The sequence below is a fragment of the Mangrovibacterium marinum genome, assembly GCF_003046625.1.
Lineage (GTDB): Bacteria > Bacteroidota > Bacteroidia > Bacteroidales > Prolixibacteraceae > Mangrovibacterium > Mangrovibacterium marinum.
In genome coordinates, this window is the sequence record NZ_QAAD01000004.1 from 230,687 (window position 1) to 288,357 (window position 57,671).

Here is a 57,671-nt window from a genome sequence, read left to right on the forward strand (position 1 = left end):
AAAAGGATATCAAACAGGTGAAGATCTACTTTCGTTAGGTGAAGACGGGAAACTGGATTGGGACGAAGAAACAAAGAAATTGGATGAGCAATTTATCCAATCGTTTTTGAAGGCATACGGTGTTAATTTAAAGCCAAGCCCGGTGGCCTTACCCGCTCAGCTGGTTAAAGATTATACACGCAAACCGGTCAATTCAACAAACACCAATTTTCCGGGATTACTTTTGGCCGCAGGTGCGCTGAAACAATGTGATCACTCGGCCTCTGCCGGAGTTTTTAATATGAATGTTTTAGAAGATAAGCACTTCAGTTTCTTGTACGAAGCCAAGTGGGCTCCATATTTTCACCAGCAAAAGGCTTCAGAAACTATCGGAAACATTGTACTAACGGCTCCTACTGGTTCGGGCAAGACAGAAGCATCGCTGATGTGGTTACACAAGCAAATGAAAGAAAAAGGCCAGGGGCGAACGTTTTACATTCTGCCGTTTACAGCTTCTATCAATGCCATGTTCGAACGGCTTGACGAGAAGATGCAGGGCAATAATGAAATTGTGGGACTTGTTCATGGCAAACTTTCTGAATTCATCGAAAGCCGGTTTGGAAGAGAAGATTATAGCTGGCAAAACGAAAAACTAAAACGAGAATTAAAAGAGAGCTTCAGGGCTTTGGTACCACCGATAAAAGTGGCAACTCCGTTCCAATTGTTGAAATCGATTTTCGGATTGAAAGGTTTTGAAAAAGGCATTTTCGAAATGAGTGGAGGCTACTTCATTTTCGACGAAATTCATGCGTACGATCCCGAAGTAACCGCGCAAATAAAGGTATTGATTGAGTTTGCCACCAAATTCCTGAATGTGCAAGTTTGTTTAATGACAGCCACTTTGCCAACGTTTCTGAAAAAAGAGTTTACCGATGCTATTGGCGAGCATTCCGAAATTAGTGCCGATGCTGAGCTTTATCAATCGTTTATCCGCCATCGCATCAAGGTTGCCGACGGGCTACTCTCGGAACACATCGATGATATTCAACAAAGATTAGATGCTGGAGACAAAGTTCTGGTGGTTAGCAATACAGTGAAACAAGCCCAAGCGATTTACAATAGTTTGGACGCTTCAAAAAAAGTGTTGCTCCACAGTGCTTTTAATGGTATAGACCGAAACAAGAAAGAAGCGGAATTGATGACTGATGAAGTAAAACTATTGGTTGGTACGCAAGCCATTGAGGTTAGTTTGGACATTGATTACGATGTGATTTTTACCGAACCTGCCCCATTGGATGCCTTGTTGCAACGCTTTGGGCGTGTGAATCGTCATCGGAAATTTATCCCAGACAGGGTTCAAAACCCTGTCTGGGATGAAAAACCCAATACCGGGCAACTTCTATTTCGTCCACCATGCGACTGCTTCGTTTTCTCCGAACAGAACGACGTAGATAAATACATTTATAAAAATGAGGAGGTTATCAAACGAACTTTAGATGCGCTCAGAACAATTCAATCGAAAAAATCAGGTATAGTTGCCGAGAATGAACTTCAATTTTATATTGATCAAGTTTATCCAAATTGGTCGGAAAGAGAAAAAGAAGATTTCGAACGGGTATATACGAATTTGAGTGCAGATGTTCGTGTGAATCTCGCTCCATTTATCTATTATCCTCATCGCGAAGAAGAGTTTGAGAAGCAGTTCGACGGGATAAAAGTTCTTCCTTCAGCGTTGATGACGAAATATCAGGAATTTATGGAAGCGAATAAATTTATTAAGGCTGAATCGCTAAAAGTATCCATAACAACACGGCGTTTTGCATCCTTAATCTCTAAAGATGGAGTTCATCGCGATGTTTTGGCCTATCAATTACTTAAAAAAGAAGAAATCAAAGAACAATCCTATTTCATCATCGATCGCAAATACGACCACGAATTAGGTCTGCAGATTGACCTTGAAGAGCAAGTTGAATTTGAAAACATACTGTAACATTAACCAACCCTGCCAGGCTCCAAACCTGGCAGGGATAGCCGAGCAAAACCAAACAACATGGATGAGGACGAACTTTACAATCGATTTAAAGAACTCAGCGATCTCAAGGAGGCGATCGAGGCCAATGGGAAAGCTTTTCACGGGAAGCTTGGTCAGGATCTTTTTGATTTGGTTTTTGGCTACTGGCCGGAGATGGTGGCCTGCCGTGCGGAGATGGAAGTTCCTTTGCGGGAGCTTACGGTTGCTTATTCGCACGAAGCCATGGAAAGTCTGAATGCTGCCCAATACTATTTACGGACCGGGGCCGCCGTTCCGCAGACAGCTCCGGTTCCGCAACCCTTGTCGGCGACCGATGCTGAGGAGCGGGCGTTGAAATTGCATCGCGAAATGCCGGATGTTGATATGGACGAATGGCGGGAGATTGTATGGGAAGATTTTCAATGGCAAATGAAAGCCAATCATTTTGTACATCGCATTCACAAGCTCATGAAACGAGCAATGACTGATTTCTACCTGGACGATTTACTGGAGCTGGATGGCAAGCATCTTTTGCTGTTGGATGAATATTTGTATATAATGGGAGCTTCTCAGTTTGCCGAGGAGCTGTATAAACTGATGGATGACCGTGAACCGGAATAAATGGTATTAAACAAATTTGATATGAAACGCTACATTGAACAATTGATCGACGATATCCGGCAGGCCAGCTGGAATGTAAACCCGCCGCACGAGCTGTGGGCCAAGTCGAAAGCTGATCCGGACGACGAACTGGAGCTGGAAGATATGTCGTTCGCCGAGCAATATATTTATGGCGAGCAGCAGCCTATTGGCCAGATTACGGGTATCGGCCCCGGGCAACTTCCGGCCCCCGAAAAGCTAAGCGTCGATGAACAGGCACAGTTGGCTGTGGAGTTGGAAAAACTGCTGGACCTGTTTCATTTTAAGCTCGATTTTCCGGAATCGTTTCCGGCTAGTTTGCGGTACCCGTTTATCCGCAATTTCTGGAGCGAGTCGCATGTCCCGTTGTCGTTTGGCGAAAACCACATTGAGTTTTGCGATATGGAAGAAGAAAATTGCCCGTTTCCCGGGTACTGTACCACTTGTAAGGAAGCAGCGGAACAAATGCGCATTGATGAGGAACAGGAGAAGGGGGCCAAATGTGTTTTTGATTTCGACTTTGATGTAGAGGATTTGTTGCCCTCGCTCGAACAAATTAGAGAATGCGCCAGGGAAAATCGGGAGCTACGTGAGAAAGAAGACGAGCTGGATGAGAATGGGGATGAGGAAGATGATGAATGCGTTGTGCCGGATTTTCAAGATGGATTTTTTGACGATGACGGCAGCCCGATTGATCCGGAATCTGTTCCCGTTCCCGGACTGTGTGTCATTTGTAAAATGTACCAGGTTGACGACCCCGAGGAAAACCTGTTGTGCCTGATGAACCGATTTGACCAGCGAAACGACGACGACTTTCAATGTGGCATGTTCGAGAAAATTTAAAGCATCAATCCCTTCAATCTCCTCAATCCTTTAACCCATGAACATTACCGGAACCCATTTCAACTATTACCTCATTTGCCATCGCAAGCTGTGGCTGTTTGCCAATGGCATTAACATGGAGTCGACCTCCGACCTGGTTTACGAAGGCAAGTTGCTGCACGAAACATCGTACCCGCGCCGCAGCGAGAAGTACCGCGAGATTGAACTGGATGGCATTAAAATCGACTACTTCGACCCGAAAAATAAAGTGGTGCACGAGATTAAAAAGTCGGACAAGCACGAGGAAGCTCACGAGTGGCAGGTTAAATATTACTTGTATGTGTTGGAGCGTAATGGGGTGGTGGGGGCAACCGGTTTGCTGGAATACCCGCGCCTGCACAAAACCGACGAGGTGCTGCTCACCACGCCCGACCGGGAGGCCATAACCGAAATGCTTGAAAAGATAGCGACCATCATTCAGGCGGAACGGTGCCCGGAGCGGATAGCCAAAACTAGATGCAAGAATTGCAGTTATTTCGATTTTTGCTGGAGTGGAGAGGGGGATTGATAGGATTGATAGGATTGATGGGATTGATAGGATTGATGGGATTGATGGGGGTGAACAATGTCATTTAATAAAGAAACACAAAAAACAAAAGCATATGGACAACAAGGAATGGCTGAATTATAAAATTGAAATTCGCGAACGGCTAAGGGTATTTGCCTTGAAAATATTGGAGCTATCTGAAATGTTCCCGAACTCGAACCGAGGCCGGATTCTCAATAATCAGCTAACAAGGTCGGGTTCATCGATGTACGCCAATTATCGGGCTGCTTTACGGGGACGGTCTAAAGCGGAATTTTTTGCCAAATTATCAATAGCTGTTGAGGAGGCTGATGAAACAGAAATGTGGCTGGATCTTATTATTGCTTCAGGGCTTTTGACTTCAGATTCTATGCCGGGATTATATGCAGAGAGCGTGGAGCTTTTGAAAATTCTTTCGTCAATGCGAAAACGTAGTTCAAATTGATCAATCCCCTCAATCTACTCAATCCCCTCAATCTACTCTATGAAAAAAACTTACTACCTATTCAACCCCGGCCGGCTGCAACGCCGCGATAATACGTTGAAATTTACCCCTTACGACGAGGAAGGCAAGGAACAGAAACCACGATTCCTGCCGGTTGAAAACGTGGGGGAGTTGTATTGTTTCGGAAACCTCGATGCCAATTCGGCACTTTATAATTTTCTGGGGCAGGAGCAGGTCCCGATTCATTTTTTCGACTATTACGAAAACTATACCGGCTCGTTTATGCCGCGCGAAGCGCTCATCTCGGGCAAAATGCTGATTGCCCAGGTGAAATGTCAACAGAACCGCAAAACCCGGATCGATCTGGCCCAGCGCATACTCGATGGCGCCAGCTTCAACATGGTCAAGAACCTGCGTTATTACAACAGCCGGGGCAAAGACCTGGAGCCGATTATTGAGAGCATTGAAGCGCTGAGCCCGAAAATAAGCCAGACGACTGCGGTTGACGAACTGATGGGAATTGAGGGGAACATCCGCAAAAATTATTACGAGGCCTTCGAGTTGATTATTAACGATTTCAGCATGAATGGCCGTTCGTACCGCCCGCCACAGAACGAGGTGAATGCACTGATTTCGTTTGGAAACATGATGTGCTACAGTCAATGTCTGCGGGCAATTCATCAAACTCAACTTAACCCAACGATCAGTTTTTTGCACGAGCCGGGCGAACGCCGGTTTTCGTTGTCACTCGACCTGGCCGAGGTTTTTAAGCCGCTGCTGGTCGATCGGGTGATTTTTAAAGTGATGAATAAAAAGATGATCCAGACCAATCATTTCGAGGAACAACTCAACAGGGTAACCCTAAAGCCAAACGGAAAAAAGACTTATGTGCAAGCCTTCGAGGAGCGGCTGGGCGAGACAATCAAACACCGGACACTGGGGCGCCCGGTTAGTTACAAGCACCTGATAAAGCTGGAGTGTTACAAATTACAAAAGCACTTGTTAGGCATTGAAGAGTATAAACCGTTTAAAATGTGGTGGTAATGTATGTGATAGCTGTTTACGACGTGGGACAGAAGCGCGTTGCGAAGATGTTGAAGCTGTGCCGGCGCTATTTAAACTGGATTCAGAATTCGGTATTTGAAGGCGAAATTAGCGAAGCGAAGTTGTTGGAATTGAAGCAGGAGGCCATGATGATTATGGACGATGAGGACGATAGCCTGATTATTTTTAAGGCCAGGCAGGAGAAATGGCTCGAAAAGGAAATTGTTGGTCAGGAACGTCAGAATCTTGACACGTTTTTGTAGGCCCAAGTTGTCGAAAGCAGATTTTTGGGGAAGACGAAAGCGAAATTGAAACCGAAAATATTTTCCTGAGTTCTTTGACGTGTTGAAAATTAATGATTTAGACTTGCTTGTCGATACCCCGGCGAAAATTCAGTTTGGGTGATCGACAATTAAATAGCAGAAAAATACTATTTTTGAAATCGGTAGTTCATTGATAATGAACTCTTTTTTTTGAGTCGTCGAACGGCTCCCAATCGCACCATACTGGAATTGAAACGGACAAAACAGGTTTTTTGCTGTCATTGCTCCGGCTCCCAATCGCACCATACTGGAATTGAAACTCAATATAAAGCCGATAGCCGAAAGGACAAATTCCTCTCCCAATCGCACCATACTGGAATTGAAACATCCGAATTGTACTGCTTCAAAAGAATTGCATCGTTGCTCCCAATCGCACCATACTGGAATTGAAACTGCTTAACTGAGTCATTCCAGCCCACGTATCGCGCTCCCAATCGCACCATACTGGAATTGAAACTACAATATCATGTATCGGTATCATGACTCTCTTTCCACTCCCAATCGCACCATACTGGAATTGAAACATGAAATTTATATTACTTAAATAATCTGGCTCGGGTGCTCCCAATCGCACCATACTGGAATTGAAACGTCTGCTTCTGCCCCCCAAGTTGTACTATCGTTTACTCCCAATCGCACCATACTGGAATTGAAACATATGTATGTGTTAATGATTCGACAGAACCGCCACCTCTCCCAATCGCACCATACTGGAATTGAAACAGGTGTATGGGCAAATCCTGCCCGGCCGAAAAAACCTCCCAATCGCACCATACTGGAATTGAAACGATATATGACGGGCTGCTGTATTCAAGGAAAAGTGTCTCCCAATCGCACCATACTGGAATTGAAACATGTCTGTAAGGATCGGGAGAATGTTTTTGAGGACTCCCAATCGCACCATACTGGAATTGAAACGTACGATTTGACCTACCGGATTGATACCGGCAACACTCCCAATCGCACCATACTGGAATTGAAACAAAATAAGCCTATCGACAGGATGGCCGATCCGCTGTCTCCCAATCGCACCATACTGGAATTGAAACAAAATCACCGTTAAAAGTGAGCTTATCGATTTTGCTCCCAATCGCACCATACTGGAATTGAAACCCACCAAACCGCACAAAGTCGCAAAAACCTGCTGCCTCCCAATCGCACCATACTGGAATTGAAACGTGAGCGTTGTCAGTTCGATAGTTTCAGTTGATTCGTCTCCCAATCGCACCATACTGGAATTGAAACTCAAAAATGAAGTCAAAGATGGCTCCTATGTTGAAGACTCCCAATCGCACCATACTGGAATTGAAACAAGAATGAAATGTGTTGGGCGGATCTGCGGGTTATCCTCCCAATCGCACCATACTGGAATTGAAACAGGATCTTCATTTCGTCATTCCAAATCTTGAACTGACTCCCAATCGCACCATACTGGAATTGAAACAGTTCATGGAAACGGAAACCGAAAAACGTGTACAGCCTCCCAATCGCACCATACTGGAATTGAAACTTTGCATACGGCGGCGTAAATGCGGGCGACAACATCCTCCCAATCGCACCATACTGGAATTGAAACTACCGAGGGCGGTAAGCTTGTAGAGCGCGAGTTTGCTCCCAATCGCACCATACTGGAATTGAAACTCAACTGCGGAACAAGGTGCGCGAATGCTTCCGTGCTCCCAATCGCACCATACTGGAATTGAAACAATACGTCAAAATTGATCAGGATGGCCGCGAGCGTCTCCCAATCGCACCATACTGGAATTGAAACAACCACGATTTATTCACAGACTTACCATTTTGAACTCCCAATCGCACCATACTGGAATTGAAACGAAGGTGGCGACGAGTACCAGATGTTGGTGAAAACCTCCCAATCGCACCATACTGGAATTGAAACAATCAATTAAATCGATGTGCAGCGTTCGCTTTTTCTCCCAATCGCACCATACTGGAATTGAAACTCGATATCGATTATGAAGATTACAGGGCACCGAACCCTCCCAATCGCACCATACTGGAATTGAAACAAAAGGATATGGATTTGCAGAACTACAGCCTTAACTCCCAATCGCACCATACTGGAATTGAAACAATCCACGAACTACGGTCTGAAGGAATGACCATTCTCCCAATCGCACCATACTGGAATTGAAACTTAGTATCCTTATCCTTATCTGTATCCTTATATATACTCCCAATCGCACCATACTGGAATTGAAACACACATACGAAAGACCTTCTTCTAGTCTCTGAAGCTCCCAATCGCACCATACTGGAATTGAAACGAAAACTCAGCAAGCGTGTCAATTCAAAATGGTAAGCTCCCAATCGCACCATACTGGAATTGAAACAAACAATCAAGGCGGCGAAGAAGGCGAAGCAAATCCTCCCAATCGCACCATACTGGAATTGAAACCGGCTAAACTCAATAAGCGAAGCCAATGGCATCAGCTCCCAATCGCACCATACTGGAATTGAAACTTATTATGAGTGGCTACAATGAAACCATGAGCCGGGCTCCCAATCGCACCATACTGGAATTGAAACGTGTATCATCAACCTCGGCTTTATGCTGGTCGAAACTCCCAATCGCACCATACTGGAATTGAAACAGTCGTATCAACCTCTTGTATTAAGTCGTCAAGACTCCCAATCGCACCATACTGGAATTGAAACTTCATTCAGCGCATCGTTGTCGGTAGGCAATCCGGTCTCCCAATCGCACCATACTGGAATTGAAACTAACTCGTCAATGCTAAGCCCCGCTTCCTGTGCAGCCTCCCAATCGCACCATACTGGAATTGAAACATACCAGTTTTGGCGAGGCCTGCGCCCAATTGGCCTCCCAATCGCACCATACTGGAATTGAAACTCACGTAGTCGATGCTGATGCGGGCGGCTTTCTCACTCCCAATCGCACCATACTGGAATTGAAACTAACTGCAATGATCGAGCACGGCATACCCAAACACTCCCAATCGCACCATACTGGAATTGAAACCCGTTACTTTTTCGAACTTACAGCTTAATAAGCAGCTCCCAATCGCACCATACTGGAATTGAAACAGGGCAAGCAGATAAAGAAGGTTGTGCGTATGACCACTCCCAATCGCACCATACTGGAATTGAAACCGCAACGGGCGAACGTCGAGCCTGTTTAGGCGCACTCCCAATCGCACCATACTGGAATTGAAACATCTCAAAACCATCGGCATCGGGCCACTCAATTAACTCCCAATCGCACCATACTGGAATTGAAACCACGGCATCGAGCAAGGGCATTGCGCAGGCCTCGCTCCCAATCGCACCATACTGGAATTGAAACATGCCAAGGCCAGCTATGCGCGTTCGATTGACCTTACTCCCAATCGCACCATACTGGAATTGAAACAGACCGAGAAGTTGGAGTTGGAGCAGCTATACCGCGCTCCCAATCGCACCATACTGGAATTGAAACACATTCAACTAAAAGGTCTGAAAATAAAAAGTTAAACTCCCAATCGCACCATACTGGAATTGAAACATCAGTCGCTTAAGTTTGTCGATCAATCGCCGCAAGCTCCCAATCGCACCATACTGGAATTGAAACGGTGTTCAATATTGATCTGAAGAAGCTGACCGTGCTCTCCCAATCGCACCATACTGGAATTGAAACATTGTTTTTAACCATTCCTGCACATCGAAACTCGGCTCCCAATCGCACCATACTGGAATTGAAACAATAAATCAACGAACACACCATCAGCCGGGTAACTGCCCCTCCCAATCGCACCATACTGGAATTGAAACAAACAAAAACAACAGCACGAACCTGCAATGCTGGCTCCCAATCGCACCATACTGGAATTGAAACACTATAATGACAATGCAGACTCTGGCTGGCGCGGCTCCCAATCGCACCATACTGGAATTGAAACTGATTCCGAAAGCTTGATCACCGAGCGGGCCAATCTCCCAATCGCACCATACTGGAATTGAAACTCGGCATCTATTTTTCGTGACACGGTCCGCGAACCGCTCCCAATCGCACCATACTGGAATTGAAACGTGATTGTAATAAATACCATGGTCTGTGGCGGAATCTCCCAATCGCACCATACTGGAATTGAAACGTGGGATCTTTATCGAGCGTAGTCAGTTCGAGATTCGCTCCCAATCGCACCATACTGGAATTGAAACTACAATCACATCCAGATCATAGATTCCGCATGAAATCTCCCAATCGCACCATACTGGAATTGAAACAATAAATCGGGAAATACTTGTAAAGTGCTCGGGTTCTCCCAATCGCACCATACTGGAATTGAAACACAGCGATTGTAAAAACGATCAAATTTAATAACCGCTCCCAATCGCACCATACTGGAATTGAAACGTACTTGAGATGCAGCGAACAAAAACTCAAAGATTCTCCCAATCGCACCATACTGGAATTGAAACTGCAGATAAAGGCAAAGGGTCGATAATGGCAGGTATTCTCCCAATCGCACCATACTGGAATTGAAACATTATAATTGATCCCATCCAAAGCAAGCAGCATCCCCTCCCAATCGCACCATACTGGAATTGAAACTTAACGACCCCATCGAGTAACCTGCCAATACAACTCCTCCCAATCGCACCATACTGGAATTGAAACAGGCCAATCATTCCTACAAAGCGTTATTAAGGCAAGCTCCCAATCGCACCATACTGGAATTGAAACAAAGTAACCCTCTTTGAAATAGTCGTTATGATTGATTCTCCCAATCGCACCATACTGGAATTGAAACTTGAAGGGCTATCGATGGTGCTTGACTCGTCTGATGTCTCCCAATCGCACCATACTGGAATTGAAACCGGCGAAGCGGACGTTTTAATGCGTGGTAACGGTCTCCCAATCGCACCATACTGGAATTGAAACCATACAGTTGCAAACAGGTCGAGCAGGTCGAATCCGGCTCCCAATCGCACCATACTGGAATTGAAACTAAATCCGAGCAACATTATTATACTGCAGCTGATCCTCCCAATCGCACCATACTGGAATTGAAACATCTTTCAGCTACAGCCATCTTCACATAGTCGGATACTCCCAATCGCACCATACTGGAATTGAAACTCAGTTCTGACAGCTTAATATCCCACTGGATGACACTCCCAATCGCACCATACTGGAATTGAAACCCAATAGCGACTGGCAGTGTCGGGTCGATATCGCCTCCCAATCGCACCATACTGGAATTGAAACGCATGTCCAGTTACTGGGGTTGGCTGAAACATGCACTCCTCCCAATCGCACCATACTGGAATTGAAACATAATTAGATTCTATCCATTTGTAAGAGAAATATCTCCCAATCGCACCATACTGGAATTGAAACGGTTGTCAACCTGGCTCTTGCCCGATTCCGACTTCTCCCAATCGCACCATACTGGAATTTAGCTAAGTTTGTCTATGGTTATAATTCGAACCTTTTTTGGTACATTTGTGTCAGTAGCCTGCACGGATAAGAGACTGCCAATAGCCTGGGGCGGAGGGACAGTGTTCGGCTGGAAACAGCGTGTAGGCTTCGAGCCCCAGGAAGCCCGGTTGAAAGCCGGGTTTTCTCTGAAAGTCTTACTCCGCAGAGGTGCTAAGGCGCCATGTCAATAACTGGTTTTGATTAGATGTGGAACGACAACCCGGCAACTTTTAAAACAACGACAACAGCATCGTCGAAAAATAGTAAACTTCGATCCCCGTTGGAGCTTCCCTTGGAATCATGAGTTTTGGGAGTTGAACCAAGAAACGACGTACGGCCGTACGTCTCGACAAATCTCCCCAACTTACAATACCAGAGTTGCAACTAGCCCGGTGAATAATAGGAAAACAAAAAATAAAAAAGTTATCTTGCGGGGCGATCTAATTTGCCGGGATAAATTAAAGTGACGGATAACGTGATTGTTCACTCGTGGGACGATCGTTATTTAAACTTTTCGCGAAGTCCATGGTCAAATTATCTTGCTGACGGGCATTTGCCAGGTGCACTGTTTCCGAAAATAATCCATCAGACATAAATAAGCCTGATTTATTGGTTTCAGGTATAGAATTTGTGTAATGAACGAATTAAGGTGTGTACGAACACACATTGGCTGTCCGGAGCTTTACCCGGATGTTTGGTGCGGTTTAATAAATGTAGAAAAGGGAGGAATGAGCTTGTTGCCCGGTTTCATGTAACTCAAAAGCCAGCTCATTTCAAGGAGTTGGTGAATGAGGGAAAACAAACGCTGGAGAATCTTTCGAAATAAGTATAATAAGCAAATAGTAACTAAAATAATTAACCATTAAAGCGAAATTATGAGCAAGAACAGAAGAGAATTTTTGAAGAATATTGCCTTGGGATCAGGAGCCATAGCGGCAACTTCAGTACTGTCGGCAGCGGCTCCGGCAGAAAAAGAAGAAGTGAAGTTCATCCGTAAATCTGCCGAACGGGTACCTGCTATGAAATTCAATATGTGTGGCTATGCCGCTCCTAAATTAGATAAAGTACGTATTGGCTTTGTGGGGATCGGCGACCGTGGTATTAGCGCAGTAGAACGTATGACTTATATCGAAGGCGTTGAGATTACAGCGATCTGCGATACGCGGCAAGCTGCCTTAGATGGCGCTCAGGCCAAATTAGCAAAAGCAGGCTTGCCTAAAGCAAAAGAGTTTACGGGTAGCGATACCGCTTTCAAAGACCTGTGCGAAAGTGGCTTGGTCGACTTGGTGTACACCGCTACTCCCTGGGAATGGCACGTTCCTGTTGGGCTGGCTGCCATGAACGCCGGAGCGCACGCTGCTATTGAAGTGTCGACAGCAAAAACCATGGACGAATGCTGGGAAATTGTGGAAACCTCGGAACGTACACGCAAGCACTGTGTCATTTTGGAGAACTGTTGCTACGACTTTTTCGAACTGTTAACCTTGAATATGGTTCGTCAAGGGGCTTTTGGCGACTTGATTCATGGCGAAGGTGCCTATATTCACGACCTTGATTACTGGCATTTCAATAAGCCGCAGGATGATAAGCCCGGCGGTGATGGTGCTTACGATAAATTATGGCGTTTGCACGAAAATACCCGTAAAGCCAATGTATACCCAACGCACGGCTTAGGCCCGATTTGTCAGGCCATGAACATCAACCGTGGTGACCGTTTGGACTACCTGACTGCCATGATGTCGGATGACTTCACCCTGGCGAAGCGGATTGAGGAGCTGGCTCCCGATCGTCCCGATTTAAGACAATTCCTCGGTAAAGAGATGCGTGGTAATATGGATATGCAAATGATTCGTACCGTAAAAGGACGAACTATCATGATTCAGCACGACATTAGCTCTCCTCGTCCTTACTCGCGCATTCACATGCTAAGCGGAACCAAGTGTTTTGCTCAAAAATGGCCTTTACAGCACATCGCATTCGGCCACAATATAGCTGATGAAGCTAAAATGAAGGAACTTCAGGAGAAATACCAACCGGAAATCGTACGCCGGGTCGGCGAGATGGCCAAACAAGTAGGTGGCCACGGCGGAATGGACTTTATGATGGACTGGCGTTTGATCGACTGTCTGCGTAATGGCCTGCCGATGGACATGGATGTGTATGATGCCGCTGCCTGGAGCTGTATTACACCGTTGAGTGAATGGTCCATTGCCAATGGCTCAAAACCGATTGCTATTCCCGACTTTACCCGTGGCGCATGGAAAACGAACAAGCCGGTGGATATTACCTTGAACGGTGGTGGCACAACCGGTGTTCGTAACCTGAAAGATGCTGACTCGAAAGGACAATTGAACGTTCATTAGTGAATTTTCATAAATCGTGAAATAACGATATCGCCTTTTTTGTTCCGAAGAAGTTGCTACGGCCTATAACACCGTGGAAACTTTTTCGGAACATCTTCTTTTAAAAAAAGAATGATTAGCGGGGGGAAGAAAGCGGCCACTTTTGCGTTATCTTGCAGCAAATTTTAAAAATCCGGATCATGGCTAAGAAGAAAGGAAAGGTTGTTCAAATGCTCAGCCCCGAGAATTACATCAGGCAGCGGGCGCGCAAGTTGCCGGTGCACGAGTGTTTCATTACCAAGGGATGGGAGCAGAGTAAAGAGGCGAGCATCATTATTAGCCGCAAGCACACCAATGGTAACTTTACGGTCGGCTTTTATTTGGTCGACTTACTGTGCCTGGGCGTGAAGGATGCCCATTTTAAATTCAATATACCGGCATACGAATACACCGACTTATTGGAGTATATGCACGATTCCATCGACTTGGAAGCAGCCGACTACAGGCTTGTGCATAACGTTATATTTGCGGGGCTAGAGTTTGCTGAAGACTACGGCTTTAAGCCATCCAAGGGGTTTAGCTCGACCATGCAGTATTTTCTGAATGAAGATAATGACGATGTTGAACTGCTTGAAATCGAGTGTGGTGACCATGGCCAGCCGATGTACGTGAGGGGACCTCTCGACTCGGATGCCGAAGTAAAGCGAATACTTGCTCAACTGGAGAAAACCGCAGGACCCGGAAATTATAAGTATCTCGAAGAAGAGAAGGACCCGAGCATTGACGATGACGACCGGATGTATCAATTAGACCCGTACAGTCGTATGAGTTTGAAAGAAAAATTGGATTTGTATGTTCGGCAGTATAATGATATAGAGAATCTTAGTGTTGAGGAGAAAAGGGGCTTTAGCGAGCTCATGGAATCGATTGTCGATGAATTTATAGACGGTGACAAGGCACACGATCTTTACTCCGCCTTTAAGAACGAAGCCCAAAAAATCGCGATAACCGACGACCTAACCGATGAGTTTCTTTTTGGCAGTTGCGCTCCTGACTTCGATCCTTCCGAAATCCGGATGGAGTTTCCGCGACTTTACGAGCAACTAGCTGTTGAGAAAAAAAAGACGTTGCGGGAGCTGAAAAAATTGCAAAAGAAATATCCAGAGACACCTTCCCTGTGTTTTCTCGAATTAAACATCTTGCGAGAAACGGATTTGTCGAGCTACGACAAAAAACTGTTGGCCTATGCCAAACTTTTCCCCGAATACAGTTTGATGAAAATATTGAACCAAATCAGGCTGTTAAATTCCAGTGAGCCGCTCGCGTTCGATTTCAGCTTCGAAAAGTCAATCCCGCACTTTTTCAGCAGCCGAAAATGCCTGAATCGGATTGAACTGTTTTATCTTTTTATGTTGTTGCTATTTCGGGCAATGGTCGCTAACTGTATCGAAGAGATCGATGCTATTGAGTATTTGCTTGAAGGTTTTGTCTTCACCCAAGAAGAGCGTGAAATGCTGGATAGTTTAATTTTATTGGCAAAGCTGGATTTCATCGCTTCCCATATCGACGATGGCAAGTTGAGTGACAAACTTGGTTCTGGTGAACCAGATAAATTGAATTTTAGTGCAGATAGTACGGAAAACAGTCAGACTTTCCAGTTTAAAATACAAATAAAGGGCATAACTAAACCGCCGGTATGGCGCCGGATAACCGTGCCTTCCCATTACACCTTTTTGCATTTTCATCAGCTCATTCAGGCCGCTTTTGGCTGGACAAGCTCCCATCTTTTCCTATTTTCGGAAAATGGGTTCGACTCGGAAACAATAATTACCGAGGGGGCTGATGATATGGCTTCCTTCGATCAGGAAGAGCTGCAAGCCGCGGAAATAAAACTTTCGGAGGTGTTTAAATGGGAAAAGCAAAACCTGAGTTATGTCTACGATTTTGGAGATTACTGGGAGCATAAAATTACACTGGAAACGATCATCCCCGAACAAATCAGCCACCCCGATTGTCTGGCTGGTAAAGGTAAATGTCCACCCGAAGATTGTGGAGGCGTTGGAGGCTACACGAACATGAAAGAAATTCTGAGCGATCCCCGGAACCCTGAATATAAGGATTATGCTTCGTGGCTTTTTTTAGGCGAAAATGAACGTTGGGATCCGACCGAATTTCAACGCGAAGAGGTGCGGAAAAGACTTAAAAATATATTTACGCAATGAAACGTTACATCGAGCAATTGATTGAAGATCTCGAGCAGGTCGCTAAAAATCCGCCAAATCCGGCTTACTTCGAGGTTCCACCCAACCTGGACGATAAGCCCGAGGCTGCCGAGCTGGCACAGGTGCCTTATAAACCAATTTCGGAATGGACCGGCATTGCACAGGAGGTTTTCCCGCTGATAACCGACCTGGAGGGCGACCAGTGGGGTAGGGTGAACGACGCCATTTTTAAGGTATTCGATTCACTTGGACTGACTTTGGTAGATGCGCCCGAGGATATGCCTCAGGAATGGCTTTACGAAGTGCTGACCACCAACTGGGATCATCCGGTGCAATTTCTTCCGCTATCGGGGATGGATCTTGAACTTTGCACCGGCGATCCGATGACCTGTCCCTACGGCGATTATTGCGATTGCGGCGAGGAATTCGATGAATTTGAATTGCCCGATAAGTTTGCGCCTTGTATCAACCCAATAGCCCAGCTGATCGATGCCGGATTCGTCTGCTATCTGAATCCCGACACGCTTGATATCGAAGAAGTCCCTAAGGGGCTTGCCGACGATCCCGATGGATATAAGATGCTTACTGGCTTCGGCTTGGAGAACGAAGAATTAAAGCACGAAAGCTGGGAGAAATGTTATGTTTTTGAGCCTTTGGAAGCGTTCGAGTCGTTTGAAATAATGGAGGCCTTTGCTGAAAATATGGAGGATGAAATTCAACAGGAAGAACTTCTCTATGTATTGCACAACAAAAAGCCATTCGCCAATTTTAAAGATGTAGTCCACAAGTTAGGGCAAAGCGATAACTGGTTTTATTTTAAAATGAAATGCTTGGAAGATCGTGTGAGATATACCATTTACAAAGAATTATATGAAAATGCAGAACCACCCGGCGACAGCGAACTGCCATCCTAAAATGGTCTGTTTTGAATGAATTTGGCCTCGCTTTTCGGCTTATTTTCGCAGGCGATCAAGCTTAGTCTCCAGGTGCTTAATTGCCGTCAGCACGGTGTCTATATCCGAGGGGGCTTCCGGAAACTCGCGGCTGGTGTAGGCATAAAAGCGCCATATTTCCAACACATCGGCCGCTGCAACGGTATAAGGTTCATACGCCGGGTTCAGCGACTTCAGCCGAATGGTGCCATCTTCATTCACGGTCGTTAGTTTGAAAACAAAATCCTGCTGTCCTTTTAAAATCACAATGCAGGGTGTGTCGGTTTTCAGGTCGGTCCAGTCGGTCATGTACTGCGCCACAATATCAGCCCCTTCCGGCACGGGTAGCATCGAGTCGCCAACCGACGGGAAAATGCGGTAGGTTCGATCTGTCGGCAGGTTCGGAATCGAATATTTCGGTAGCGCGGCAATAAATTCGGGGTCGTTGTAGCCTGCCATGTAGCCGGCTTTTGCCTTCACCGGTACATATTCCACATTCTCGTTATTCGACTGGTCCACCGAAATAGCCAGCACCCGCAGGTTCCCCCCGCGGATATATACATCGTTTCCGCCTTCAAGTTCCCGCAACTTCAACTCGCCCAGTTTCGACAGGTCAACCTTCAGCAACGTGTCGATACTAATTTTAAAGAAATCAGAAAAGTTGAGGTAGTCTTCCGGCTGCGGCGACTTGGTATTACCCGCTTCAATGGCAGCCAGTTTGGCACGCGTTAACCCGAGTTTGGCAGCCAGGGCTTCCTGACTTATTTTCTTTCGTTCGCGCAGGAATTTGATGTTCGAAGCGAAAAATATTTTTGGCGCTTTGTTATTCATTTGTTATAATTAGAAACAATAAATTGTTATTAATCGTAACAAAAATAAGAATATTTCGCAGATATGGAAGCAATTGCAGGGAAAAAAGACATCATTTTTTACAACTCACAATCGGCATTTAAATGAAAAAGTAGCACTAATCCAGACCGGCCTATTTTTATCAAAGCCGAAATTGAACTGGAAGCTTAGGGAAAGAGGGAAGTTCGCCCGAGAGGGCGAAATCACCCGAATGAACTTAGCTTTCAGGAGATGCAGGTTGAAGATAAAAATCAGCCTAGACCTTTTTGTTTACTTTTTGGGTCAAGCCAAACAGTAAAATCCGTCCGATAGGACAATAAAAACGGCAATCAAGAGCATTGAATATTCAACTGATGTACGATCGAATTTCTAATAAAAAAGACCTCATTCGCCAACTGAAAGAGCAGCTCCTTTCAATGGAAGGGTTCAGCAGCGGCTCGGTCAGCCGCCGGCTCGACTTTGGTTTGGGCCCGATGAATGCTGCTTTTCCCGGTGGTACTTTCCCAATTGGTTCGATTCACGAACTGGTGAGCCCGACCGAAGCAGATGCTGCGGCCGCCAATGGCTTCCTCGCCGGACTGCTCAGCACCCTGATGGGGCAAAGTGGCATCTGCCTCTGGATTAGTGTGGGGCGAAAACTGTTTCCGCCGGCGCTGAAATTTTTCGGCATCGAGCCGCACCGGGTCATTTTTGTCGATGTAAAATTGAAAAAAGACGGGCTTTGGGTGATGGAACAAGCGCTGAAATGTACGGCACTTTCGGCCGTTGTTGCTGAGTTGCGCGAGGTGAGTTTTGCCGAATCGCGCCGCCTGCAACTGGCCGTGGAAGACAGCCGGGTAACCGGGTTTTTGCATCGCATCAGGCCGGTGTCGCAAGCTACGCTGGCCTGCGTGTCGCGCTGGAAAATTAGTCCGCAACCCAGCCATAGTAATGGGTTGCCAGGTGTCGGTTTTTCACGCGTCCAAGTCGAACTGGAAAAAATTCGCAACGGCCGCCCCGGTAGCTGGCAGTTCGAGTGGCGTAAAGGCCGGTTCCTCTTTGTCCCGGCAAAACGTCCGGCGGCCCTGACTGCGGAATCAGCAAAGAACAATCTGGATTCCAACAAAGCATCAACAAAAATGAAAGCAGGATGAATGAAAGCAGATCAAACAGAACTGATTTTTTGCGGAACGAAGTGGCCTATTTTTATCGAAACCGGAATCAAGCTAAAAGCTTAGTGCAGACGGGAAGTTCCGATCCGGCAGCTGCCGGATCGGAAATCACCCGTCGAACTTAGCTTTTAGAAAGATGGAGGTTGAAGATAAAAATCAGCCTTGACCTTTTTGTTTACTTTTTGGGTCAAGCCAAAAAGTAAAATCCGCCTGATAAGGCAACAATGCAGATTTGGAGCAAATTCCCGTTACTTCCACAACATCAACAAAAGTTGACAGAAAACACACAGATTTATGCCTAAGCGCTATTTATATATCTGGTTTCCCTATTTGCCCATTGAAAGGATGAGCAAAAAACACCCGGAACTGCACGGAAAGCCCTTTCTGCTGTACGCTCCCGAACGGGGGCGCATGGTGGTTCGAGCGGTAAGTCCTGCTTTGGTGAAAGAGGGCATCCGCCCCGGCATGGTTGTGGCCGACGTGCGCGCCATTTTTCCCGGGCTTGAGGTGATTCCCGCCGAACCGGAAGCCGATGCCCAATTGCTGAACAAACTGGCCGAATGGTGCTTTCGTTTTAGTCCAATTGTTGCTGTCGACCCGCCCGACGGACTGGTGCTCGACATCTCCGGTTGTCCGCATCTGTGGGGCGGCGAGTTGCCCTACCTGGAAGCGATTGTCGAGCGTCTGCAAAAAGGCGGCTATGCTGCCCGCGCTGCCATTGCCGATACCATTGGCGCGGCTTGGGCAGTGGCCCGTTTCTGCCGTGAATTGCTAATTGAACCGGGGAGACAGGAGGAAGCATTGCTCCAACTCCCGCCCGTTGCCCTCCGGCTCGACGAGCCAACCCTTCAGCGACTGGACAAACTTGGCTTTCGAAAAATCAGTCAGCTTACCGCCATTCCGCCGGGCAACCTGCGCCGCCGCCTGGGCGATGCTTTGCTGTTCCGGCTGGGGCAGGCCCTGGGCACCGAACGTGAGTTGCTGAAACCGATTCAGCCAACACCGGTCTACCTGGAGCGTTTGCCTTGTTTGGAACCGATCCGAACAGCTAAAGGAATTGAAATCGCGCTGGAACGCCTGCTCGCGATGCTTTGCACCCGGCTTTCATCCGAAAGCAAAGGTATGCGAAGCGGCATACTGAAAGGTTATCGGTTGGATGGTGAAACGGTGCAAATCAGCATCGGCACCAACCGGGCTTCTCGTAATGCAGCTCACCTGTTCAAATTATTCGAGTTGAAGATCCCCGAGCTGGAACCGGCGCTCGGCATCGAACTGTTTACCTTGGAGGCCACGCTGGTTGAAGAGGTTACCGAAGCACAGGAAGCCCTGTGGAGCTTGGGCTGCAACAATCAAACGGTCATTGCCGAGCTGCTCGACACCATTGCCGGCAAGGTCGGGCTGCAATGCATTCGCCGCTATCTGCCGCAGGAAAGCTATTGGCCCGAGCATTCGGTTAAGGAGGTGGGCTCACTCGACAGCCAGCCCGAAACCGAATGGCGCACCGACCGGCCGCGCCCCATGCACCTGCTCCCGCGCCCCGAGCCCATTGAGGTGATGGTGGTGCTGCCCGACTACCCGCCGATGCACTTTCGGTATAAAGGCGAGCTCATCCACCTTGTCCGGGCTGACGGGCCTGAGCGCATTGAACAGGAATGGTGGCTGCAACACGGCCCTCCGCGCGACTACTACCGGGTTGAAGACGACACCGGCGCCCGCTACTGGATATTCCGCCTAGGTCTGTACGGCAACGGGAAACCGCAGTGGTTTTTGCACGGCTATTTTGTTTGAAGAAGAAATGAGTCATGAGACATGAGTAGCGAGACTGAAATTTGTGGCTCAGAGCATGGTGTCTAATTGATTTAACCACAGAGGACCACTGAGTTTGACACAGAGTTGCACGGAGAAGCGAAAGAGAACGAGCTCCAAATTTGGAATTTGATTATTGGATTTTGGAATTTTTTAAACATTGAATTTTAAGCAAAATGAAGTACTCCGAATTGCAGGTCACATCCAACTTCAGCTTTCTTTGTGGTGGTTCGCACCCGGAAGAGCTGGTGGAACGGGCTGAAGAGTTGGGCTACACCGCTATTGCCATTGCCGACCGCAATTCGCTGGCGGGCATTGTGCGGGCGCATGTGGCAGCCCGCGAGAAGAAGGTCCGCTTCATTCCGGCCTGCCGCCTCGATTTGCAGGATGGCCCCAGTCTCATCGCCTATCCCGCTTGCCGCGAAGGCTACTCCAACTTATCTGGTCTGCTGTCGACCGGCAACCTGCGCACCGAAAAAGGAAAGTGTGAGCTTTACCGGGCCGACCTCCGTCAATATGCCGCCGGAATTCAATTTTTGCTGATTCCCCCAACAACACTGAACGCCGACTTCGACTTTCAAGCTGAATTTGTAAACGCGCTGGAAGAGTACCACCAAATGCTGGGCAAAGCACTGCATCTGGCAGCCAGTTTTACTTATCAGGGCGACGACCAGAAGCGACTGTTCCGGCTGGCGCAGCTCGCTAAGCGCTTTCAGATTCCGCTGGTGGCAACCAACGATGTGCATTACCACAGCCCGGAACGCCGCGAGTTGCAGGATGTGCTCACCTGCATCCGTGAAAAGTGCACCATCACAACGGCTGGTTTCAAACTACACCAAAATGCCGAGCGCTACCTGAAACCAATGGACGAGTTGCACCGCCTCTTTCGCCAATACCCCGAGGCTCTATTAAATGCACAAAAACTGGCTGACTCGTGCCGCTTTTCGCTCGATGAGCTGCGCTACCTGTACCCCGAAGAAATTACCAGCGAGGGTCGCACGCCCATGGAGGAACTGGTCTTTCTGACTTGGAAAGGTGCGCATGAAAAGTTTGGTGACGTGATTCCACCCAAAATCAAAGAAACCATTGATATGGAGCTGGAATTTATCGGGCGCAAGGATTATGCTTCGTATTTCCTGACCGTGTACGACTATGTGCGCGAAGCCCGCTCGCGGGGAATCCTGTGCCAGGGACGCGGTTCGGCAGCCAACTCGGTGGTGTGCTATTGCCTGGGTGTCACCTCGGTCGACCCGTCGAAATTTAAGCTGCTGTTTGCCCGTTTCATGAGCGACGAGCGCAACGAACCACCCGACATTGACGTGGACTTTGAGCACGAACGGCGCGAGGAAATCATGCAGTACATTTACAACAAGTATGGCCGCGACCGGGCCGGCATTGTGGCCACCGTTACGCAGGTACACTGGCGCGGCGCCGTGCGCGATGTTGGCAAGGTGATGGGCCTGTCGACCGATGCGATTGGCCTCTTGTCGAAATCGGCTTATGAGTTCACTGAGGATTGGTTCACCGGGAAGGTATCAGAAACCACCAGCTTCAACCCCAACGACCCGCACCTGCGCAAAATCGTGGAGTTGACCTTGCAATACCGCGGATTCCCTCGGCAACTGGGCCAGCACACCGGCGGCTTTGTGATTACGCGCGGCAAACTGCACGAGTTGTGTCCCATTCTGAATGCCCGCATGGACAACCGGACTATTATTGAATGGAACAAAGACGACATTGAGGCGCTCGGCTTTTTGAAGGTTGACGTGCTCGCGCTGGGCATGCTCACCTGCATCCGCAAAGCCTTCGACCTGGCCAAGCAACACTACCAGCTGGATTTGACGCTGGCCAATATTCCGCAGGACGACCCGAAGGTGTACGAAATGATTAGTCATGCCGACACGCTGGGCGTATTCCAGATTGAAAGCCGGGCACAAATGTCGATGCTGCCGCGCCTTCGACCCGAAAAGTTTTACGACCTGGTGATTGAAGTGGCCATCGTCCGGCCGGGGCCCATTCAGGGCGACATGGTTCACCCGTATTTAAAACGACGAAACGGCGAGGAGCCGGTTGAATATCCGTCGGAAGAGTTGCGTGAAATTCTGGGCCGTACGCTGGGCGTGCCGCTGTTTCAGGAACAGGCCATGGAAATTGCCATTGTTGCCGCGGGCTTTACGCCGGCCGAAGCTGATGGTTTGCGCCGGGCCATGGCCACCTTTAAGTCGAAAGGGAAAGTGAGCTGGTACCACGATAAGCTCGTCAACGGCATGATCCGGAAAGGCTACACCCGGGAATTTGCCGAGCGGGTTTTCAAGCAAATTGAAGGCTTCGGAAGCTACGGGTTCCCCGAAAGCCACGCGGCCAGCTTTGCGCTGCTGGTCTACATTTCGTCGTGGATAAAATGCTATTACCCCGATGTTTTTGCCGCGTCGCTGCTCAACAGTCAGCCCATGGGTTTTTACCAGCCTGCCCAGATTGTTATCGATGCGCGCAAACACGGCGTCGCTGTCCGTCCGGTCGACATCAACTTTTCGGAATGGGACAACACGCTGGAAGAACAGGATGGGAGCTACCGCGCCCTTCGGCTCGGATTCCGGCAGGTGAAAGGCCTGCGTGAAGATGAAATGAAGACCTTAATTGGTAACCGATGTGTTTTTTACGAAAATGTGAATGAACTGCTCGACGCAGGCGTGTCGCTATTTTCGCTGGAGCGACTGGCCGATGCCGATGCTTTCCGCTCCATCGGGCTCGACCGGCGCCGGGCGCTCTGGGAAGTCTCGGCCCTGAGCGACCACCCCACCGGCGTGTTTGCCGGAACGCCATCAGCCAGTGCCGGCGAACAGGCCACCGAACTGCCCCCGATGAGCAACGCCGAGCACGTTGTGCAGGATTATGCCAGCACAGCGCTTTCGCTGAAAGCTCACCCGGTAAGTTTTGTCCGCCCCAGCCTCAACGACCTTGGCGTGGTTCCAACTTCAACCTTAAGCCAACTGAAAAACGGCCAACGGGTCAAAGTTTGCGGGTTGATTACCGTTCGGCAGCGCCCGGGAACGGCTAAAGGTGTGCTGTTCATCACCATTGAGGACGAAAGCGGTTTTGCCAACCTGGTGGTCTGGTCTGCCACCTTCGAAAAGTACTGCAAGGTCATTTTGCAATCGCACCTGTTGATGGTGGAAGGGAAAGTGCAGATTGAAGGCGAAGTGATTCATGTGGTGGTCAGCGACTGCTTCAACCTGAACGAACTGATGGACCTGAAAGCCGAAAGCCGCGACCTCGGTTCCACGAACAAAGCCACCGGTGCAGCAGTCGAAAAGAAACGTCCTCACCCCATACAAGCTGTGCAAGGCGAACTGTTCCGCTCGCGGGATTTTAAGTAGATGTCTCGAACTTGTTGGTCCAAGGGTGAATGTGCTTTGTGCGTGTTTATCTGTTGTTTGTCAGTTGTTTGTTTTGTGTGCTGTTTTGAGGGCAAGTCGAAAGGCTTCTGTTTGGCCATAGCATGAAATGATTTCAGTATCAGGGGCTCTTTGTAAAGAATATCAATTAAGATCGAATCTAAATAAGTAGGATGTCGCTTATAACCAGCTATAAAAATCATGAATTATAGAATAATTATTATTTCAATTCACTAGTTTTAAAGTCGGATATTCAAATTCCTGAAAATTAACTCTTACACTTCTGGCTATGACTGAACAAACACCTAATCCTCGGGTAGAATTTGTGTATACTACCGTTGCAAATTATGCTATTCAACAAAACAGGGTTCCATTGGTCCGCCAATTTTTTATTGAGAATACAGCCGAAGACGATTTAGCTGAAGTTGATATTGAAATTTCCTGCGAACCCGAATTTGCAGGAAGGTGGCAACACCACCTGGATGTTGTGCAGGCTGGCCAGACAATAAAGATAGATACGGAGAATTTTAGGCTGTCATCCACCTTTCTTTCAGAATTAACTGAAAAGGTTTCCGGAGAGATCAACCTGACGGTTGCGGTTAAGGGAGCGGAAGTGTTTTGCGGAAAGTATCCGGTTGAGGTTTTGGCTTATGACCAGTGGAATGGAATCGGGGTTCTGCCGGAGATGTTGGCCGCTTTTGTTACACCGAATCATCCGGAAATAGCCACGGTTTTAAGTGCTGCTTCCGGAATTCTCAATCAGTGGACCGGAGATCCTTCTTTTGACGCCTATCAGAGTTTGAGCCCGGACCGGGTGAAAAAGCAGATGGCTGCCATTTATGAAGCCATAGCCGGACTTGGGGTGGTGTATTGTTCACCTCCGGCAAGTTTCGAAAACGCCGGGCAGCGTGTTCGGATGTGTGATACCATCTTCTCGCAAAAACTGGGAACCTGCCTGGATATGGCTTTGTTATATGCCGGATGTCTGGAAGCCATTGGATTGCATCCGTTGATTGTGGTTATTGATGGGCACGCTTTTGTCGGAAGTTGGTTGGTTGAAAACACATTCCCGGATCGAGTGAATGACGACGTGGCACTGCTGAAGAAGAGAATAGCATCAGGGATTAATGAGATTGGACTGGTGGAGTCAACCTGCATGAATGCCGGGAAAAATGTGACTTTTGATGAAGCGAACGACCGGGCTAATTATCATTTGGTTGATGAGGATAATTTCATCCTCTTTATTGATGTTGCCCGGGCCCGGTTTAGTGGAATACGACCTCTGCCTCAACGAATAAAAACCTCTGACGGATGGCAAATTGTGGAAACCCAGGTGCAGCAACGTGATCATCTGGCGCCGGAAGAGATTATTGGCGGGACCCTTACTGTGCCAAATGACACACCGGATATCACAAAGCAGAAAATATGGGAACGAAAATTATTGGATTTATCGCTCCGAAATAATCTGCTAAATCTTAGGGTCACTCAGAGTACAATCCAGCTAATCTCTGTTTCATTAGGTCTTTTTGAAGATGCTTTGGCCGATGGTGATGAATTTCAGGTACTGTCGAAACCACGGGATTGGTCGAACCCGCTGAGCGTTTCCGGCGTGTACCAGTCCTTAAACATGTCCGATCCAATTGTGCCTTTGTTAAAAGATGACCTGAAGCAAAAACGTCTTCGTTCGTATTTGACAGAGAGTGAGTTGGCTTCTGCGATGACAAAACTTTACCGGTCGTCCCGATTATCCCTGGAGGAAAACGGAGCGAATACCCTCTATCTGGCTCTTGGATTTTTGAAGTGGTACGAGAGCGACCGGAGCGAAGTGGCGAGATATGCTCCGCTGTTGTTGCTCCCAGTCGAGATTGTCCGAAAGTCGGCACAAAAGGGCTATGTAATCAGGAGCCGGGAGGAAGACACCTTGATGAATATTACCCTTCTGGAAATGCTTCGGCAGGATTTCGGGATTGCGATAAATGGCTTGGAGGAGTTGCCCAAAGATGATAGCGGGGTTGACGTTCAAAAGATTTTCAATATTGTTAGGCACGGTATCATGTCGCAGGCTCGCTGGGACGTGGAAGAGCAGGCTTTTTTGGGCACTTTCTCGTTCAGCAAATTCATTATGTGGAATGATATCCACAACAATGCGGAGAAATTAGCCGAGAATAAAATTGTTGCCAGCTTGATTTCCGGGAAACTGGAATGGCAGGTCTCGGAGCTAACAGAGGAGGCATTCGATTTTGATCATTCGCATCGTCCATCCGACATCGCTTTGCCGATAAATGCCGATTCATCGCAGCTTGAAGCGATATGTAGCGCCGTTCAGGATAAGAGCTTTATTTTGCATGGGCCTCCGGGAACCGGCAAGTCGCAAACCATTACCAATATTATTGCGAATGCCCTCTATAAAGGCAAACGGGTGTTGTTTGTGGCTGAGAAAATGGCCGCTTTGTCCGTTGTTCAAAAGCGCCTTGCCGATATTGGATTAGATCCGTTTTGTTTGGAGTTGCACTCCAATAAGGCCAAAAAATCAACCGTGCTGGAGCAATTGCAGAAAGCGGTCGAAGTCGTCAAAAAAACTTCTCCTTTCGAATATCAGTCCGAAGCAGAGAGACTGTTCAGTTTGCGCGTTGAATTAAATGCTTATGTCGAATCGCTACACAAGCCTTATTCGTTTGGCCTGTCGCTTTATGATTGTTTTTCAGGATATGCATCACTGAACGGAGCCCCGGATTGTATCAAATTTGAAGAGCAATTTTTGCAGGGTTTAAACAAAGAAAAAATCGGAGAATACACCGATTTAGTGGAAGAATTGCAAAATGCAGGAATACTCTGCGGACACCCGTTTAAGCATGCTCTTGCCGAGCTCAAAATTGCCTCCTACAGTTCTTCCCTAAAATCTCAAAGTCAGGAATTAATAACGAAATATATTGAATGTCTTCAGGAATATCAAGTCAAGAGGGATGCGCTTTGCACGAAGATAAAATTGGATATTCCTGAAAAAGATAAAACGACAGATTTGCTCCTTTTGCAGTTAGCGAAGCAATTGCTGCAAATGGAAGATACGCCTGGCTCAATGTTTAATGTCAGTAGCGTGGTGCAGACGCTCTCAAAGGCAATTGAGTTATCGGAACATGGGGCCAAACGCGATGAAGCAAGGACATATCTGCTTGATCTGTTTCGAAAAGAGATTTTGCAGTACGATGCCGACCAGAGCCTCGATCGATGGAAGGCCGCAGCTGAAAAATGGGCTTTGCCGAAATGGTTAGAACAAGGTAAAATCCGGAAATCACTAAAAAAATTATCGAAAGCCAATAAGGTCGGGAAGGAGCAAGTCGCGGGTTATTTAGACCAAATTATCCGATACCGAAAAGAGCAGGATTTGCTCGATCAAAATACTTCGTTTTTGTCCGAGATTGGCGATTTCATCTGGAATAATGGTAACTGTGATTGGAAAAAGCTGGTTGAAACCTGTGAAGCTGTAATCAGGATTCATCAATTGCTTACTGAAATAACCCGTGATCCGTTGGCCCCGAAAGCCATACGCAGCTGGCTCGGGACACAATTTGCCGAAGGAGCGCAAACGTTCCGGGCAATCCATGGAGGCGTTTTAAAATCGTATATCCAAGTATTGGATGCAATACTTTCAACCGAACAGGAGTTAGCGAGTTTGCTTCAGATTGATTTTAGTCTTCCTAAAGAGCCTGCAGGTGCCTGGACGGGCAAGTGGCGGGAAAATGCAACCAACTGGTTGACAAATTTGGATTCGTTGAAGGACTGGGCCAGTTGGAATTTGACGGCAGAACGTCTCCGGAATGCGCGGTTGTCGCCTGTTGTCGAGCAATATTTATCAGGTAGTCTTAAAACTGAAGAGGTCGTTCATTCTTTTAAAAAGGCAATTTATCGATTAGGCGCTGAGGCGATCATTCAGGCAGATCCGGGTTTAGCATCGTTTAATGGAAAATTCTTTGAAACTAAAATTCAGAAGTATAAAGAAAAAATAAAGTATTTTGAAGAGCTCACAAAAGCGGAGTTATATGCCAAGTTGGCCTCCAATATCCCATCGCTGGCTCAAAGTGCATCGCAAAGCTCCGAAATGGGTATTTTACAACGTGCCATAAGAAATAAAGGTCGGGGATTGTCGCTAAGAAAGCTTTTCGATTTGTTGCCCAACTTATTGCCCCGCATGTGTCCTTGTATGTTGATGAGCCCGATATCTGTGGCCCAGTATTTCGACCTGGAACAATCGAAATTTGATCTAGTGGTTTTCGATGAAGCCTCGCAAATGCCGACCTGTGAGGCCGTAGGAGCCATTGCGCGCGGAAACAATGTCGTTGTGGTTGGCGACCCGAAACAAATGCCACCGACCAGTTTCTTCTCCACCAATCGGTACGACGAAGATAACCTCGACAAAGAAGACCTGGAGAGTATACTCGACGATTGTTTAGCGCTCTCCATTCCATCGAAACATTTGCTCTGGCATTATCGGAGCAAACACGAAAGCTTAATTGCGTTCAGTAATTCAAACTATTACGATAATAAATTGATGACCTTCCCTTCGCCCGATGATTTGACCTCCAAGGTTAACAATGTGCATGTTGAAGGATTTTATGACCGTGGTAAAACCAGGCAAAATAAATTTGAAGCGGTTGCGATTGTCGATGAAGTGATTCGAAGGCTATCTGATCCTCTTTTGTCAAAGCGGAGTATCGGGATTGTAACGTTCAGTTCCGTGCAGCAGACTTTGATCGAGGACCTGCTCAATGAGGAGCTGAAGAACCATCCGGAGCTGGATGCCATTGCCATGGAGTCGCAAGAACCGATTTTTGTGAAAAACCTGGAAAACGTGCAGGGAGATGAGCGCGATGTAATTCTGTTCTCAATGGGATATGGAAAAGATAAAGAGGGCAAGTTGTATTACAATTTTGGGCCGCTGAACCGCGAGGGCGGATGGCGAAGATTGAATGTTGCGGTATCCCGGGCGCGATACGAGATGAAGGTCTATTCCACACTTCGGTCCGACGAGATTGACATCAGTAAAACAACAACCGAGGGCGTGATGGGCATCAAAGCATTCCTCGAATATTCCGAAAAAGGAAAGATCGCCCTGACTCAGAAAAATTACAGTCGGAACGCCGATTCCGCTTCATTTGCAAAAGTTGTGGCTGATGAAATCAAGAAATCGGGCTACACGGTTCACACCGAGATTGGATGTTCCGGTTATCGGATCGACTTAGGAATTGTAAATCCACAGAATCCCACGGAATATATGTTGGGGATTTTGACCGACGGCGAAAATTATAAGTCGGCAAAGACGGCAAAAGACCGGGAAGTGGTCCGAACCGATGTGCTGCGATTGCTGGGGTGGAATATTTATAAATTGTGGTCTCCGGATTGGTGGGATAATCCGGATCGGGTTCTTCAGGATATTTTGAAAGCGATTCATGATGTAGAGCAAAACAAGTACGAAAATAGCGATCCTGCGCCGGCGGCAAACAAGGCTTCTGAACCCGGCAATACCGAACACGAAGAAATTGCCGGGGTGAAGCTTCAGGGGATAACACAAGAGGTTATTGTGGAAACGGTCAGTCATCCGGTATATCAGCAGTGTACTTTGGCAACAAGTTGCCTGACAAGCTCTGATGAATTCTTCGATCCAAAAAATCTTAAAAAGATCACAACCCAAATCAAATCTATTGTCGAAACAGAAGGTCCGATAAGCCATACCTTGCTGTCGCGAAGGATTTTGAATGCCTGGGGCATTAGCCGGCTCGGAGTTCGGCTGAACGAGTTCCTGACCGGGATCTACGAGCGTTTGGAACTGAAAAAGACCCCACAGAATGAAAGCTGGTTTTATTGGCCCGACGCACAAGAACCGGCGGCTTACAGCGTCTTTCGGGTGCCTCGAAACGATGATGAAAAACGTAATGCGGATGATTTGCCCAAAGAAGAAATCGCAGCCGGTGTTCATGAAATATTGACCAATCAAATCAGCCTGCCGATCGATGATTTAGTCAAAGAAGTGGCACATTTATTTGGCTATGCCCGCATCGGCGCTAACGTCGACCAGGCAATGAGGCTCGGGATCGAATATGCACTGAAGCAAAATCTGATTGTTGAGGCTAATGATCGGATCGTTCTAATTTAAATTTTAGGGAAGAAATTTTTTTATTTTGATTGAAACTCAAATTGAAGGGAGTCTGTTCTTGATGTACTCAGAAAACATTCACGATCCGGGGGGATTTCCAACATTATTGTGAATTATCGTATTTATGCTTTATTTGTTGAAGTACGGACGAATTGTAGTAACGTCTGAAATTAAAAATTACGAAAATGAAACTCCTCCATACCTCCGACTGGCACCTGGGCAAGCGCCTGGATGATTTTTCCAGATTGGAAGAACAACAAGCTGTTTTGCAGGAAATTTGTGAAATAGCTGAACGCGAACAAGTAGACGCCGTTCTGGTGGCTGGCGACCTGTTCGACACGTTTAATCCGCCAACCGAGGCGATTGATTTATTCTACAAAGCCTTAAAACGCTTATCGGACAACGGTAGCAGACCGGTAATTGCGATTGCCGGTAACCACGATTCTCCCGACCGGATTGAGTCACCTGATCCGCTGGCGCGCGAATGCGGGATTATTTTTGCCGGTTACCCAAATTCAGTCGTTACTTCCTTTCAGTTGGAATCCGGGCTGAAGGTGCTGCGCAGCGAACAGGGATTTTTGGAGCTGCGGTTGCCCGGATCGACTGTGCCGCTGCGTATTTTGCTCACACCCTACGCTAACGAGCACCGTTTGAAAACCTACCTGGGGCCCGAAAACAGCGAAGCCGAATTAAGGGCCGTTCTGCAGGATAGTTGGCAGTCGCTGGCTGAGCGTTGTTGTGATGATCAGGGAGTGAATGTTTTATTGTCCCACCTTTTTGTTGTGAAGAAAGGAGCCGAGTTGCCGGAAGAGCCGGAAGATGAAAAGCCGATTCTTCATGTGGGCGGCACGCAGGCCATATTTTCTGAGTCCATCCCCAAACCTGTTCAATACACCGCGCTCGGGCATCTGCACCGCATGCACCAGGTCGATGCATCGCCATCGCCGGCGTATTACAGCGGGAGCCCGCTCGCTTACAGTTTTTCCGAAGCAAACCAGAAAAAATATGTTTTGATGGTGGATGTTGAACCAGGCAATGAGCCTGCCGTGCGCCCTGTTGAACTTTTACGGGGGAAGCGGTTGTTGCGGCAGCGTGTTGAAGGAATTGAAAAGGCGTTGGAATGGTTGACCGAAAATCAGGATGCTCTGGTGGAGCTGACTCTGGTTACCGACACATTCCTGACCGCGAAAGAACGCCGGCAGCTGAGCGCCGTGCATCCCGCAATTGTTGCAATAATTCCTGAAGTCACGAATGCCGATATGCTGGTGTCGGGGCATCAAAAGCAAATCAACCTGAACCAAAGCATGGAGGAGCTTTTTCGCGACTATTTCAAGCACGAAAAAGGGCAGGAACCCAATGACGATTTGATGAATTTATTCACGGAAATTTTGGCTGAAGACGAACAATGATACCTATAAAACTCACCATACAAGGTTTGTATTCCTACCAGGAAAAACAAACCATCGACTTTACAAAACTGACTGCTGCAAACCTGTTTGGCATTTTCGGGTCAGTAGGAAGCGGGAAATCATCCATTCTGGAGGCGATTACCTTTGCGCTTTACGGCAAAACGGATCGCTTGAACCTGTCGGGCGACAACCGAAACTATAACATGATGAACTTGAAATCGGCGGAACTGCTGATTGATTTCATTTTTGAAACCGGCAAAGAGCAAACTGCTTACCGTGCGGTTGTTCAGGGACGGCGCAACAGCAAACGCTTCGAAGATGTTAAGAAACTGGATCGCGTAGCTTACCAAAAGCAGGACGAGGAGTGGATCCCGATTGAGGCGACACAGTTGGAAAAAGCAATTGGATTGAGCTACGACAATTTTAAGCGGACAATCATCATTCCCCAGGGGCAGTTTCAAGAGTTTTTACAGCTGGGAAATAAAGACCGGACACAGATGATGAAAGAGCTTTTCAACCTGGAAAAGTTCGAAATGTACGGCAAAGTGGCCGCTCTGGAGCAGCGCAATAACGCGCAACGGCAGCATCTGGACGGGCAGTTGCAACAGCTTGGCGAGGTAGATCCGGCTCAGCTGGCGGTGTTGACCGAACAGTTGAAACAGCTGAACTTTCAGCTGAAGCAGCAGGTTGACCAGCTCGCCGGGCATCAAAAGAAAGAGACGGAAATGAGTCGGCTTTTCGAATTGAATAAGAAGCTGGCTCAAGCCAATTCGGAACTAACGGCCTTGAAGCAACGCGAACCGGAATTTAAAACACGGGAGACAAAAATTGCAAAATACGAACAGTGCCTTCTCGACTTTAAACCGACCATGGATGCCTTGGAAAACAGCTCGAAACGAATGACTGAAAAGGCCCGGCAAATTGAGCAAAGCGTGAAACAATTGCAAGCCGATACCGCAGCAATTAAAACGTTCGAGGCCGAACTGGCCAAGCTGAAACCGGACTACGAAAAGCGCGATGAACTGAAACAAAAGGCCGATGAGTTGAACCGAATCAGCCGAATAAAAGAGCTGGACGAGCAGATTCACGCACAATCCGGGCGATTGGAGAAGGGAGCAACGGTGTTGAAAGCCGCAGCTGAGTCGGTGAAACTTTTGCAGGAAGAACGGAAAAAACGGGATCTGGAGCTGAAGCAGGAAAAAGAAAAATTGCCCGATCTCAAAATGTTGGCTGATGTGAAGGCCTGGCATATTGCCGCCGAAAGCATGAAAAAGCAAACGCAGGAAACCGAAAAGCAGTGTGCCCGGTATCAGGCGGAAGAAAAGGCTATTGCGGCAAATTTCCGTCAATTAATCGAGCGGCTTGCCATTCCCGGGGTGACTGCGACTGCAACGGTTGAAGCGAATGCACAAATCCTGAAAGACCGGATTGAAAATATTCGCAAGGAATTGAAAACCATCGAAAAGGAAGCGGAAGAGATACGCCTGAAGTCGAAGTTGCAGGCTTTTGCCGAAGGCTTGACCGACGGCGCTCCTTGCCCGCTTTGTGGTTCGTTGCACCATCCCGATATTTACAGCACGGAAAGTTCGGACGAGCAGATGCTGAATTTAAAGCGGCTGCGTGAATCAAAAGAAAAGGAAATTGAACAAATCAATCAGTTTCTTTTCGACCTGAAAGATCTCGATCGTCAGCAGAAGGCACAAACGGCCAACCGGAAGGAATGGAGTGAAAAACTCACGTTGCATCAGCAGGCTGCTACGGCTCACGAAAAGCTTTTTGTTTGGCCCGGGTATCGTGATTTTGGTGCGTTGCAAAAGTCATTTCAGGAGGCCGAAATGCTGCAAACATCCATCAAAAAGCGGGAGTCTGAAATTGAAGTTCTGGCGCAAAAGCTTGAAAAAGCGACGAAGGATGAAAGCCGGTTCAAGGACGAAACCGATCGCATTAAAAACCAAATCGTTGTTTTTCAAACCGAGCGGACAACCTGGAAGTCGCAGTTGCGCTTGCTGAACCTGGCGGATTTCGACACGCAAACGCCGGCGCTCCTTCAGCAGCAAATAAAAGCATTGAATGAGCAGTATGCCCGGATCGAAAAGCAGTTCACCGAGCTCACCGAGCAGCTTGCTCAACGAAACAAGCAGCGCGACACGCTGAGCGGAAGTCATGTTGCCAATCAAAAGGAGCTTGACGCAGAACGGGCAAATCACCGGGAGTTGACGCAAAAGCTGGCTGAAAAACTGAGCCAGTCGACCTTTGAAAACGAGAAGGATGTTCGCGACATACTGGCGCAGCAACTCAATTTGAATCAGGAGAAGCAGCAGCTGAATGCGTTTCGCGAACGACTGACTGTGACCGAAAAGCAAGCGCAACAACTTCGGTCGGAAATTGGCGATCGGGTGTACAACGCGGAAGAACATGCTCAAATGCAAACGGCCATTGTGCAATTGACCGAGCAGATTAAGCAGCAGAACCAGGACGTGGGCAAACTGACCGAAAAGCAGAAAAAGCTGGAAAAGGACATCGCCAGCCAGGCAAGTCTTCGCAAGGAGATGGAATCGTTGAACCAGAGGGCCGAGAACATCAAAGTCATGAAGTCGTTGTTTAAAGCGAGTGGTTTCGTCAACTACATCTCGTCGGTGTACCTGCAAAACCTTTGTAACGCCGCTAACGATCGTTTTTTTCAGTTGAGTCGGCAGAAACTCAGCCTGGAAATTACGGAAGATAATAATTTCGAGCTGCGCGATTTTATGAATGGCGGTAAGCTGCGCAGCGTGAAAACACTTTCGGGTGGACAGACTTTTCAGGCTGCCCTGTCGTTGGCTTTAGCGCTCGCCGATAACATCCAGAAGATCACCGAATCAAACCAAAATTTCTTCTTTTTGGACGAAGGGTTCGGTTCGCTCGATAAAGAGTCGCTGGCCGTTGTTTTCGAGACACTTAAATCGCTCCGCAAAGAAAATCGAATTGTGGGCGTCATTTCGCATGTCGAAGAGATGCAGCAGGAAATTGACGTCCATCTGCGGATCAACAACAACGACGAAAAAGGAAGCATTATTCATCAGAGTTGGACGGAATAGTGCTCTAATGTGAAACACCAATCGATATGAGAGGGATGTTATCCATAAGGCATCCCTCTATTTTTTGGCTGCATAAATGCAGGTGCCGGCTGTTCAAATCCGAGATTAATTAAAATCAATAAATTGCTAAATACTTTTATCCCCGACAGGGGGATGATCTCAGGTATGGAAACAAAAAAAGGAGTTGAAAAATCAACTCCTTTTGTGCCCAGAACAGGACTCGAACCTGCACGTCCAAGCGGACACTAGTCCCTGAAACTAGCGCGTCTACCAATTCCGCCATCTGGGCAATAAATTTTGATGCTTGGTTGCCGACGTTTCGGCGCATCACCTTGTGTTGGTGTTTCTCTCAAAGGCGTTGCAAATATAGGGAAATTTTGTTCCCTGATACCACTTGGGTGAAAAAAATGCGATGTTTTTTTCATTTTTTTTTCGCGCCTGTCTTTTGCCGGCAATTCCCCGCCATTCGTCGGAAAGAGCGAGGATGCTGAAACAGAATTGGTTCACTTTGTAAGCAGGAAAAACAAGCTTCGGATGATGAGACAGCATAATAATTTGAAAAAAATCTTTTTTGTTTGGTGGAACGATGCCGATCGGACTTTTTCTGTTAAAAACAGGAGATACAGTCGGCAGGAACAGTTGCGCAATGAACAGTTATTGGAGCAATATGAGCAAAGCCTGACGCGGAAAATAAAACAAACAAAAGGTTCGTACCCGCAGTTGCGTGCACAAAAAGAAGCGTTGATATCGGATTTGTCGGGTATCGTGGGATCGGTTTTTGGTTTTCGCGACGAAGAGTTGGCTTTGGTTATCGCAGAGCCTATGCTCAAAGGCTCGTGGTGTTTTCTAAAAGCAGCGCGTTATTTCGATCCGGAGTTGGCGCTTGACGATATCTTTCAGGCCATGCGAAATGTGTGGATCATGAATGCCTTGCAGCTTCTGTCGGGGCATACGGTGGAGCTTACACCCTCGGTTTTTGCATACAGCATGTTATACCCTTATACCGACAACTACCTGGATGATCCGCAAATTTCGCGATGGGAGAAGCTGTCCTTTGTCGATCGGTTTGCTGATCGATTGGCGGGAAAGCCTGTTGAACCGCAGAATGGACACGAGCAGCGGATTTATGCGATGGTTGATTTAATTGAAGCCGAGTGGGACCGCACTTTGTATCCCGAAGTGTATCGTAGTTTGCTCGATATTCATCACGCTCAGGCAAACAGTATTCAGCTCATTGCCGGTTTTTCGGATATCAGCTTTGAGGAGCGTTTGGCCATAAGTGTTGAAAAAGGAGCAGCTTCGGTTGTTGCTGATGGCTATCTGCTGGCGGGCAGGCTGTCGCAACAAACGGAGGCGTTTTTATATGCTTACGGGGCTTATCTCCAGCTGATGGATGACTTGCAGGATGTTGATGCCGATTTGAGTGAAGGTGTGCTGACGGCTTTTGCCAGTGTGGCCCGGGAGCATCCGATTGATCGAATGTGGCAACAAGTAGCGGCGGTGGGGCAGAAGGTCGTTGCGCAAGCCGGCTCGTTGGAGTCGGATTTGGTGCCCCGGTTTCAGTCGCTGATGCAAAGAAGCGTTGAGCTGTTCCTGACCGATGCTGTGCGAACAAACCACGCATACTATACCGATGAATTTGTTGCTGACGTGGAACCGTGGTTTCCGCTGAGTCCGGCATTTATGCAGCAGAAAAGCAGCTTGCTGGAAGCCTTACCTGCCCCGATGTTTGAAAAACTGTTGCAACAAGCCATTGCGATGTCGGGTAAAGAGGAGTTTGCCTTTCTGCATAAAGTTGTGATGCGTCCCGAGGAATCACCAACCGGAATGAGAGTTTAGGATTTTCGACCAGGCTGTTTTCGTTGTTTTCAACAGTTGTCGGGTTGTCGTTCTAAAACACCATCAACAAGAAAGAAGGCGTTTCGATCAATGAGAAAACGTCGGGATCCGGTTGGCCTGGTTTTATCATGCATAACAGCCGATCCATAAGCTCAGCGCAATCCCGGAGGGATGCTATTTGGGTAGTTTAACGACGAAAGGGGAGAAATTCCGTCCCGTACGGGACGGGAGAATCTTCGAGTAGCCTTCGGTGCTACCCAAATTATACCGTTTTACAGGCTAATTTATGCTCTGAAATAGGACGGTATAATGCCGATAGACTGGAAAAAGAGCATTGGACCGAAGTGATACGATGCGACACTTTTGAAGCTAATCGGTATTGAATGGCTAAAGCCATTGCAAAAAAAAATGAAAACCCGTCCGGTAGGACAAAGTTCCTCTTTGATCAAGAGTAGGAGTGAAAAACAGCCAGGCTCTGAAACGCCGTGGAAGGAACTTTCAAAGTGCATACCAGCAGCCCTCTGTAACTCTCCCCTGAATTAAATCAATCCGAACGGATTGATTCAATTCTGTCCCCTCTCTGCAGGCAGAGCGGGGAGAAATCAAAACAAACTGGTATTGACAGTAAACGATCAATGCCAAAAAGTTGGGACCCGGTTGGCCTATTTTTAAGAGGCCGAAATCAAACGGAAAGCTTAGAGAATCCGGGAAGCTCCGACGCGAGTCGGAGATCACCCGGATGAACTTAGCTTTTCGGCAGATGGCGGTTGCAGATAAAAATCAGCCATGAAAAGCACGTTTAAGTGAATGCAAAACAAGCTTGCTTGATTTTTGCTGAGCGTAGTGCTTTCTGCAATTTTTTGTTTCGTTTTTGTGTCACTACAAAAATGAAAACCCGTCCGGTAGGACAAAGTTCCTTTTTTGATCAAAGGTTGAAGCGAAGGAATAGGCTCTAAAGCGCCGGGAAAGGGACGTTCTGAAAAAACCTACATGATTCGGAGGGAATCTCCGCAGGGATGAAAGTGGCACGCTTTATAATAGCGCACCAGCGGGCTGCAGAATAGTAGAGGTGCTTTTCCGAATCGTCATTCAGGTTATGACTAATTCATCGCCTAATCACCATAACACTTCTATGTTTATCAGCAAAAAATAGGGGATATTAGGTCCGAACGAGCCAATCATGAACAAATGGAAACAGCTTGTTCTTTTTGAGAGGTCGTTTCCATGCGTGTTTGCCTCCACCGGCGGTTCGCGAAGCAATTTCCATCGGTGCTTGCCTCCACCAACCGTTCGGGAAGCAATTTCCATCGGTGCTTAGCTCGACCGGCCATTCGGGAGCCAATTTCCATCGGTGCTTCAGTTTCGAGCTGAACCGCAATTCAAAGCATCTTCGGTGCGGTTTGAAAGTCTTGCCTACCGCAGGCAGCCGCATCACCCGAAGGGGCTTTCAGAAAAAACCTTCATGATTTCGGGGAATCACCAACCGGAATGAAAGTTTAGGGTTTTTCGACTATCCCGTTGTCGTTGTTTTCAAAAGTTGTCGGGTTGTCGTTCTAAAACACCATCAACAAGAAAGAAGCCGTTCGATCAATGCCAAAAAGTTGGGAACCCGTTGGCCTGGTTTTATCAAGACCAGAATCAAACGAAAAGCTCCGAAAAATCCCGGAGGGATGACATTTGGGTAGCTTTGGCATTTCCGCTGGTAAAATTCCGTCCCGTACGGGACGGGACAATCTTCGTGTTATCGTTTGTACTACCCAAATTGAATGGCTAAATCCATTGCAATAAAAAAAGCCTGCTGAAACAGCAGACTTAAGGTAATTATTTTCGATACCGTTCGATTCCTATTTCATCAAATTGGCTTTCAGGAAATCGGTCATTCTCCGGTACAGATGCAGGCGTGTGTTGCCGCCGTAGATACTGTGGTTGCGGTTGGTGTAAATGGCCATGTCGAATTGAATGCCGGCCTGCACTAGGGCTTCCGAGAATTCCATGCTGTTTTGAACATGCACATTGTCGTCGGCAGAACCATGAATGAGCAGCAGTCGTCCGGTGATACCTTCCGGATGCGAGAGCGGTGAGTTGTCATCGTACCCGTTGGGGTTTTCGCGCGGCGTACGCATGAATCGCTCGGTGTATACCGTATCGTAATAACGCCAGTTGGTAACCGGCGCAACAGCAATGCCGGCTTTAAAAAGGTCGCCTCCTTTTTCGAGACTGAGCAGGGTCATAAAACCACCGTAGCTCCATCCCCAAATTGCGATGTTGTCGCGATCAACAAAGGGCAGACTGCCTAAATACTTCGCTGTTTCCACCTGGTCGTCCGACTCGTATTTGCCCAGTTGCCGGTAGGTGCATTTGCGAAACTCCTCACCGCGGGCTCCTGTTCCGCGCGGATCAACACAGGCCACAACAAAGCCTTCCTGAGCCAGGTAATTGTGCCAGTCAATCGAGAAATTGTCCAGCACTTCCTGCGAATTTGGACCGCTGTATTGGGTCATTACAACCGGGTATTTCACATTCGGGTCGAAGTTGACGGGTTTAATCATCCAGCCATTTAAGGCTACACCTTCCGAGGTTTCAAAATGAAAAAACTCACGCGCAGCAATCCGGTAGTCGGCCAGCTTTTCCTGAAGTGCCTTGTTGTCTTCCAACACGCGGATCAGTTTTCCATCGTTGGAGTGCAGCGTGGTTTGCTTCGGGGTGGTCAGGTTGGTGTATGTATTGATATAATATTGGAAGCCGCTACTGAATTCGGCATCGTTTGTGCCATCCTGCTGGCTTAAACGGCCTTTCTTTTTGCCATCCAGGCTCACATAATAGATTTCACGCTGCATGGGCGATTCTTTGGCGGCCTGGTAGTAGAAAATCTTTTTCTTGGGGTCGAAGCCGTAAAATTTAGTGACATCGTAGTCGCCCGAGGTCAGCTGGCGCACTTCGTAGCCCTGGCGGTTATATAAGTAGAGCTGTGCATAGCCCGAGCGTTCGCTGTTGATGACCAGGTAGTCGTTGTCGGGAAGAATGGTGAAGTCGTCGAGAAATTCTTCCGCCACATAGCGTTTGTTTTTCTCGCTGTAAAATAAGCGGCTGTCGCCGGTAAATGGATTGACCAGCAATACATCCAGCTGATTTTGCTTGCGGTTCAGGCGCATCACTGCCAGGTCGGCTGCATCGGCCATCCATTTAATGCGCGGAATATACTGGTCGGTTTCGCTGCCAACATCGGCTTTCACCGTGGTTTTCGATTTAATGTCGTAAACATGAACGCTGACGATTGAATTTTTTTCGCCCGCCTTGGGATATTTAAAGCGATAGTCCCCGGGATAAAGGGCATTCTCCTCGTGGCTTGGAGCCATTCCTTTAAACATGCTCATGCTAAACTGGGGAACCTCGGTTTCGTCGAAACGCATAAACGCAAGAAACTTGGAGTCGGGCGACCAGGCAAAAGCTTTGCTGAAGCTGAACTCTTCTTCGTAAACCCAGTCGGGAGCTCCATTGATGATCTGGTTGAACTGGCCGTCGGTGGTTACCTGGCTTTCGGTGCCGAATTTCAGGCTTTTCACAAACAGGTTATTGTCGCGCACAAACGCAACGCGCTCGCCATCGGGTGAGAAGGTGGCCAGCTGCTGTTTGCCTTTTTCTGAAAGCGGACTCAGCTCTTGGGTGACCGAATTCCAGATGTAATATTGGGCGGTAAACGAATGGCGGTAAATTGGAGCCCGCTCGGTGGTTAGCAGAATCTTGCTCTCATCGTTGCTGAACTCGTAGGACGAAAATTGCGAAATAGGGGCATTGTCGATAGTCGCCAGATCGAAAACCACTGCTGTTTGGTCGCCTGTGCGATAATTGTATTTCAAAATCCTGCTACCTCCATCGAGGGTGGTGTAGTGCAACCCGTCGTTCATCGAATAGAGGCCGCTGACACCTTTGGCGCGAAAGGTTCCGTGAAGCTGAATATCTTCGAGACTTATTTTTTGCTGGCTCGTTGCCGGATTGGCTAATCCAATGATTAGCATCAGGAGAAAAATAAACTTGTACATGCTTAACTATTTTGTGGAGATCAAAACAGGGAAAATTTTCTTAATTAAAAAAGAATAAAACCGGTGAAAATGCCGATTCGGCATTCAAATCTGCCAATTGGGGCTGATCAGCAGATTAAAAATTCGGGAGAATGCCCTTCAGTTTAACAGAATTTCGTATTATTGAAGTCCAAATCAATCTCGATAAAAAATGATGAAGAAAATCTTATTTGCTGCCGTCCTGTTACTTGCAGGATCACAATTCAGCTTTGCGCAATCGGATGTGGCCGATTTCCTGAAGTTTGGTAAGGATGATGCTAACAAACTGATTGGAGCCTACATCGATCCTTATGCCAAAACATTGGGCATCGGGCTGAACAACTCGTGGTACAATAGCGCTGAAACGCATAAGCTTTGGGGCTTCGATCTGGCCTTTTCGGTGAGTGCTATTCAGGTCTCCGGATCCGACAAAACCTTTGACGTAAATGCCCTGGGCTTAAGCAATGCGAAACCTCGTGGAACAAATTCGATGGCTCCGACAGCTGCCGGTGACGAAGATGGGATCGTTCTGGATATTTATGCCGACCTGGAGGATCCTTCGACCTACGTTGGGTCTTTATCTACTCCGGGCGGTTCGGGAGTTGATCTGGTACCCATACCAATGGTACAGGCTACCTTTGGTCTTTTGCCGCATACCGACCTGATTGGTCGCTGGGTGCCTAACGTGAAGTTTGATATTGAAGATGATCAGGCCGAAGTGGGGCTTTGGGGCTTGGGAGTAAAGCATAATTTTAAGGAGTCTTTGCCATTTATCAAACATTTACCGTTTGATGCATCCTTTTTCCTTGGTTATTCGAAGATCCATGGTCAAATTGGCGTTGATTATGGTTTGGATAACTATCCTGGTTCATTCGAATATAAGAAAGAGGAGGTCAGGGTGAGAGAATATTTGTCAAATTATGAACAAGATCCTAATCAAAGAGGCGAAACCGAAACGAGTACATTTAAATATGGTTTAATTGTATCCAAAAAACTTTCGGTTATTACTTTTTACGTTTCTGCCTCAGGTAACCAGAGTAAAACTAATTTCGACTTATTAGGCCGATATCCGGTTGTAAGCGAGCAAACGATTATTGACGTTGTAAATCACGTGCCGGAAGACGAAGTTGAAATTGATGTTCAAGATCCAATTCAGTTGGAGATCAAAAACAAGTATTTTGCTGTTGATGCCGGATTTCGTTTAAAGCTTGCCTTCTTTAGTTTGTATGGTTCGGTCGCCAAAGCCGATTATGTGAGTTATAATGCCGGCCTTAGCTTCGGCTTCCGTTAGGGATTTCAAGAAATTTGCAGTTTTAATAATAAGTAGAAGGCGCTCCTGGTGAGCGTCTTTTTTTGTTCCGGGGAAACAGATATGTAATACGCGGAAATCTGCAGCATGGATGAAAGTCGGAGGGGGGCGGAGGTTCTGTTGTTTGGTTGCTCGGTTATCGTGGTTGTTATGAGTTGTCGCTCTAAACACCATCAACAAGAAAGAAGGCGTTTCGATCAATGAGAAAACGTTGGGAACCGGTTGGCCTATTTTTATTAAGACCGGCATCAAACGAAAAGCTTAGAAAAACCCCGGAGGAATGACATTTGGGTAGCTTTGGCATTTCCGCGGGTAAAATTCCGTCCCGTACGGGACGGGACAACCTTCGTGTTATCGTTTGTGCTACCCAAATTATACCGTTTTACAGGCTAATTTATGCTATGAAATAGGACGGTATAATGCCGATAGACTGAAAAAGGAGCATTGGAACGAAGTGATAGGATGCGACACTTTTGAAGCTAATCGGTATTGAATGGCTAAAGCCATTACAGAAAGAGATGAAAACCCGTCCGGTAGGACAAAACACACTCTTTAATCAAAAAGTAGAACTGGAAAAACATATTTTGATTTGGCAGAAAAGGGGCTTTCACGGAAAATACCGGTGGTTTCAGGGAAAACCACGGGTGGGTTCAACCCAAAAGCGAAGGTAATTTTTATCGAAAGCACAGCTGTTTTTTGCGAATTTCTCGCGATGCGACATTATTGGCCATAAATTCAGTAGAATGCCTTTCAAACAATTTAGAATAATTATCTTTGCAGGCTGAAAAGCCGGCTTGAGCCAGGATCGAATGGAACAACCAACGAAATTTTGTTGCTCTCGGCCTTTCCCAATTATTAAAAAGGTTATAACCTGATATACCAAAATTGACAGATGATAAAGATTACATTACCTGACAACAGTGTCCGCGAGTACGAAAGCGGAGTTACAGGCCTGCAAATTGCACAATCGATCAGTAGCCGATTGGCAAAGGATGTTTTGGCCGTTTCAGTAAATGGTGAAGTTTGGGATTTAAACCGGCCCATTGATCAGGATTCAGCTATCAAATTATATACGTGGGACGATCGCGAAGGAAAAGAAACCTTCTGGCACTCGTCGGCTCACCTGATGGCCGAAGCGATTGAATTTTTCTACCCCGGAACGAAATTCGGTATCGGCCCAACTGTTGATACGGGATTTTATTACGATGTTGATCTGCCCGAAGGTAAGCAATTAACAGAGAAAGATTTGGCTCAGATTGAAAAGAAAATGATTGAGCTGGCACGCCAGAAACACCAAATCGTTCGCAGTAGCATCACCAAGGCCGAAGCGCTCGAAATGTTTACCGACAAGAACGACGAGCTGAAGCAGGAGCTGATCAGCGAACTGGAAGACGGCACCATTACCCTTTATAATCAAGGTAATTTCACCGATTTGTGTCGTGGACCACACTTGCCCAATACTTCGTATATTAAGGCTGTAAAGCTGACATCGATCGCCGGTGCTTACTGGCGTGGCGATGAGAAAAATAAAATGTTGACCCGGGTGTACGGGGTGACATTCCCCAAACAAAAGTTGCTGGATGAATACCTGGTTTTGCTGGAAGAAGCTAAAAAACGCGATCACCGCAAAATCGGTAAGGAGATGGAACTGTTCACCTTCTCGCAAAAAGTGGGGCAGGGCTTACCCTTGTGGTTGCCCAAAGGTACGCAGCTGCGCTTGCAGTTGGAAGATTTCCTGAAAAAGGTACAACGTAAATTCGGCTACCAGCAGGTGATGACCCCGCATATTGGCGATGTGGAATTGTATAAAACATCGGGCCACTTTCAGAAATATGGTGCCGACTCGTTCCAAACCATTAAAACACCGGCCGAGGGCGAAGAGTATATGCTTAAGCCGATGAACTGTCCGCACCACTGCGAAATTTTTGCCAGCAAGCCGCACTCGTACAAAGACCTGCCCATTCGCTTTGCCGAATTTGGTACTGTTTACCGTTACGAGCAAAGTGGCGAGTTGCACGGATTGACTCGTGTGCGTGGCTTTACGCAGGATGATGCGCACTTGTTCTGTCGCCCCGATCAGTTGAAAGATGAATTCAAAAAAGTAATCGATATTGTATTCATTATTTTTAATAGTCTGGGACTGGAAAATTACACCGCTCAAATTTCGTTGCGCGACCCCAATAATCCGGATAAATACATCGGCTCGGCCGAAAACTGGGACAAAGCAGAAGCTGCCATCATTGAGGCTTGTGCCGAGAAAGGCCTGGAAACGGTAACCGAGTTGGGCGAAGCTGCATTCTACGGTCCCAAGCTCGACTTTATGGTGAAAGATGCCCTTGGACGTAGCTGGCAGCTGGGAACCATTCAGGTAGATTATAACCTACCCGAACGTTTTGATTTGGAGTATATTGGCGCTGATGATAAACGCCACCGGCCAATTATGATTCACCGAGCACCATTCGGGTCGATGGAACGATTTGTGGCTGTGTTGATTGAGCATACCGCCGGGAAGTTCCCCTTATGGTTAACTCCCGATCAGGTTGTTGTGCTGCCAATCAGCGAAAAATATAACGATTATGCTCAAAAAGTTTCAGATTTTCTAAATAATTCCGATATTCGCAGCCTGATTGACGACCGGAACGAGAAAATCGGTCGTAAAATTCGGGATAACGAGCTTAAACGCATTCCATACCTGCTGATTGTCGGCGAAAAAGAAGCTGAAACAGGTACCATCTCTGTTCGTAAACAAGGCGAGGGAGATAAAGGAAGCATGAGCATGGAAGAGTTTGCCCAGTTCCTGAATGATGAAGTTAAAGAACAATTATCAGCATTTTATAACTAAAAAAAATAGGAGGTTTTTCTTATCGCAGTCAAGAGGCCAAATCGCAGAGGTGGACGTGTGGATACAACACCTCAGCATAGATTAAATGAGAGAATTCGTGCTCAACAAGTACGGGTTGTAGGTGACAATGTCGAAAATCAAGGTGTACTTTCTTTAAAGGAAGCGTTGGCACTGGCCCATGAGCTGGAGTTGGACCTGGTTGAAATTTCACCCAATGCCGATCCGCCTGTATGTAAGATTATCGACTATCAGAAGTTTCTTTATCAACAAAAAAAGAAACAAAAAGAAATGAAGGCGAAAGCCGTGAAGGTGGTCGTGAAAGAAATTCGTTTCGGTCCGCAAACCGACGAGCACGATTTCCAGTTCAAGTTACGGCATGCCGAAAAGTTCTTAAACGAAGGAGCCAAGGTAAAAGCTTATGTGTTTTTTAAGGGACGTTCAATTCTCTTTAAAGAACAGGGCGAGATCCTGCTGCTTAAATTTGCCCAAGCTCTCGAAGAGCTCGGTAAAGTAGAGCAAATGCCTCGTTTGGAAGGAAAAAGAATGACCATGTTTATTTCACCTAAGAAGAAAAAGTAAACCGCCCAATGAGGACGGAACTTCAGATTCTTTGAATATTTAAATTTAGGACAAGATGCCAAAAATGAAAACCAATTCCGGTGCAAAAAAACGGTTTAAATTAACCGGTACCGGTAAATTGAAAAGAAAACACGCTTTCAAAAGTCACATCCTGACGAAGAAAACGACTAAGCAAAAACGTAACCTGACTCACGCAACTTTGGTTGATAAAGCCGATGAGAAAAACGTGAAGTTGTTGCTTGCAATGAAGTAATCTTTTCAATTTCGAGAAAAAAATTAGAGTTTTTAACAAAGTGAATTAGCCATTACAAGTGCCTGGTTACAGGACGCTAACCGCTTAAAATTTAGAATTATGCCAAGATCAGTAAATCATGTAGCATCTCGGGCTCGCAGAAAAAAAATCCTCAAACAAACCAAAGGTAATTGGGGTGCCCGCAGAAACGTGTGGACGGTAGCAAAAAACACTTACGAAAAAGGTTTACAATATGCTTACCGCGACCGCAAAGCCAAAAAACGTAACTTCCGTGCCCTTTGGATTCAGCGTATCAACGCTGCAGCTCGTATGGAAGGACTCAGCTATTCGCAATTGATCGGTTTGTTGAAAAAAGCAAACATCGAGATCAACCGTAAAGTTTTAGCTGACTTAGCTGTGTATCAACCACAGGCTTTTAAAGCAATTGTTGATAAGGTGAAATAACAATCACTCGAAAAGGTTGAAATAAACATAGAGCCCTGTTCCGATTTCGGAGCGGGGCTTGTTATTTGGATTGCTGGATGTTCGGATATTCAGATACTCGGATGTTTGGATACTCGGATGTTCGGATTGTTAGCTGGTCTGAATATCCACGAATCTGGTAATCTAATAATCCCGTAATCTGATAGTAATCCTGCTTTCCCCCGACTCACGACTCAATACTCACCACCCACGTCTTCTTCCCTGAACACTACGACTGATCACTGAAAACTTCCCAAATTTTCTGCTATCTTCGGGTGCATTTTCAAAATTGATCCATGACTTCCGAAATTATACAACTCATAGCTGCAAAGCTTAAGCTGACAGCAGCTCAAGTACAGAATACGATTGATTTGCTGAGCGACGGCGCGACCGTCCCGTTTATCTCGCGTTACCGCAAAGAGCGAACCGGCAGCCTCGATGAAGTGCAGGTTGGAGCGGTGAAGGATGAAAAAGTGCGCTTCGACGAAATGGTCAAGCGTAAAGAAACGATTCTGAACACCATTGAGGAACAGGGACAACTGACGGCTGAGTTGAAAGGCCGTATCGTCGGTTGTTGGGAGAGTTCCGAGCTGGAAGATATCTACCTGCCATATAAGCCCAAACGAAGAACAAAAGCTTCGATTGCCCGCGAGAAGGGCTTGGAACCATTGGCTAAAATTGTGATGAAACAGCAGGAACGAGATCTGGAATCCAGAGCTATTTCATTTGTAAAGGGTGAACTTGCTTCCGCCGAAGAGGCCTTGTCGGGCGCCCGCGACATTATTGCCGAATGGATCAACGAAAATGAAAAAAACCGAAGTATGGTGCGCCGCGCCTTTGAACTGGGGGCTGTAGTGCGCAGTAAAGTGGTTAAAAATAAGGAAGAAGAGGGCGTTAAATACCGGGATTATTTTGAATGGGAAGAACCACTGAAACGCTGCCCTTCGCACCGGCTACTGGCCATGCGGCGTGGTGAGGCTGAAGGTTTCTTGCGGATCTCAATTGCTCCCGATGAGGCAAGTACGCTCGAGCGGCTGGAACGTTTTGTGGTTCGGTCCAACAACGATTGCGGCACGCAGGTAGCCACAGCCCTAAAAGATAGTTATAAGCGTTTATTGGCTCCGTCGATGGAAACCGAATTTGCGAATTTGTCGAAAGCCAAAGCCGATCAGGAGGCCATACAAGTGTTTGCCGAAAACCTGCGTCAGTTGTTGTTGGCCGCTCCGCTCGGGCAAAAGCGCGTGCTGGCCATCGATCCCGGTTACCGTACCGGTTGTAAATTGGTGTGCCTGGATGAACAGGGTAATTTATTGCATAACGAAACCATCTATCCGCATAAGCCGCAGGAGCAAACCAAGCAATCGGCCCGAAAGCTGACCTCCCTGGTTAGTGCTTATCAAATTGAAGCGGTTGCCATTGGCAATGGTACGGCTAGTCGCGAAACCGAACATTTTGTGAAGAAATTGCGCTACGATCGGGATATAAATGTGTTTGTGGTTTCTGAAGATGGTGCCTCGGTTTATTCTGCCTCCAAAGTGGCTCGCGATGAGTTTCCGCAATATGATGTGACGGTTCGCGGAGCCATCTCTATAGGCCGCCGGCTGATGGATCCGCTGGCCGAACTGGTGAAAATAGATCCCAAATCGATTGGTGTGGGGCAGTACCAGCACGATGTGGATCAGAAGATGCTGAAACAGAGCCTGGACACGGTGGTCGAATCGGCTGTGAACAGCGTAGGGGTAAATGTGAACACGGCTTCCCGGCACTTGCTCACATACATCTCGGGACTGGGCCCGCAGCTGGCTCAAAATATCGTTGATTACCGCAAGGAGAACGGGGCTTTTGCATCGCGTAAAGCTTTGATGAAAGTGCCGCGCATGGGCGCAAAAGCTTATGAACAGGCAGCCGGCTTTTTGCGCATTCCCGATGCCGAAAACCCCTTGGACAATTCGGCTGTCCACCCCGAGGCATACCCCGTGGTGCAAAAGATGGCCAAGGATCTGAAATGTTCCGTGGCCGAGCTGATCGCCAATAAAGCTTTGGCCGAATCAATTGAGCTGAAAAACTATGTTACCGGTGATGTTGGCTTGCCTACATTAACAGATATTCAGCGTGAATTGATGAAACCCGGACGGGATCCGCGGAAGGCAATCAAGGTGTTCGAGTTTGCCGATGGTATCTTCAAAATTGAAGATTTGCAGGTTGGAATGGTCCTTCCCGGCATTGTTACCAATATCACCAAGTTCGGCGCTTTTGTTGATGTTGGCGTTAAACAGGATGGCTTGGTTCATATCTCAATGTTGGCCGACCGTTTCATCAGCGATCCAAATGAGATTGTGAAGCTTCATCAACATGTTATGGTAAAGGTTACTGAGCTCGACTTGGCGCGCAAACGAATACAGCTAAGCCTGAAGGAGGTCCCCCAGGATTAGCTGTATGCAGCGTATGGTTGAAACTAGCGCTCCGGCATAACCAACCACAGAATGAGATAAACCAGAAGACCCGGGAAGCCAATGCTGGCCAGCGAAAGGATCACGTAAATAATACGAACCAGGGTGGGATCCATATCCAGATGTTCTGCAATGCCGGCTAAAACCCCGGCAATCATTCTGTCGTTCGAGCGTGTTAGTCTTTTCTTTTCTGCGTTCATAATTAATCTTCGTCGTCTTCGTCTTCGCCGTAAAGGTTCTCCTGACTTTCAAATTCATCGTCCAGGAACGATTCTGCATCTTCCAGTAAGGCTTTGATTAAGTCCTCCGATACAGGTTGCTCACTTAACCAATGTACTTTTTGGTTCGACCAAAAATCTTCAATGTCACTTTCCACAATAAATTTAGGTTCTTCCGTGTGGACAACAAAAATTGTGTCGGGACATTCCTGCGAATTGTCTGCTAATAAAAATTTGGGTAGCATAATGTAATTTGTTTAATTGTTACAGAAGCAAAAATAGAGAAAAACCAATTCAAATGCCTTTCGGCGCTTCTTTATTTTTTCATTCGTGTTTACAGTCTAAAAGGTTTTATAAAAATGATATAAATCGTGCTGATCCATGGTTTTCATTTGTCGAGACTGTTTGCCGTCTTTTGTCCAGTAAGGGTTGTTTAAATCTGAAAAATGAACCGAATATTTGAGCAGTCAGGATCAAAATGCTATTTTAGGCGATCATTTTAAAAATTGTGTATGTCGAAGCTTAATGATATCCTTGCGCTGATTGACGGATATATCGGTGGGAGTTCCTGGTTTGTGTATCTGCTGTTGGGCACGGGTTTGTTTTTCACACTTTATCTTAAATTTCCGCAGTTTCGGTATCTGAAGTATGCTCTGCGCATTGTACGCGGCAAGTTTGACCGCGATGGCGATGCCGGTGACACCTCGCATTTTCAGGCTTTGACCACCGCATTGTCGGGTACCGTAGGCACGGGAAATATTGCAGGAGTTGCTTTAGCGATTCATTTAGGAGGGCCGGCAGCTTTATTCTGGATGCTGATGACAGCTTTGCTGGGGATGACAACCAAATTTGTGGAGGTCACATTATCGCATAAATACCGCGAGAAAACAGCCGACGGAACCATGGCTGGTGGACCTATGTATTATATGAAGAACCGGCTGAATATGAAATGGCTGGCCGTTATCTTCGCTATTGCAACGGTTTTATCGTCGTTCGGTACGGGTAGCCTTCCGCAGATCAATTCAATTTCAAACTCGCTGTTTGCAACCTTCGGCATCAACAAAATAGCAACAGGTGCCGTGTTGGCTTTGCTGCTGGCTTTTGTTATTATTGGCGGCATTAAACGAATTGCAAAGGTAACCTCGCGCCTGGTGCCCTTTATGGCTTTTGTGTACCTGGCGGGGGCATTGGCTGTTATTGCTTACAATTACGAAAATATTATCCCTTCCATCATCGCCATCTTTAGCGATGTGGTTTCCGGAACTGCTGCCACCGGAGGTTTTCTGGGTGCTGGTTTTGCTTTTGCGTTTAACCGGGGAGTAAACCGCGGCTTGTTTTCGAACGAAGCGGGCCAGGGCTCCGCGCCAATTGCCCATGCCGCAGCCCGGGCGCACGAACCGGTGTCCGAAGGTTTGGTGGCATTGCTCGAACCTTTTATCGATACCATTATTATTTGTACCATCACCGGGCTGGTGATCCTGTCGTCGGGGGTGTGGAACGAAAAATATGAAAATCAGTTTCAAACGACCGATCTGGTTGTGATGGATCGGCTGTACGACGAGACTAAGCCGGCCGATCAGCAAGCTTTGCACGATTTTTTGCTCGGACATGCCCAACTGCCCGAGTTTACCGGTCAGCTGAATGTGGTTGATGGAAAGCTAACCAACAAACTCACCATTTTACACGCCCGCTCGGTAGCTGAGGATGTTTTAATTAAGGAGGGCGATCGGCCCTATACCGGTACAATTTCGGTAACCAACGGCGTGGTGCCGGTAACCATCAGCCAGACTTTTCAGGGGCGCTCGCTGGTTCACAGTGCGCCGCTGACCACCATTGCATTTACCAAAAGCTGGCTGGGAACCTACGGGCAGTATATTGTTGCCATCGGACTGTTGCTGTTTGCTTTCTCAACAGCCATTTCGTGGAGTTACTATGGCGATCGGGCCATGACATTTATGTTTGGGCCCAAAGGAGTCATTTACTTTCGCATTGTTTATGTGCTTGGTTTCTTCCTGGCTTCGTTCACCGACACGACAATTATTTGGACGCTTTCCGGAATTACCATAGCTTTGATGACAATTCCCAACTTATTCGGGATTCTCTTATTGCGCCGGGAAATGAAATCGGAAGTGAAGAACTTTTGGGTTGAATATCAGGAGCGTTTCCCCGACGATAAGGTCCCCAATGATTAATTAGATTCAAACGAATGGCAGATCAAGAAGATTTAAAAAGATTAAAATTGCTGATTGCAGACGATAGTCCGCTGAATCATCGGCTGGTCAGTATTTCCCTGCGTGGTCGTATGGTGCATATCGACAGTGCTTACGACGGGATGGAGGCTTTCGAAATGTATCAGCAAAACGGCTACGATGTTATTTTGATGGATCTGAACATGCCCAAGCTGAACGGTTCCGAGGCTGCAGAAATGATTCGCAAGTTTGAAGCAGATAACAGGCCCGAAGCACATTGCCTGATTATCGCCATGACCGCCAGCGATTTTGATGATGATATACAGACTTGCCTCGAAAAAGGAATGGATGCATACCTTGGGAAACCCTTTCTGGCTGATAAATTCCTGCAGATCGTATCCGAACGGCTTAAAGTATTGTCATAACCCGTAGTTCTTGTTATTTTTGCGCCTGCAAAAAAGAAGAAATGGGAAAAATTTATCCGGATAATTTTGAAGTTAAGATTGGTTTCGACCGTGTTCGCGAATTGCTGAAGGGGATTTGTCTGAGCCCGCTCGGACAGGAACGCGTTGATCAGATCGCCTTCATGACCAAAACCGGTAAGCTTAATTTTGAATTGGCCCTAACCGATGAGTTCGCAAAGCTATTGCAGGATTCAGACAATTTTCCGGCCAATTATTTTTACGATATGCGTCCGGCATTGCTCACCATCAGAACCGAAGGACGCTTTATGGATGTGGGCGAGCTTTTCAACCTGAAACGTTCGCTGGACACGATTATGGCCATCGTGCGATTCATCAAACAACAAAAAGAGGAAACATACCCCACCTTAAAGAAACTACTGGAACAAGTTCAGGTTTTTCCCTATGTGAAAGATCGGATTGAGCGGATCCTGGATCAGCACGGGAAAATCAGAGATAATGCCTCGCCCGAACTGGGGCAAATTCGTCGCGAGCTGTTTGCCAAGCAGGGAAGTGTTTCCAAACGCTTGCATGCCATTTTAAAACAGGCACAGCGCGATGGGCTGATTGAAGAGGATGCCAGCGTGTCAATCCGCGACGGGCGTCCGGTCATCCCGATCTCGTCGGCTTTGAAGCGGCGGATTAGCGGTATTGTGCACGACGAATCATCCACCGGTAAAACTTCCTATGTTGAGCCGGCCGAAGTGGTGGAGCTGAATAACGAAATTCGGGAACTGGAGTATGCCGAAAAGCGAGAGATTGTCCGAATCCTGGTTGAGTTTGCCGACGATATCCGGCCCTATCTCGATGATTTACTGGGCCAATATGAATTTCTGGGAACCATCGATTTTGTGCGGGCCAAAGCCCGTCTGGCCAATCGAATGGAAGCCATTAAACCACAGATGCGCTGGGAAAGCCAGCTGGAGTGGGTGAACGCTGTGCATCCGTTGTTGAAATTCAACCTTGAAAAAGAAAACCGGAAGGTTGTTCCGCTCAATATAAAACTGACGGAGGATGATCATCTGCTGCTAATCTCCGGGCCCAATGCCGGAGGGAAGTCGGTGTGCCTGAAAACAGTCGGGTTACTGCAATATATGCTGCAATGTGGCTTGCTGATCCCGGTACACGAAAGCAGTCTGGCCGGTGTGTTCGATCAGATTTTCATCGATATCGGCGACGAGCAATCCATCGAGAATGACCTGAGTACTTATTCGTCGCACCTGATGAACATGAAGTATTTTGTTCGCAATACCAACGAACGGACGCTGGTGCTGATCGATGAATTCGGAACAGGGACAGAGCCCATGCTTGGTGGAGCCATTGCCGAGGCGATCTTAAATCAGCTTAACCAGCTGGGCACCTTCGGGGTGATTACCACGCACTATACTAACCTGAAACATTTTGCCTCGGGAACCGACGGCATTGTGAACGGTGCGATGATGTACGATGCCCACCGCATGGAGCCTTTATTTCAGCTGGAAATCGGAAAACCCGGCAGTTCGTTTGCTTTCGAAATTGCCCGAAAAATCGGAATGCCGGACGTGATTTTGCAGGAAGCGACCGACAAAATCGGGAAAGATCATATCGACTTTGATAAACACTTGCGCGATATCCTTCGCGATAAGCGCTATTGGGAATCCAAACGGCAGCGTATCCGCCAGGTTGAGAAAACGCTCGACGATGTGTCGGGCCGCTACGAGGAGGACCTGAAAAAACTAAACAACCAGCGCAAACAAATTTTGGAGGAGGCCAAAGCCGAAGCAGCTAAGATTGTTGCTGAAGCCAATAAGAAGGTGGAGAACACCATTCGCGAAATTCGTGAGAACCAGGCCGAAAAAGAAAAAACAAAAGAGATCCGCAAGAAGCTCGTCAGCTTTAAGGAAGAGGTGGTGGAAACCGATGCCGAGCAGGATGAGTGGATCCAACGCAAAATTGAAAAGCTTAAAAACAAGCAGAAAAAGCGGAAAGAGAAAAAGGAAAAAGTAACCAATAAGGCCGTTCAGCAACCTGTCCCGAAGGTCGAAAAAGCACTCGAAGCGGGCGATATGGTTCGTATCGAAGGACAGGATACCATTGGTGAAGTGCTCGAGTTGGGCGATAAAAATGTGATTGTGGCCTTCGGGCAGTTGCGCACTTCGGTGGCTCGTAAAAGGCTTCAAATTGTATCGAACAACGAGGCTAAGCGCGAGCAGAAAACGTATAACCAAACAAAAGCAAACGTGAATAAGAATCTGTCGGCTAAGCGGTTGAACTTTAAGCCCGACATCGATATTCGCGGGCAACGGGCCGATGAGGCGCTGGCCAATATACAGGCTTTTATCGACGAGGCAATCATGCTTAATGTTCATGAACTGCGCATTTTGCACGGAAAGGGGAATGGCATCCTCAAAGAGGTGATCCGCAATTTTCTGAAAGCCGACCCGGTGGTGAATTCTTTTCGCGACGAGCACATTCAGTTTGGTGGTGCGGGCATTACCATTGTCGAATTGGGGTAGGTCAAACAGTTTAACCCCTAAAAAGTGGCTAAAAGTCAGATCTGCTTTTAGCCGTGTTTTATAGATTTGTAGAGCAATTCAGAACGCATGATGGGAATAGCAGAGAACATTTTAAAATTGAAAAGCGAATTGGCCGAAGGGGTAACCCTGGTTGCGGTCTCGAAAACCAAGCCGAATGAAGATGTTTTGGCCGCTTACGAAGTCGGGCAACGCATATTCGGCGAAAATAAGGTGCAGGAGTTAGCCGCTAAGTACGAGGCGCTGCCCAGGGATATTGAGTGGCATTTCATCGGGCACCTGCAAACCAATAAGGTGAAATATATTGCTCCCTTTGTGAGCTTGATTCATGGTGTGGATTCGATGAAATTATTAAAGACCATTGACAAGGAAGCGGCCAAAGCGAATCGGACGATCCCTTGTTTGCTGCAATTTCATATTGCCGAAGAAGAAAGCAAGTTTGGATTAAACGCCGGGGAAGCGCGCGCCATTTTGCAGTCGGACGAATATGCCGCGATGAAAAACGTTCAGCTGTGCGGCGTTATGGGTATGGCCACCTATACGGACGATGAAGCGCAGATCCGCCGCGAATTTGCACAACTGAAAAAAATCTTTGAACAGATTAAAGATGAATTTTTTGGAGAGAATGAATCTTTTTCTGAAATTTCGATGGGCATGTCGGGCGACTACCCGCTGGCCATTGCCGAGGGCAGTACCATGGTGCGTGTAGGAAGCCGTATTTTCGGAGCCCGTCAGTACCATTAACAATCCCTCGAAACAATAAAAACAGGGCAAAAACCAATATCAATTAATTAACTAGTAAGTTATATGAAGAAGTTAGATACGACATATTTGGGTTTGAAGTTGAAGAACCCGATTGTTGTGGCCAGTTCGGGCCTAACGAACAGCGTTGACAAAATTAGAGGACTGGAAGAAGCCGGTGCCGGAGCAGTTGTCTTAAAATCGCTTTTTGAAGAACAGATTAACGGCGAGGTGACGCATCTGATCGCGAAAGATCCGCAAAATAGTTACCCCGAAGCCGAAGATTATATCCGTAACTACACCCGGCAGAATACCGTTGCCGCACATCTCGACTTGTTGCGTACGGTGAAAGCCGAAGTTTCGATCCCTGTAATTGCCAGTATTAATGCTGTTTCGGCAAACGAATGGACCGGCTTTGCCAAAGATTTTGAACAAGCGGGTGCCGATGCCCTGGAGCTGAACATCTTTTATGTGCCAACTGCCAGAAATGAAAAGCCCGACGAAATTGAACAGCTTTATATTGATGTGTTGAAGAAGGTGAAAGCTGAAGTTTCGATCCCGGTGTCGGTGAAAATTGGTTTCTATTTTACCAATCTGATTTCGTTTGCTGAAAAGCTAATGGCTAACGGAGCAGCTGCCGTAACCATGTTTAACCGGTTCTACGAGCCGGATATCAACATTGATAAACTTGAGCTGACGGCTTCCGAAGTGTTTAGCTCTCCGGCCGATATCCGGCGTTCACTGCGTTGGGTCGGATTAATCAGTGCAGCTTTGCCAAAGCTCGAAATTGCAGCATCCACCGGCGTGCACGATGGCGAAGCGGTGATCAAGCAATTGTTGGCAGGCGCCAAAGTTGTTCAGGTTTGTTCAGCCATCTACATTAACGGAGCGCAGGTGATTGACGGCATGGTGAAAGATGTGGAGAAATTCATGCGCAAATGGAACTTCAACACCATTGAGGACTTCCGGGGGCGCTTGTCGTATGCTCAAATTGAAGATCCGCAGATGTATGAACGAGCCCAGTTCATGAAGTATTTCTCCAATAAAGGATAACTAATACAGCACAGCTATGAAAAGCCGGATGTTATTGCTCGCGATATCGATGTTAACATTCGGCTTTTCTTATGGCCAGTCGGAAGCAATCGAGATTGAACAGGGCGTACGAAGGAATCTTGTTTTTTGCGAGGATAGCATTGTTTTTGGCGATGGCTTGGTTCAGTTGATTGGTGACTCGGTATACGATGGACTGAAAATCTCGATTGCCAATTTCAGTGCCGGTAAAGAGCGCCTGGAATGCCCCGATCACAGTTCATCGATTCAGCTTAGCTGGCTCAACGAAAACGGAACCTTGCAGCTTAGTGGCGCGGCAAGCACCGCCGAGTATGAAGCGGCAATCGCCAACACAATTTATATCAACCGGAATGCTGTGCCCGACACCGCAAGCCGGCAGATTGCAGTTACCCTGCTCGATGCTGATTTTCTGCCCGAAACAGGACATTTCTATCAGTATTATTCGCAATACAACATTACCTGGACGGCTGCCCGCGACTCCGCAGCCGCCAAAAACTATCGCGGCTTACAGGGCTATTTGGCCACAATAACGTCAGCCGCAGAAAACGACTTTATCTGGACCAAAATCGACGGCGTAGGATGGATTGGAGCGACCGATTCCGACGAATACAGCGAGGAAGGTGAATGGGTATGGGCAACCGGACCCGAGGCCGAAACCGTGTTCTGGAAAGGAACTTCTGGCGGGAGTCCGGTGAACGGTGAGTATTCTTTTTGGGGAGGAGGAGAGCCCAACAATTCTTACACCAACCTCAACGGCGGTATTGGCGAGGATTATGCGCATATTACACAGGATCCGACGCAGCCGGCTAAGTCGTGGAACGATTTAAGGAACGCCGGAGACAGCGATTTTACCTATACGCCCAATTATTATATTCCACGCGGCTATGTTGTGGAGTATGGTGGCATGGATGGAGACCCGGAGCTAAGTCTTTCCGCTTCGTTCGAAATTCTGATTCGAAAGCCAATTTTCAGCACGGTGGCAGATCACACAATCTGTCAGCACGATTCGGTGGCATTGAACCACGTCTATGCCGGAAACTACCAATGGGTTCCTGCTGCCGGCTTGAGCAGTCCCGATATTTCGAAGCCCAAAGCTTCGCCGGCCGATACAACAACTTACATGGTTGTGGCTAATTGGGAGGGCTGCATCGACTCGGCTTACTTCACCGTAAATGTGAAGCCCGTTCCGGATTTTGACCTGGGTGAAGACCGGAACTTGTGCATGGGCGATTCGGTATGGTTGGATGCAACTCCACTAAACACCGACGGAATGGAAACTTACAGTTGGAATACCGGTGCTGCCGGCAATAAAATTCAGCTCGGCTCAAACGGCCGCTACTCCGTTCGGGTGACCAATCGTTTTCAGTGTTTGTCGACCGACACCGTCGATGTGACGATTCACGAATATCCCCAAATAACGATTTCGGATAAAGCAATACTTACATGCGATGCCCGGCAGCTGACAATTGACGGCTCGGTTGATAAAGGAGCAATCCGCTGGACGGGCAGTCCGGCCTTGACTTTTGACGACGAAACCGTTGCCAGTCCGCTAATCCAGGCAGCCGATACGGGCTATTTTCAGGCTTCGGTGCAGGTGACCGATGATTTTGGCTGCATAAGCCGCGATACGGTGGAGCTGAGCTTTTACGACCGCCCGACCACCGACTTGAACATCGATTCGATCAGCTGTTCCGGCTATTCGCTTGATGTTGATTATGTCGGCAATGCCTCGTCGAATGCGTTGTTTAGCTGGTATTTCCCCGATACGCTTTATGCCGAAGGACGGAACCTCCGCGAGTTGAACATTGCTTTGGGCTTTCAGCAGACTAATCAACGAAAGCTGGGACTTCAGATTAACGAGTCGGGCTGTATCACCGAGCAGGACTGGACCCCGATTCGCGTGACGCCCAATCTGGAACTGACAGCCGATGTAACGGAGGGCTGTATGCCCCTGGAAACCCAGTTTCAGGCCAGTTCAACAGAGACTATCGAAAGCTATAGTTGGACATTTGGCGATGGCGCAGAAGAGCAGTCGGCGACGGATGTCATCAAGCATACTT

Annotated in this window: 33 protein-coding genes, 1 tRNA gene and 1 CRISPR repeat array (2 of these 35 running past the window's edge); of the genes, 29 read left to right on the forward strand and 5 right to left on the reverse strand. The window is 47.3% G+C overall.

Going from position 1 to position 57,671, the window contains the following annotated elements:
- From C8N47_RS05420 to C8N47_RS05465, 10 genes are all read left to right on the forward strand, one after another.
- Window positions 1-1,969, forward strand: partial view of a CRISPR-associated helicase/endonuclease Cas3 gene (locus C8N47_RS05420; protein ID WP_107821505.1) — the 3' portion only. It extends 368 nt beyond the left edge of the window; the window shows 1,969 of its 2,337 coding nt (coding positions 369-2,337); the start codon falls outside the window, past its left edge; its stop codon occupies window positions 1,967-1,969.
- A 60-nt stretch (window positions 1,970-2,029) separates the two neighbouring features.
- On the forward strand, window positions 2,030-2,611 hold the full coding sequence (locus C8N47_RS05425) for a hypothetical protein (protein ID WP_107821506.1): 582 nt from the start codon (window positions 2,030-2,032) through the stop codon (window positions 2,609-2,611).
- Window positions 2,612-2,632: 21 nt separating this feature from the next.
- The gene (locus C8N47_RS05430; protein WP_146161435.1) at window positions 2,633-3,472 is read left to right on the forward strand and encodes a hypothetical protein; all 840 of its coding nucleotides are present in this window, start codon (window positions 2,633-2,635) and stop codon (window positions 3,470-3,472) included.
- 37 nt (window positions 3,473-3,509) lie between these two features.
- The gene (cas4, locus tag C8N47_RS05435; RefSeq protein WP_107821508.1) at window positions 3,510-4,019 is read left to right on the forward strand and encodes a CRISPR-associated protein Cas4; all 510 of its coding nucleotides are present in this window, start codon (window positions 3,510-3,512) and stop codon (window positions 4,017-4,019) included.
- 94 nt (window positions 4,020-4,113) lie between these two features.
- Window positions 4,114-4,482 (forward strand): four helix bundle protein, encoded by a 369-nt coding sequence (locus C8N47_RS05440; protein ID WP_146161436.1) that lies wholly within the window; start codon window positions 4,114-4,116, stop codon window positions 4,480-4,482.
- Window positions 4,483-4,521: 39 nt separating this feature from the next.
- On the forward strand, window positions 4,522-5,526 hold the full coding sequence (gene cas1b, locus C8N47_RS05445) for a type I-B CRISPR-associated endonuclease Cas1b (protein WP_107821510.1): 1,005 nt from the start codon (window positions 4,522-4,524) through the stop codon (window positions 5,524-5,526).
- Window positions 5,526-5,789, forward strand: coding sequence for a CRISPR-associated endonuclease Cas2 (cas2, locus tag C8N47_RS05450; protein WP_107821511.1), 264 nt, complete (start codon window positions 5,526-5,528; stop codon window positions 5,787-5,789). The genes cas1b and cas2 overlap by 1 nt, the downstream gene beginning before the upstream one ends.
- A 226-nt stretch (window positions 5,790-6,015) precedes the next feature.
- Window positions 6,016-11,278: direct repeats of the CRISPR family, unit length 30 nt; unit sequence CTCCCAATCGCACCATACTGGAATTGAAAC.
- A gap of 892 nt (window positions 11,279-12,170) precedes the next feature.
- Entirely contained in the window at window positions 12,171-13,658 is a 1,488-nt protein-coding gene (locus C8N47_RS05455; RefSeq protein ID WP_107821512.1) for a Gfo/Idh/MocA family protein, read from the forward strand.
- Between the two features lie 179 nt (window positions 13,659-13,837).
- Window positions 13,838-15,859, forward strand: a complete 2,022-nt coding sequence (locus tag C8N47_RS18835) for a plasmid pRiA4b ORF-3 family protein (protein ID WP_211316053.1) — start codon at window positions 13,838-13,840, stop codon at window positions 15,857-15,859.
- Window positions 15,856-16,773, forward strand: coding sequence for a UPF0158 family protein (locus tag C8N47_RS05465; protein WP_107821513.1), 918 nt, complete (start codon window positions 15,856-15,858; stop codon window positions 16,771-16,773). The genes C8N47_RS18835 and C8N47_RS05465 overlap by 4 nt, the downstream gene beginning before the upstream one ends.
- A gap of 39 nt (window positions 16,774-16,812) precedes the next feature.
- Here the strand turns inward: C8N47_RS05465 and C8N47_RS05470 are convergent, their stop codons facing one another.
- Window positions 16,813-17,622, reverse strand: a complete 810-nt coding sequence (locus tag C8N47_RS05470) for an XRE family transcriptional regulator (RefSeq protein ID WP_107821514.1) — start codon at window positions 17,620-17,622, stop codon at window positions 16,813-16,815.
- A gap of 356 nt (window positions 17,623-17,978) precedes the next feature.
- On the opposite strand from C8N47_RS05470, the gene C8N47_RS05480 reads away from it, so the two are divergent.
- From C8N47_RS05480 to C8N47_RS05505, 6 genes are all read left to right on the forward strand, one after another.
- The gene (locus C8N47_RS05480) at window positions 17,979-18,773 is read left to right on the forward strand and encodes an ImuA family protein (RefSeq protein WP_211316054.1); all 795 of its coding nucleotides are present in this window, start codon (window positions 17,979-17,981) and stop codon (window positions 18,771-18,773) included.
- Between the two features lie 312 nt (window positions 18,774-19,085).
- A complete protein-coding gene (locus tag C8N47_RS05485; RefSeq protein ID WP_107821517.1) occupies window positions 19,086-20,579 on the forward strand; it encodes a Y-family DNA polymerase in 1,494 nt (497 codons plus the stop codon).
- Window positions 20,580-20,773: 194 nt separating this feature from the next.
- Entirely contained in the window at window positions 20,774-23,974 is a 3,201-nt protein-coding gene (locus tag C8N47_RS05490; protein WP_107821518.1) for an error-prone DNA polymerase, read from the forward strand.
- Between the two features lie 391 nt (window positions 23,975-24,365).
- The gene (locus tag C8N47_RS05495) at window positions 24,366-30,140 is read left to right on the forward strand and encodes a DUF3320 domain-containing protein (RefSeq protein WP_211316055.1); all 5,775 of its coding nucleotides are present in this window, start codon (window positions 24,366-24,368) and stop codon (window positions 30,138-30,140) included.
- A 185-nt stretch (window positions 30,141-30,325) separates the two neighbouring features.
- Complete coding sequence (locus tag C8N47_RS05500) at window positions 30,326-31,549, forward strand: metallophosphoesterase family protein (protein WP_107821520.1); 1,224 nt, start codon at window positions 30,326-30,328, stop codon at window positions 31,547-31,549.
- On the forward strand, window positions 31,546-34,626 hold the full coding sequence (locus C8N47_RS05505) for an SbcC/MukB-like Walker B domain-containing protein (protein WP_107821521.1): 3,081 nt from the start codon (window positions 31,546-31,548) through the stop codon (window positions 34,624-34,626). The genes C8N47_RS05500 and C8N47_RS05505 overlap by 4 nt, the downstream gene beginning before the upstream one ends.
- Before the next feature lie 205 nt (window positions 34,627-34,831).
- On the opposite strand, the gene C8N47_RS05510 is transcribed toward C8N47_RS05505, so the two are convergent.
- Window positions 34,832-34,915 (reverse strand) — tRNA-Leu (locus C8N47_RS05510).
- A gap of 245 nt (window positions 34,916-35,160) precedes the next feature.
- Between C8N47_RS05510 and C8N47_RS05520 the strand changes: the two genes are divergently transcribed.
- Window positions 35,161-36,465 carry a class 1 isoprenoid biosynthesis enzyme gene (locus C8N47_RS05520; RefSeq protein WP_146161437.1) on the forward strand — a complete coding sequence of 435 codons (1,305 nt, stop codon included), beginning with the start codon at window positions 35,161-35,163 and terminating at the stop codon, window positions 36,463-36,465.
- Between the two features lie 1,844 nt (window positions 36,466-38,309).
- Here the strand turns inward: C8N47_RS05520 and C8N47_RS05535 are convergent.
- Entirely contained in the window at window positions 38,310-40,505 is a 2,196-nt protein-coding gene (locus C8N47_RS05535; RefSeq protein ID WP_107821526.1) for a S9 family peptidase, read from the reverse strand.
- A gap of 190 nt (window positions 40,506-40,695) precedes the next feature.
- Between C8N47_RS05535 and C8N47_RS05540 the strand changes: the two genes are divergently transcribed.
- From C8N47_RS05540 to C8N47_RS05565, 6 genes are all read left to right on the forward strand, one after another.
- Window positions 40,696-41,814 carry a DUF6588 family protein gene (locus C8N47_RS05540; protein ID WP_107821527.1) on the forward strand — a complete coding sequence of 373 codons (1,119 nt, stop codon included), beginning with the start codon at window positions 40,696-40,698 and terminating at the stop codon, window positions 41,812-41,814.
- A 910-nt stretch (window positions 41,815-42,724) separates the two neighbouring features.
- Window positions 42,725-44,674 carry a threonine--tRNA ligase gene (gene thrS / locus C8N47_RS05545; RefSeq protein ID WP_107821528.1) on the forward strand — a complete coding sequence of 650 codons (1,950 nt, stop codon included), beginning with the start codon at window positions 42,725-42,727 and terminating at the stop codon, window positions 44,672-44,674.
- Between the two features lie 57 nt (window positions 44,675-44,731).
- Complete coding sequence (gene infC / locus C8N47_RS05550; protein WP_107821529.1) at window positions 44,732-45,253, forward strand: translation initiation factor IF-3; 522 nt, start codon at window positions 44,732-44,734, stop codon at window positions 45,251-45,253.
- Between the two features lie 55 nt (window positions 45,254-45,308).
- The gene (gene rpmI, locus C8N47_RS05555; protein WP_107821530.1) at window positions 45,309-45,506 is read left to right on the forward strand and encodes a 50S ribosomal protein L35; all 198 of its coding nucleotides are present in this window, start codon (window positions 45,309-45,311) and stop codon (window positions 45,504-45,506) included.
- A gap of 99 nt (window positions 45,507-45,605) precedes the next feature.
- Complete coding sequence (rplT, locus tag C8N47_RS05560; RefSeq protein WP_107821531.1) at window positions 45,606-45,950, forward strand: 50S ribosomal protein L20; 345 nt, start codon at window positions 45,606-45,608, stop codon at window positions 45,948-45,950.
- A gap of 314 nt (window positions 45,951-46,264) precedes the next feature.
- Window positions 46,265-48,400, forward strand: coding sequence for a Tex family protein (locus tag C8N47_RS05565; protein ID WP_107821532.1), 2,136 nt, complete (start codon window positions 46,265-46,267; stop codon window positions 48,398-48,400).
- 23 nt (window positions 48,401-48,423) lie between these two features.
- Here the strand turns inward: C8N47_RS05565 and C8N47_RS05570 are convergent, their stop codons facing one another.
- Window positions 48,424-48,618 carry a PspC domain-containing protein gene (locus tag C8N47_RS05570; RefSeq protein ID WP_107821533.1) on the reverse strand — a complete coding sequence of 65 codons (195 nt, stop codon included), beginning with the start codon at window positions 48,616-48,618 and terminating at the stop codon, window positions 48,424-48,426.
- A 2-nt stretch (window positions 48,619-48,620) separates the two neighbouring features.
- Complete coding sequence (locus C8N47_RS05575; RefSeq protein ID WP_211316056.1) at window positions 48,621-48,881, reverse strand: hypothetical protein; 261 nt, start codon at window positions 48,879-48,881, stop codon at window positions 48,621-48,623.
- Between the two features lie 267 nt (window positions 48,882-49,148).
- On the opposite strand from C8N47_RS05575, the gene C8N47_RS05580 reads away from it, so the two are divergent.
- The 6 genes from C8N47_RS05580 to C8N47_RS05605 form a co-directional block, all read left to right on the forward strand.
- Window positions 49,149-50,828 carry an alanine/glycine:cation symporter family protein gene (locus C8N47_RS05580; protein WP_107821535.1) on the forward strand — a complete coding sequence of 560 codons (1,680 nt, stop codon included), beginning with the start codon at window positions 49,149-49,151 and terminating at the stop codon, window positions 50,826-50,828.
- Window positions 50,829-50,842: 14 nt separating this feature from the next.
- On the forward strand, window positions 50,843-51,250 hold the full coding sequence (locus C8N47_RS05585) for a response regulator (protein WP_107821536.1): 408 nt from the start codon (window positions 50,843-50,845) through the stop codon (window positions 51,248-51,250).
- A 41-nt stretch (window positions 51,251-51,291) separates the two neighbouring features.
- The gene (locus tag C8N47_RS05590; protein WP_107821537.1) at window positions 51,292-53,781 is read left to right on the forward strand and encodes an endonuclease MutS2; all 2,490 of its coding nucleotides are present in this window, start codon (window positions 51,292-51,294) and stop codon (window positions 53,779-53,781) included.
- A gap of 87 nt (window positions 53,782-53,868) precedes the next feature.
- Complete coding sequence (locus C8N47_RS05595; protein ID WP_211316057.1) at window positions 53,869-54,543, forward strand: YggS family pyridoxal phosphate-dependent enzyme; 675 nt, start codon at window positions 53,869-53,871, stop codon at window positions 54,541-54,543.
- A gap of 63 nt (window positions 54,544-54,606) precedes the next feature.
- Complete coding sequence (locus tag C8N47_RS05600) at window positions 54,607-55,593, forward strand: dihydroorotate dehydrogenase-like protein (protein WP_107821539.1); 987 nt, start codon at window positions 54,607-54,609, stop codon at window positions 55,591-55,593.
- A gap of 16 nt (window positions 55,594-55,609) precedes the next feature.
- Window positions 55,610-57,671, forward strand: partial view of a PKD domain-containing protein gene (locus C8N47_RS05605; protein WP_107821540.1) — the 5' portion only. It continues 1,151 nt past the right edge of the window; 2,062 of the gene's 3,213 nt are visible here — the first part of the coding sequence; the start codon lies at window positions 55,610-55,612; its stop codon lies off the right edge, out of view.

Bases quoted from the DNA above. Each gene is read 5' to 3' on its own strand.
- C8N47_RS05425 (WP_107821506.1), top strand. From the start codon at position 2,030: ATGGATGAGGACGAACTTTACAATCGATTTAAAGAACTCAGCGATCTC.
- C8N47_RS05430 (WP_146161435.1), top strand. From the start codon at position 2,633: ATGAAACGCTACATTGAACAATTGATCGACGATATCCGGCAGGCCAGC.
- cas4 (WP_107821508.1), top strand. From the start codon at position 3,510: ATGAACATTACCGGAACCCATTTCAACTATTACCTCATTTGCCATCGC.
- C8N47_RS05440 (WP_146161436.1), top strand. From the start codon at position 4,114: ATGGACAACAAGGAATGGCTGAATTATAAAATTGAAATTCGCGAACGG.
- cas1b (WP_107821510.1), top strand. From the start codon at position 4,522: ATGAAAAAAACTTACTACCTATTCAACCCCGGCCGGCTGCAACGCCGC.
- cas2 (WP_107821511.1), top strand. From the start codon at position 5,526: ATGTATGTGATAGCTGTTTACGACGTGGGACAGAAGCGCGTTGCGAAG.
- C8N47_RS05455 (WP_107821512.1), top strand. From the start codon at position 12,171: ATGAGCAAGAACAGAAGAGAATTTTTGAAGAATATTGCCTTGGGATCA.
- C8N47_RS18835 (WP_211316053.1), top strand. From the start codon at position 13,838: ATGGCTAAGAAGAAAGGAAAGGTTGTTCAAATGCTCAGCCCCGAGAAT.
- C8N47_RS05465 (WP_107821513.1), top strand. From the start codon at position 15,856: ATGAAACGTTACATCGAGCAATTGATTGAAGATCTCGAGCAGGTCGCT.
- C8N47_RS05470 (WP_107821514.1), bottom strand. From the start codon at position 17,622: ATGAATAACAAAGCGCCAAAAATATTTTTCGCTTCGAACATCAAATTC.
- C8N47_RS05485 (WP_107821517.1), top strand. From the start codon at position 19,086: ATGCCTAAGCGCTATTTATATATCTGGTTTCCCTATTTGCCCATTGAA.
- C8N47_RS05490 (WP_107821518.1), top strand. From the start codon at position 20,774: ATGAAGTACTCCGAATTGCAGGTCACATCCAACTTCAGCTTTCTTTGT.
- C8N47_RS05500 (WP_107821520.1), top strand. From the start codon at position 30,326: ATGAAACTCCTCCATACCTCCGACTGGCACCTGGGCAAGCGCCTGGAT.
- C8N47_RS05505 (WP_107821521.1), top strand. From the start codon at position 31,546: ATGATACCTATAAAACTCACCATACAAGGTTTGTATTCCTACCAGGAA.
- C8N47_RS05520 (WP_146161437.1), top strand. From the start codon at position 35,161: ATGATGAGACAGCATAATAATTTGAAAAAAATCTTTTTTGTTTGGTGG.
- C8N47_RS05535 (WP_107821526.1), bottom strand. From the start codon at position 40,505: ATGTACAAGTTTATTTTTCTCCTGATGCTAATCATTGGATTAGCCAAT.
- C8N47_RS05540 (WP_107821527.1), top strand. From the start codon at position 40,696: ATGATGAAGAAAATCTTATTTGCTGCCGTCCTGTTACTTGCAGGATCA.
- thrS (WP_107821528.1), top strand. From the start codon at position 42,725: ATGATAAAGATTACATTACCTGACAACAGTGTCCGCGAGTACGAAAGC.
- rpmI (WP_107821530.1), top strand. From the start codon at position 45,309: ATGCCAAAAATGAAAACCAATTCCGGTGCAAAAAAACGGTTTAAATTA.
- rplT (WP_107821531.1), top strand. From the start codon at position 45,606: ATGCCAAGATCAGTAAATCATGTAGCATCTCGGGCTCGCAGAAAAAAA.
- C8N47_RS05565 (WP_107821532.1), top strand. From the start codon at position 46,265: ATGACTTCCGAAATTATACAACTCATAGCTGCAAAGCTTAAGCTGACA.
- C8N47_RS05570 (WP_107821533.1), bottom strand. From the start codon at position 48,618: ATGAACGCAGAAAAGAAAAGACTAACACGCTCGAACGACAGAATGATT.
- C8N47_RS05575 (WP_211316056.1), bottom strand. From the start codon at position 48,881: ATGCTACCCAAATTTTTATTAGCAGACAATTCGCAGGAATGTCCCGAC.
- C8N47_RS05580 (WP_107821535.1), top strand. From the start codon at position 49,149: ATGTCGAAGCTTAATGATATCCTTGCGCTGATTGACGGATATATCGGT.
- C8N47_RS05585 (WP_107821536.1), top strand. From the start codon at position 50,843: ATGGCAGATCAAGAAGATTTAAAAAGATTAAAATTGCTGATTGCAGAC.
- C8N47_RS05590 (WP_107821537.1), top strand. From the start codon at position 51,292: ATGGGAAAAATTTATCCGGATAATTTTGAAGTTAAGATTGGTTTCGAC.
- C8N47_RS05595 (WP_211316057.1), top strand. From the start codon at position 53,869: ATGATGGGAATAGCAGAGAACATTTTAAAATTGAAAAGCGAATTGGCC.
- C8N47_RS05600 (WP_107821539.1), top strand. From the start codon at position 54,607: ATGAAGAAGTTAGATACGACATATTTGGGTTTGAAGTTGAAGAACCCG.